This is a genomic window from Arenibacter lacus (assembly GCF_008711145.1).
GTDB classification, from domain to species: Bacteria; Bacteroidota; Bacteroidia; order Flavobacteriales; family Flavobacteriaceae; genus Arenibacter; species Arenibacter amylolyticus.
In genome coordinates, this window is sequence record NZ_VVIN01000018.1 from 1 (window position 1) to 57,671 (window position 57,671).

Sequence of the window (57,671 nt, forward strand, 5' to 3'; positions counted from 1 at the left end):
GCCTTGTTGCGTTCTACGGAGGCCTTTAGGATGCTTCCCGATTTAACCTTAACGGGTTTTCGGGCCTCTGGTACCCCGCATTGGGCCATTAGGACAAGTAAGAACAGGTAATAAATTTTTCTCATTTATTTAATTGGTCTTTATATGCAGGTAGCAGGGAAGTAAAATATGCGGTGGTTTCTTCTAGGCTCATCTCACTGCGGCCACCCGAGGCATTGTTATGGCCTCCTCCATTAAAATGGGCTCTTGCAAATTCGTTTACGGAAAAATCCCCTTCAGAACGCAAAGAGATCTTGATAATTCCTTCCTCCTTATTTTCAATAAAGATAACCGCAAAGACAATCCCGTCTAACGTAAGTCCGTAGTTTACAAATCCCTCGGTATCCCCTTTTTTAAAGTTGTTGGCGTCCAATTCTTCCTGGGATAGGGTGATATAAGCAGTACTGTATTCCTCCAAGATCACCATATTTTTAAGTGCACATCCCAAAAGGTGTAGTCTGCTGGGAGAATTGGTGTCATATACCTTATGGTGGGCAAGGGAATTGTTGGCTCCTTTTTCAATCAATTTAGCTGCTACCGTATGTGTTCTACTAGAGGTAGAGGCATATTTAAAGGATCCGGTATCTGTCATGATGCCTGTATATAGGCAGATTGCGATTTCTGGGGTTATGCGGTCCAATCCATTAAGTCCTTCCAGTACATTGAACACCATTTCACAGGTAGAACTCATGCTAACATCCGAATACATTATATGCGCATAGTCGGCCGGCTCTTGGTGGTGGTCTATCATCACAAAGGTAGCGGTAGCGGCTTCTAAATGAGGTTGTAGCTGTCCAATTCTACCCAAATGATTAAAGTCTAAGGTGAAAATAACGGTGGCATTGGCAATTAATTCCTTTGCGGTGGAGGCGTCTTTCTCAAAGATTACAATTTCCTCGCTCTTGGGTAACCATTTTAGGAAATTTGGAAAGTCGTTGGGAGCAATTACGGTGGCTTGTTGCCCTAAATTGTTTAAATAGTGGCATAAGGCCAAAGTGGAACCCACAGCATCCCCATCTGGATTTTTGTGAGGGACTATTACGATACGCTGTGGAGCTTGAAGTAGCGCATCGATTGCTTTTATTATTTCTAAATTCATGTGCGCAAAGATACAATTTGTAAATATATACTAATATCCCGATTTGTAATTATGAATCTAAAATTAGTACGGATTTAGGAGTAAAAGGCATGGTTTTTCAATAGTAGTTATGGCTTTTTCTGAGGGTATATATGGGGTGTTTTAGGCTTTGTAATGGTTAAAAAAGGGTGCGCTTTATAAGGGGTAAGTGGCTGTGTGTTTGCGGGTGGACCCATTTTTTGTTGTTGTAAGTTGAAGAATAAAATGTATTTTTGCCCAAAATTTAAAGAGATGATTGCAAACAGAACATTTACCATGATAAAGCCAGATGCCGTTGAAAACGGACATATTGGTGGAATTTTGGACAAAATAACTTCTGCCGGATTCAAGATTGTTGCCATGAAATATACTCAATTGAGCACAAGGGACGCGGAGGAGTTTTATGCAGTGCACAAAGAACGTCCATTTTATGGCGAATTGGTAGAATTTATGAGTAGAGGCCCTATTGTAGCCGCTATTTTAGAAAAAGATAATGCCGTTGAGGATTTTCGTGCCTTGATCGGTGCTACCAATCCTGCTGAAGCTGCAGAAGGTACTATCCGTAAATTGTATGCTACTTCCATTGGCGAAAATGCGGTTCACGGCTCGGATAGCGATGAGAATGCTGCTATTGAGGGAGCTTTTCATTTTGCAGGAAGGGAAGTATTTTAGTAAATAAGATTTTAGTAGCATAGAAAAAGGGCAACACAGAGTTGCCCTTTTTTATTTCTTATTGCTGGGGTACTAGCGTAGTACGATCTTTGAAACTATTTCCCGGCCCAATTCTTCGTTTAGCATTTTTACAATCTTAGATTTTCCATGGCTCAGCTCTTCCCGAAGCACGGAGGAGGATAGGGATACAAAAAGGGTGTCGTTTCGCAATTCTATGGCGGTGGTGTAGTTGTTTACCCCGTTGCCCATCATTTTTTTCCATGCCTCCCGGGCATTTACCCGATCCATCCCTTTTTGGAGTTTGTTGGCTTTTATAAATTCTTGTAGGGCTTCGCCCATGTTTAGGTTGTTGCTTTTTCTTTTTGCCATGGTTATTCCAGATTAATGGGGGTGAAACGTTTATAATGGTAGGTGACCTGCTCCTGATTGGTGGTGCTAAACCGGTCTTGCTCCAAATTGCTGATCTTTTCCTCCCATTCGCTCAATTCATTTTTATAGTGCATGCTAATACCTCCATTTCTTTCCAATAGGGTAAAGGACTCTGCGTCGTCGGAGGTGTCAAAGGTGCCTTTGAGGGTGGGTTGAACCTTTTTTCGGAAACCTTCTTTGCCTGCAACCTCTATATAGTCTATGGTGGTGTTTATCGCGTATGATTTTTCAGTGCCGTCTGGAAAGCTTACTTTATCTATTTCCCAGTATCCGTTTAAATGATGAATTTGGTCCCAGCTCACTTCTTGTTTACAGGAAATAAAGAGTAGGGAAATTAAAAAAAGGTAGCTTGTTCTCATTTATTTACAACTTAAATATTTTATACGATTGATTTGTGTGTTTAACGGCATTTTCAGTTCTCTCGGAATGGGTGTCACTAAGGAAAATTTGTCCAAAATTATCCTCGTCTACCAAGCGGATAATATGGGCTACCCTTGTTTCATCCAATTTGTCAAAAATATCATCCAACAAAAGTAAGGGCGTTGTGCCTGCCTGTTTTTTAATGAATTGAAACTGCGCCAATTTTAGGGCAATCAAAAAAGACTTTTGTTGTCCTTGGCTTCCAAATTTTTTAATGGGATGACCATCTATGGCAAATAGTAGGTCGTCCCTGTGGATCCCTGTGCTGGTATACTGCAAGGCCTTGTCCTTTTCCAGATTTTCCTCCAATAAAGTTAGTAGATTATTTTCCAGTAACTTGCTTTGGTATGTTAAATTTACGGGTTCCCTACCTCCCGAAATGGCAAGGTATTGTTCTTGGAATATTGGGATGAACGATTCAATAAAGGCCAGTCTTTTTTTGAATATCTCTTGACCGTATTGGTGTAATTGGGAGTTGTATATTCCCAAGGTGTCGGCGTCAAAAGTGTGATTAAAGGCGAAGTACTTTAAAAGCGAATTCCTTTGTGCCAGCACTTTGTTGTAGGCAATTAAATTCTGGAGATAAACTTTATCGGATTGGGAGATGACTCCGTCCATAAATTTACGTCTGGTCTCGCTTCCCTCAATTATTAGATCCCGATCTGCCGGAGAGATAATTACCAAGGGTAGAAATCCTATATGATCCGAGAACTTTTCATAGGGCTTGGCGTTGCGCTTAATCACTTTTTTCATCCCCTTTTTAAAGCTACAAAGGATTTTTTCATCCCGGTCATTTTTATGGAAGTCTCCTTCCAGTACAAAAAAATCGGAATCGTGCCTTATATTCTGAGTAGCAATGGGGTTAAAATAACTCTTACCAAAGGAAAGGTGATAGATGGCGTCTAGAACATTGGTTTTTCCCACCCCGTTATCGCCTACAAAACAATTGATCTTTGAATCGAATTCAAAGCTTTGTGACTCGAAGTTTTTATAATTAATAAGCGATAATTTCTTTAGAAACATGCTGCGAAGTAAAATTTTTATTTTCCAATAGTCAAGCAAACCGCAAATTATCTAAAATTAACCACAAATAGGGGGCGGGATTTGGATAAAATCTATATTTTTGCGCGACTAATCAAATTCTATAATGGCAACTTACAAGAAAAGAGGTTATAAACCGAAAAATAAAGAAGAAGAAAATCTATTGGATAAGCAGGAGAGTACCACTGCAGAGGTGTTTAGCTCCTTAGATGAAGGTGCTTCCAAATCCGAGGAATGGGTATCTAGGAACCAAAATTATATATTAGGGGTGATAGGTATTATCGCCGTATCTGTTTTGGGATATATGGCATATTTTCAGTTCGTGGAAAAGCCAAGGGCTGCTAGTGCTGCCAATGAGATGTTGTATCCGCAACAATACTTTGACGAAGCCCTATATGCTTCTTCAGAAAAAGATTCTTTGTTCACTTTGGCATTGAATGGTGCCGAGGGTAAATACGGATTTTTAGATATTATTGAAGAGTACAACGGAACGCCTGCCGCTAACTTGGCAAAGTATTCCGCCGGAATGGCCTATTTGAACATGCAGAAATATGACGAGGCTATAAAATACCTAGAAGGTTTCTCCTCTAAGGATTTAATTTTGGGAGCTGTTGCTAAAGGAGGTATCGGTGATGCTTTTTTACAATTGAACCAACCCAAGGAAGCGTTGGATTATTACGAGAAAGCAGTTTCCCATAGTACTAATGAATATACAACTCCCAAGTTTTTATACAAGGCAGGAGTAACAGCGCTTGAATTGGATAATAAAAAGAAGGCGCTTAAATATTTCCAGAGAATAAAGGACGAATTCCCAGCTTCTGAAGAGGCTAGGACAATAGATGCCTTTATTGGAAAAGCTAAAAGTATTTAAGATGGCTATTAAGAAGCAGAATTTATCGGAGTATGATAAAACAACGGTCCCAAACGCAGCAAATTTGCGGTTTGGGATTGTTGTTTCTGAATGGAATGCAAATATTACGGAGGCACTCTATGAAGGGGCTTTAGCAACCTTATTGGATTGCGGGGCTAAGGAAGGGCATATTGTTCGCTGGAACGTACCTGGTAGTTTTGAACTTGCCTTTGGGGCAAAAAAAATGATCAACACCAAAAAGGTAGACGCTGTAATTGTAATAGGTAGCGTTATTAAAGGTGAGACCATGCACTTCGATTTTGTTTGTGGGGCCGCAGCTCAGGGAATTATGGATCTGAACGTGAGAACGGAGACCCCTGTAATTTTTTGTGTGCTGACCGACAATAATATGGATCAAGCCATTGCCCGTAGTGGAGGCAAGCATGGCAATAAAGGTACAGAAGCCGCCATAGCCGCCATTAAGATGGCTAGTTTGGGGAATTAGTACCTCCCATACCTCCTTTTTTTTAATTAGAAGGCAGCCAAACGTACAAAGCTGTCCTTGCCTAGAAATGTTAACATATTTTAGCAAGACTTGTACGTCAAATTTTTCTATTTTGAGTAACTTTGGGAATCTAAGGATATGGGAAAATTTTCAAGATTACGTAAGAATAAAAAGTTCAATTATACCCCGCGTTATTATAACGATAAGGGAGAGGGGAACCCCTTTAAGATTGAGCATAAGTTTGACAAGTTTAGGCCTTCTTTGGATGGTCGTTCTGGCCTAAAGGGTAAATTCTCCAGAGCCATTGAGGACTTGAAAAGTTCTAGCAATCGGAATCAGAACATTCGGATGGCGATTATCATAGCGATACTTGTCCTGGTGTTCCTTTACATCATAGATTTCGATCTATCTATTTTTATTTCGCAATAATGCCAGATATCATACAACTTTTACCAGATCATGTAGCTAACCAGATTGCTGCAGGGGAGGTGGTGCAACGCCCCGCTTCCGTTGTTAAGGAATTAATGGAGAATGCTATTGATGCAGGGGCAACTACCGTTAAATTAATTATTAAGGATGGGGGCAAGACCCTAATCCAAGTTATTGATGATGGGGTGGGAATGAGTCCCACCGATGCCCGACTCAGTTTTGAGCGGCATGCTACTTCTAAGATTACCAAGGCAGAAGACCTGTTTAACCTTAGCACCAATGGGTTTAGGGGAGAGGCCCTAGCCTCCATAGCGGCTATCGCCCATGTGGAAATGCAGTCTAGGACAGAACAGGATGAGGTAGCTACGCATATTAAAATAGAAGGAAGCAAGGTTGTTTCTCAAGAAGTGGCCGTGGCCCCTAAGGGAACCTCTATGATGGTGAAGAATTTATTCTTCAATATTCCGGCTAGGCGTAATTTCCTTAAATCTACCCAGGTAGAGTTGCGGCATATCATAGATGAGTTTCACCGAGTGGCCTTGGCGCATCCGTCTATAGGCTTTCACTTTTATAATAACGGGAGTGAAATCTTTAACTTGCCAAAATCCAACGACCGTCAGCGGATCGTTAATGTTTTTGGGGGGAAGACCAATGAAAAGTTGGTCCCTGTACATGAGGAGACACAGGTAGTTACTATCAACGGTTTTATCTGTAAGCCCGAATTTGCAAAAAAGAGTAGAGGAGAGCAGTTTTTTTTTGTTAATAATAGATATATAAAAAGTCCCTATTTGCATCACGCTATCGTAGCGGCATTTGACGGACTCATAAAAAAGGAGAGTCATCCAGGGTACTTTCTGTACTTAACGGTAGATCCTGGCTCCATTGATATCAACATTCACCCTACCAAAACGGAGGTGAAGTTTGATGATGAGCATACCTTGTATGCCATATTAAGGTCTACGGTAAAACACAGTTTGGGGCAATTTAATGTTATCCCCACCCTAGATTTTGATCGGGATCAAAATTTGGAGACTCCCTATGATTATAAAAACAAATCCGTAGAACAACCGCGTGTAGTAGTGGATGCTGGCTTTAATCCCTTTAAGGATGAAGTGGCAACTAGCTCTGGCCGGTCCAGTTTTCAGAAACCTGCCACCAAAGGATGGGAGTCCCTTTACTCGGGGATGGAATCTGAAGGAGTGGGTAGCACCGATTTTAGTAGTGTTAGCTTTGAATCTGAAACTATAACCGGTTCTATTTTTGACGACCAAAAGGTTGGCCTAGATGCGGTAACCACTACTTTTCAACTAAGGCGTAAGTACATAGTGACCACTATAAAATCTGGGATGGTGGTCATAGATCAAAGTAGGGCCCATCAGCGGGTGCTATATGAGAACTTTTTAAAGAATATTACCGTTAAAGAAGCGGTGAGTCAACAATTATTATTTCCCTTATCTTTAACTTTCTCCAAATCGGATCGAGATATCATTATGGAGATACAGGAAAATTTAATTTCCTTGGGATTCGATTTTGAGGCTATTGGGGAAGAGGAAATAAAGATTACCGGGGTTCCCTTATCGGTCCCAGAGAGCGAAGTGGAGATGATCTTAGACCAGTTGATATCGGATTATCAACAAGATTTTGAGGTAGACGGGTTTTCGCAAACCGATGTGCTGTCCAAGACTCTGGCAAAATCTTTGGCCGTTAAAACGGGGGAGGTGCTAGACAGGGATTCGCAATTGGCACTGGTGAACGACTTATTTGCCTGCAAGGAATCTAGACTAAGTCCTTTTAATAAATCTATATACGTCACCATTACGGAAGACGATATTGATAAAAAATTTTTGTAGATGGGTAGAATTACGGGCGCTGTAAAGCACTTGATTATTGTAAATGGGCTGTTTTTTGTAGCTACATATTTATACGGGGACCAAATGTACCAGTGGTTTTCGCTATGGTTTACAAAAAATGGAAATTTTGAATTTTGGCAGGTATTGTCCCATATGTTTATGCATGGGGGGTTGATGCATATATTATTTAATATGTATGCACTTTGGGCCTTTGGTTCGCCATTGGAAAGAATGTGGGGCAAGAATAAATTCCTGTTTTTCTATTTTTCTGCAGGTATTGGGGCTGCCTTAATCCATACTGGGGTAAATTATTACTATTTTAATCAGGGGATGGAGGCCTTGGTGAGTTCTGGTATTCCCAGGGAACAGATAATGGAAATCATCAGTAGTGGAAAATACAGTCCCAGCTGGTATAACATAGCCTCTACGGATACTATAAACAACTTTTTAAGTGCCTACAATACTCCGGCAGTAGGGGCCTCTGGAGCTATTTATGGGGTGTTGGTGGCCTTTGGGATGTCTTATCCTAATAGCGAGCTGTTCTTAATGTTTATACCGGTACCGGTAAAAGCAAAGTACTTTATTCCGGTGCTTATTGGGCTAGATCTGTTCTCTGGAGTTACGGGATATTCCATTTTTGGAAATGGAATTGCTCATTTTGCCCACGTTGGAGGCGCCTTGTTTGGGTTTATAATGATGTGGTATTGGAAAAAAAATCAGTTTAATCAAAATAGATGGGATCTATAATGCGAAACCAAAACATTTCATATTATTACAATCGACTGAGTATTGCTGAGAAGCTAATAGTATTTAATGTTGCAATTTTTATTATTGGAGGAATCATCAATGCGTTACTTTTTGGTGCTACCAATGACACCGGAGTAGAACAATGGTTTCAATTACCCAAAGAGTTTTTTGAGTTCCTAACCCAGCCTTGGTCCCTTATTACCTATTCCTTTTTTCATTCCGGATTTGGACATATTTTTTGGAATATGATTATGTTGTACTTTGCCGGAAGGATTTTTCTAAATTTATTTGATAATAGAAAATTTATTAATGTTTACTTTCTGGGGGTAATCTTCGGGGGGATGATTTTCTTATTGAGCTATAATATCTTTCCAGCTCTGATAGGACAGAATACGGCCCTTATTGGTGCCTCTGCAGGGGTTACGGCAGTGCTTATCTTTGTCTGTACCTATCTGCCTAATCAGGAGGTGCGTGTTATTTTCTTTAATGTAAAGCTTTGGCATATTGGGGTCTTGGTGGTGTTGTTAGATTTAATACAGATATCCGTTGGGAATAACATTGGCGGACATCTAGCGCATATTGGGGGAGCAGCTCTTGGTTATTATTATGCAACCCAGCTCCCCAAAGGAAATGACATTGGTAGTTGGTTCTCAAAACTAGTAGATAGCTTTGCCAATATGTTTAAGGGCAGGGAAAAAAAGGCTTCCATGAAAACGGTTTATAGAAAGAAGACTACAGCTAGTGCTGCCCGGGGGAACTACGATAAAAAAAGCCATCAAAAAAAGATTGATGCCATTTTGGATAAGATAAGCAAATCTGGTTACGAAAGCCTTTCCAAGGCAGAAAAGGATTTTTTGTTTAAGGCAGGTAAGGAAGATTAAGAAGGTGCGAAAACTCATTAACAGGTTCATTTTCCTTCTCAACGGGTGTTTTTCCCTTTTACTGCTATTGGCCTGCTTTGCGCCATGGGTCCCGGTTACGCTGGTTCCTTTTATGTCTATTCTTTCACTACTAGTACCACTCTTGGTTCTCTGTAACGTGCTTTTCTTTTGTTATTGGCTATTGCGTGGCAGTCGCAAGCTGATGATGTCTGCCGTAGTCTTGCTCATTGGGTACTTGGTTTTGGGTACCTTCTTTAAATTTAAGTCTTCGGAACAGCCCATAGATAAGGGAGAGGTAAGTGTCATGAGTTTTAATACTCGCGGATTTAATCGCTCTGAGATGATTAAGGATGAGACTATTAGTGATCAGATTGTAAGCTTGGTGAAAGAGGCAGATCCCGATATAGTTTGTTTTCAGGAATTTGATTATACTAAAAAAGAGAGTGCCGATTTTGCTCAGTACAAACACCGATTTATCGATTTTGAATACGGACACAAAAAAGTGGTGCTCGGAATCTATTCCAAACTCCCAATAATAAACAAGGGGTCTTTGCATTTTCCAGAGAGTAGCAACAATGCGATCTATGTAGATGTATTGATGAAAAATGATACGGTTCGTGTCTATAATATGCATTTGGAATCGCATAAGGTGGTGCCTACAGTAGAAGAAATTACCAAGGAGCCAAAGTCGAAGCTCTTTAGACGTATGAGCGGATCTTTTGCCAAGCAACAAGAACAAGTGGCCATCTTTAATGAGCATCGTGAGGCCACACCTTATAAGAAGATTGTTTGTGGCGACTTTAACAATACCCAATTCTCTAACGTGTACCATGTGATTAAAGGGGATATGCAAGATACTTTTATGGAGCAGGGGAAAGGATATGGTAGAACCTTTAATTTTAAATACTATCCAGTGCGGATAGATTTTATTTTAGTGGATAAGGCATTTAAGGTTAAGACCCACAAGAATTTTAATGTAAAGCTATCCGATCACTTCCCCATTATGGCTTCTTTTGATAGGATTGGTGATCAATAGGGGAAGAAGTGGTAGGCCATTACCATGCTCTTTCTTTGGCCTGGATTATCTATCTATAGTTGAACTTCCATACTTCGTGCTACGAAGAAAATAAGGGAATAAAAAAGGGACCCAATTGGGCCCCTTGTATCTTATTAGGTAAGTGGTCTATAACTCATCTACTATTTGATCTGCAGCGGTAACCCCTGGTGGTAGTTCTATCACCCTTAAATTCCTAAAATGGATTTCGGCTCCTTCAGATTCTAGGCAGAGGTATCCTTTTTTAATGGACGACTTACTAATGCCGTTTACAAACTTTCCATTGACCGATAATTTAATAGTGCCATCTACACAAATTACTTGATAGCTGTTCCACTCTCCCTTCCCTAGGGCTCTATTTTCTACAGACTTACTTCTGGTTCCTCTGGGGTTGTCCGGTACGGTAGTAACCCCACCCACGCCAAACAACTCTCCGTGTACATAGGCAATTGGTGGCTTTACGCCGTCGCGTATATTCTGATTTACCCAATCTAGTTCTAACATCTGTACTTCTACACCCCCTGGGAGTCTGTTATGCTCGCCGGGGATGGCGTCGCTCCATACAAACATACCAGAATTGCCCCCTGCTTCCATATGGCGCCACTCTACGGTTAGAATGAAATTTTCGTACATCTTTTCGGAGCGCATAACCCCTATTGGTAGGCCTTTGCATACCAGAAGATCGCCTTCCTTATGCCAGGTGTCTGGCTCCGTGTTTACATTGATCCATTTTATTTCTTGTGCATTGTCCTTGTCTCCAGCTACCAATTGATCAAAACTGGTTTCGGTGCCAAAGAATAGGGGTTTTTCTTGCGCTTTTATTTTTAAGCTACTGCCCCATAGCACAAAGAGGCATAATAATAAGGAGGGTTTCATATTAAATTGGTGTGTTATGGAGCTGTTTACTCCTTTGACGATCTATGCGCCAAAAGAGTAAACAGCGGTTAGTTATAATTTGATATAGGCTTAGATGAATTTAGTTTTACCAGGAATCGCTACTGGTGGAGTAGGCCATTTTAAATCCCAATTGTATTCGTCTATTTTGGGACCTAAGTTTTCCTTGGAATTAAAGACTTGTTCCCAGGTGAGCGTTTGGCCGGTATAGGCTACCATACGTGCCCATATGGCCAACATGGTACTCTTAGACATCCATTCTCCATCGTTCATGGGCTGACCCTTTCGGATGGAGGCAAAAAGCTCATCGTGTTCGGTCTGGAACATATTATTCCTTTCCCCGTCATAGGTGTAGCTGTTTTTACCGGTAATTTCATACCTGCGTCCAATATGGGTTATAGACGAGCCTTCGGTACCTAGCACCTCTACGCTGTTCCTATGGGAGGTATTGTTTTGTTGCCTGGTAAAGTGGTAACCCTTGGCGCCGTTTTCATATTCGAACTCTACCGCAAAATGATCGTATATGTTTCCGTATTTACTATCTACACGTACTTGTCGGCCTCCAGTTCCAGTAGCGCTTACGGGCATTTTATCTCCCATGACCCAAGACATCATATCAAGGCTATGCACTGCTTGTTCTACCACAATATCCCCCGATAACCAATTGTAGTAATACCAATTGCGCATTTCGTAGGTCATATCCGTCCAATTTGGCTGACGTTCCTTATACCAAGCCTCACCTCCATGACGAAAGGTAGTAACCGTTCTGATGTCCCCAATCTGGCCGTCTAAGACACGCCCAAAAATTTCCCTATTGGGATAGTCGTATCGAAAACAGAAACCAGACACTAGGGATAGCCCCTTTTCCTTAGCTTTTTTGGCAGCTGCCAACACTTTGTGAATTCCGGGTGCATCCACGGCTACGGGTTTTTCGCAAAATACGTGTTTCCCTGCTTCTACCGCAGCATTTAGGTGGTCTGGTCTAAAGGCTGGTGGGGTGGTAAGTAACACTACATCCACGCCCGAATCTATTACTTTTTGGTAGGCGTCAAATCCTATGAATTTGTTTTCTGGAGCAACCTTTACCTTGTCACCCATAGCCTTCTGCAACTCCCGATGTGCCAAATTTAATTGGTCCTCAAACACATCGCCCATGGCATAGAGAATAACGTTTGGATCTGCTTGCAAAGCTTGGGCAGCGGCACCGGTACCACGGCCACCACAGCCAATTAAGCCCACTTTTAGGGTGGAATCCTTATAGAAGCTATTGGCACCAAAGGTGACTGCCGGCGATATTAAGGATCCCCCGATGAGGGCAATGCCAGATTTTTTGATGAAATCCCTTCTTCCGGAGGGAAAAGAGGGGGTAATTTTATGATTTCCCATAGTAATTTATGAGTTTGATAAGTTAAGATTAAATGAAGCATACAAAATAGAGATAATTTTCTATTCTCTAAAGGGGGAAGGACAAAAAACTATAAGAATTGGCCTAGGAGCCTACCTCTAAAATGAGGTTCTAGTTATAAAGGAGTGTTTTTTTCGAGGTCTAATGAATAGCCCAAGATGTTCAACTACATTAAGAGGCAATCTGTAATATCTGCTACGATATGAATTACTAATGCTAAACCGAATATTCTGGTCTTTTTGGGAATTAACAGCAGTACATAGAGTGCAATGGCCCAGTAGGTGTGTAGGGGGTGAAAATTAATGCTGCACCGATTAGGGTCAAATAAGGGGTCTGCCCAGAAGTGATCCAAGTCTATCACAATTCCGGCTAACAGTATTAAAATTGCCTTCCATCGGTATTCCTTATAAAATAGAAGTCCGATAAGGATGGGAACTAAAAAATGAATGCCATAATGAAGAAACCATCTAAGCATGGGGAAGGTTCAGTTTTAAACTTTTGAGATAGGGAAGGGTGTTGGTTCCTTCGTTAAATAGGAGGTCTAAAATACTTAGGTTGGGTATAAAGGGGTTTCTATCATTAAATACCTGCACATAGGGAGCTTGTTGAAAAGGGATTTCCGTTTTTGAATTGATGAAATGTCGCGCGTCCGTTATATCGGTAGCGGCTGCCTGGTAGCTACTAGTTTTATCCGTAGGCATGGGAATCTGTAAACAATCACAAATGGTCGCTATGGATTTAAGGTTAAATTCCATCAGAGAGTCAAAGGTGTCGTTATAAAGAGGGGCAATATCATCTTCATAAAACTCGAAGAAGGGCGAGGTGCGATACGCTGTTTGTAGGGTGCGCCAATGTTGACGTTGCCAAAAATAGGTATTGTCAATAGCTACTTCGGAATATCGTTGCTTATTTCGGTTGTTCCCCACATGTTTAATAGGGATGGTAAGCATGTGTTTTCCTATGTCCGTAGCGATATAGCATCGGTTGCGATAGGTTTGCTTCTGGTAATTATCATTTACTTCCCAGCAAATATCATTTTGGACAAGAGCCGCAAAGTTGGCGATGTTTAAAAAATATCCAGGATGAAGAAGCACTTGCATTGTTTGCTTATTTAATGTACTAATTTATCAATGTGTAAATATACCAATGTGTAAATATACCAATGTAGCAATGAACTAATGTAGCAATGAACTAATGTAACAATGAACTAATGTAGCAATTTACTAGTGTATCAATGTACTAATGTGTTGAAGGGGGAGGCCCAAGGCTTTAAAGGTAACTACCGCTTAAAGCCTAAGGTCTTGTGATGTTGATGTTTATTTTTTCACCTTCTTTTTTCGCTTTCTAAAGTAATCCCAAACAAACCACCCCGCAAGTGCTATTAAGAAGTACTTAAAGTAGGAGGTAGGTTCCCCGTCTCCGTGGACCGTAGTAAACACTCTGTCCCAACGAATTTTCCAATTCTTCATGCCATCGTTAATGCCATCGATGCTCATCCATATAAAAACGGGCGTACCTACTATATGGTCTTCAGGAACGTAGCCCCAAGTTCTACTGTCTTCGGAACGGTGCCTATTGTCTCCCATCATCCAATAATAATCCTGTTTAAAAGTATAGGAGTTGGCTACTTGTCCATTAATCAGTATTTGATTGCCATTTACTTTTAGGGTGTTATCCTCGTACTCCTTTATTATTTTCTCATAAATGGGGAGTACTTCTAGGTTAAGTTCTACCGTCTTGCCTTTTTCAGGGATATAGATCGCTGGCATATTGTCTAAGGTTGCTGGATGCGCTGGATCTTGGGGGAAAAGAGAGGTCTTTTTGGTGGTAAACGCAAGTTTCTGAATGGATACTATACCATTTTTTCCAGTGAAATTCTTGGCTTCTTCCTCTGTTAAGTTAAAAAGAGCCATAGTGCTTACGTCTTCCGACTTTAAGTAGTCGCGAACCCTTGCATTGTCTACATTCCCGGAGTAGTAGGTATAGGCTGAGTCGGACTTTATTTTCTCCATATGCATTGCAGAGATTACTTGGTCTAGATTTTCCAACTCTAAAGAACTGTTAGGGATGCGGACCACATTTCCTGAGAAATTTTGTCTTCCCAAGAGGTCAATGGCGGCATTAGAAAAACCGTTCTCTACAGTAACCGTGTGGGTGAACATTGGCTTAGCCCTGTAGGGCAGTACGGTTTTTTTACCGTTGATATGTACATATCCGTCAACTATAGATAAGGAATCCCCTGGTATACCTACAGCACGTTTTACGTAATTAGATTTTTTATCGATAGGCTTGCGAACCCCTTCCTGTTGTTTAAAAAATTGATAAACCGTATCTGCAGGCCAGCTAAACACTACAATTTCATTCCTTTTAATCTCCTTAAATCCAGGTAGTCTCATATAGGGAAGCTGTAGTTTGTTCCATATCGAGGTTTTATAGGTAGCAGGATCTACATCGGCCACATAGGATCTGGATTTTAGAATAGGCAGGGTATCGTGTACCATGGGTGCCGCAACGGTCGTCATAGGAACCCTAGCTCCGTAATGGAACTTGCTTACAAATAGGAAATCGCCCACCAAAAGGGTTTTTTCCAAAGAACTGGTAGGGATCACATAGGGTTGTATTACATAAGTGTGTACCAAAGTAGCGGCCACAACGGCAAATACGATGGAGCTTACCCACTCTCCTAAGGCGGTTTTTGGGTGAAGGTCTCTATTTTCTACATAGGTAACCTCCGTGAAATAATTTACATAATAGATATAGAGCCCCAAGGTGAGAATAGCCAACCAGGTGTCTAAAAGGCTATTTTTACCAAAACTCCTAAGGGTCTCTACCCAAACCACAGGGAACATCAATAGGTTAATGATGGGTATAAACAACAGAATAACCCACCACTTGGGCCTATTAATTATTTTCATTAAAACTATGGCGTTATAAACTGGGATAGCTGCTTCCCATGCTTTTCTACCTGCCTTAACGTACAATTTCCAAGTTCCGAGGAAATGCACTATTTGAATGATCAAAATAAAAATAATCCACTGTGTTCCGTTCATATCCGTATTGTTGATTTAGGATTGCTGCTTCTTGTTAACAATCAATCTTTAAGTATGTTTTAATGGGGGATTGTTACGTTCCTTAACGAAGGTTTAACACGTCTTTCATGGAGAACACTCCCTTCTTATCTAGAATCCATTCTGCAGCTACCACCGCTCCCAGGGCAAATCCCTCCCTATTATGGGCGGTGTGTTTAATTTCTATGCTGTCTACTTCACTTTGGTAGGCCACGGTATGGGTGCCGGGAGTATCGGCAATCCGTTTGGCAGTAATGGGAATTTCGTTGGCTTTGGCAGTATCCAATTTCCAAGCAGTATAATCGGTCTCTTGGATGACCCCTTCTGCCAAGGTAATAGCCGTGCCACTAGGGGCATCTAGTTTTTGGGTATGATGAATTTCTTCCATGCTAACCTGATACTGCTTTAGGTTGCTCATCATTTTGGCCAAATAAGAGTTTAGTTCAAAAAAGAGGTTAACTCCTAAGCTGAAATTGGAGGCGTAGATAAAGGCACCGTCCTTTTCTTTACAGAGCTGCACGGCATTCTCATAATTTTCTAACCAACCAGTGGTACCGCAGATCAATGGAATATTGTTTTCCATGCATTTTTTTATGTTGCCAAAAGCAGCATCGGGCATACTAAAATCTATGGCTACATCTATTTCTGAATAGTTTATCTCCGTGGTATCCACGTCTATTTTAGCTACAATGTTATGGTTTCTTTTTAGGGCGATTTGTTCAATCATTTTTCCCATTTTACCATATCCGAACAGGGCAATGTTCATTTTTTAAAATTTAATAGTTAAGGCCATTCCGTAAACCGGATTGGCGGTGAGGGCGTCTGTATCCAAGAAAGGTTTAAAATCCAAACTTAGATCATCGTCCACGTTAAATTGTTTTAGGTGGGCGTCTACATTGGCGTCCACAATATTTAGGACATACATTCCAATAGTGACCAAGAGCCAAAGATCTCTATCGCGCTGGTATCTTTCCTGGGCATTTTCCAAGGCCTGGTTAGAAAAGTCTGGAGGAGAACCTGGTGGATTAGGGGTTCCTAGGTCGTAGAACTCATCGTCGGTAAATCCGGCCTGTCTGCGTTTAAAGGCGGTTCTGAACCGGTTGTACAGGTCGTCGTTATAGGTGTAGGCGTATACCCCTGTTCCTATGGCTGCATAGACTATGGGGACCTTCCAATACCGCTTGTTATAGATTTGACCCAGTCCGGGAAATACGGCGGAATAAAAGGCAGCTTTACTAGGTGCCAAGGGATTGATACCCTTTTTTTTGATTTTTAGGGTATCTATTACCCTAACGCCTTGTTCCTTTAGGGTCTGCTGTACAGAATCTGGTTGTTGTTCCTGGATGTCCTTGTCTTGGGCAAGGCCTAGGGCGGTGACCAGAAAGCAGACTACCAGCAATAGAAAGCACTTATTCACCCGTGATCAATTTTTTTAATCGATTGAATTCTTCCTGGGAGTGAAAAGGAATGGTAATCTTTCCTTTTCCTTTTTCAGTGGCCTTAATATCTACTTTTACATCCAGGTAGTCGGAGAACTTTCGCAAGTTCTTGGAGATAAACTCTGGACTGGTTTTGGTTTTCTTTTTATCTTCTTTAGCGGGATCTTGGTTTGCGGCAGCTTTTCTTTCCTGATATTCCTTTACGGCCTTTTCCGTATTTCTTACCGATAGGTTTTCGCCAACGATTTTTTCATAGAGGGCAATTTGATCTTCCTTTTCCTCAATGTTTACCAAGGCCCTCCCGTGGCCCATACTTACGAAGCCGTCCCTTATCCCTGTTTGGATTATAGGATCTAAACGCAATAAACGCAGGTAGTTGGTGATGGTAGACCTTTTTTTGCCTACCCGTTCACTCATTTTTTCCTGGGTTAATTGTATTTCATCTATCAATCTTTGATAGGAAAGGGCTATTTCTATGGGGTCTAGATCCTGTCGCTGTATATTTTCTACCAACGCCATTTCCAAGGACTCTTGGTCATTGGCAATACGGATATATGCAGGGATGGTTTCTAAGCCCACTAATTTGGAAGCCCTAAAACGACGCTCACCAGAAACCAATTGGTACTGGTTAAAATCTAACTTCCTTACGGTAATAGGTTGTATCACCCCTAATTCCCTGATGGAAGAGGCCAGCTCGTGAAGAGCCTCATCATTAAAATTAGAACGGGGTTGAAAAGGGTTAACCTCTATGGTATTCAGATCTAATTCTACAATATTTCCTACCACCTTATCGGCATTCTTATCGGAAGCCGACTGAATATCGTTTTCGGGGTCTTTTAATAAGGCCGATAGTCCGCGGCCCAACGCTTGTTTTCTTGTCGCTTTCGCCATTATACTTTCTCCTTGTTTTTCACTACTACTTCATTGGCCAAATTTAAATAATTGGCTGCTCCTGTACTACTGGCATCATATTTTATAATGCTTTCGCCATAACTTGGTGCCTCGCTCAATCGCACATTCCTTTGGATAATGGTGTCGAAAACCATTTCTGAGAAGTGTTTTTTCACTTCCTCCACAACCTGGTTAGAAAGGCGTAACCTAGAATCGTACATGGTAAGTACCATTCCTTCTATATCCAAATCGGGATTGTGAATCTTCTGAACACTTTTAATGGTATTCAATAATTTCCCCAATCCTTCCAATGCAAAGTATTCGCACTGTATAGGGATCATAACAGAATCTGCCGCTGTAAGGGCATTTAAGGTTAAGAGTCCCAAGGAAGGTGCACAGTCTATAAGAATATAATCGTATTCGTCTTTTAGCTTTTGGGTTGCATTTTTCATCATATACTCCCTATCATCCTTGTCTACCAATTCTATTTCAATGGCAACCAAGTCGATATGCGATGGAATAAGATCCACATTGGGAGAGGTGGTCTGCACAATAGTTTCCCTAGCAGTTTTGGAATGTTCTAACAATTGATAGGTTCCCATTTCCACAGTTTCCACATCCACTCCTAAACCGGAGGTTGCGTTGGCCTGAGGATCGGCATCAATTAATAAGACTTTTTTTTCCAAAACTCCTAAGGCAGCTGCTAAGTTTACCGAAGTGGTAGTTTTACCTACGCCGCCTTTTTGATTTGCAATAGCAATTATTTTGCCCATTATCATAGTAAGTTAGTGGGTAAAAATACGATTATTTACGTTGTTATAAAATGTATTTTGTTAACAGGCGAAAAATAGCGACTTTACTTCGCATTCACAAGGGATAGAATCTGCGATAATCCCTTATTTTTAGGGGTGTGTGCTCCTCGTTAGTCTAGCAGAATCTCCAAAACTTGGATGGCGGTATTGCTAATTTTTTTCCCTGGGCCAAAAATAGCCACCGCTCCGGCTTCGTATAAAAAATCATAATCCTGCTTAGGGACCACTCCCCCTACGATGACCATAATATCTTGCCTGCCGTATTTTTTTAAAGCCTCTAACACTTGGGGAACCAGGGTTTTATGTCCGCCTGCCAAGGAGGATATCCCTAAAATATGAACGTCGTTTTCTACTGCCTGTTTTGCGGCTTCTGCCGGGGTTTGGAAAAGGGGGCCAATATCCACATCGAACCCAATATCTGCATAGCCGGTAGCCACTACCTTGGCTCCCCGGTCATGACCATCTTGACCCATTTTAGCGATCATTATCCTAGGTCTACGTCCCTCCTGAGTGGCAAACGTATTGGCCATTTCCTTCGCTTTTTCAAAGCTATTGTCGTCTTTTATTTCCTTTGAGTACACCCCAGTAAACGATTTTATTTCTGCTCTATGCCTTCCAAAGGCTTTTTCTAGGGCGGTGCTTATTTCGCCCAAGGTGGCTCTTGCCCTAGCCGCCTTTACGGATAAAGCTAATAAATTATTATCACCTTCCGCAGTATTGCTGCTATTTATGGAAGTGGTATCCTTCATCTTTTCTTCCGCTGCAGCGGTAAGTTGGTCTAAGGCGTGCTGTACTTCACTGGCATTCCTATTAGTCTTTACTTGTTGTAACCGCTCTAGCTGTTGTCTGCGTACTTCTGCATTATCCACTTCCAATATCTGAAAGCTATCTACATCTTCCCCTGCTTGGTATTTGTTTACGCCCACAATAATATCCCTGCCGCTGTCTATGCGGGCTTGCTTGTTTGCTGCCGCCTCCTCTATTCTAAGTTTGGGGATACCTGCTTCTATGGCTTTGGTCATCCCACCCAACTCCTCAATTTCCTGGATTAATTTCCAGGCCTTGTGTGCAATTTCCTGGGTTAGGGTTTCTACATAATAGCTTCCTGCCCAGGGGTCTACGGTTTTGGTGATGCCTGTCTCTTCTTGTAGAAATAGTTGGGTGTTACGGGCAATCCGGGCCGAAAAATCGGTGGGGAGCGCAATGGCCTCGTCCAAGGCATTGGTATGCAGGCTTTGAGTACCGCCAAATACGGCTGCGGAAGCTTCTATGGTGGTCCGGGCAACATTGTTAAAAGGGTCTTGTTCGGTAAGGCTCCACCCACTGGTCTGGCTATGGGTGCGTAGGGCCAAGGACTTATTGTTTTTAGGATGAAACTGTTTTACCAGTTTAGCCCATAACATACGCGCTGCCCTCATTTTTGCAATTTCCATAAAATGATTCATGCCAATTCCCCAAAAGAAGGAGAGCCTAGGAGCAAAGGTATCTATTTCCAAGCCTGCCTTTAGTCCTGTTCTTATATATTCTAACCCATCGGCAAGGGTATAGGCAAGCTCCAGATCGGCCGTAGCCCCAGCTTCGTGCATATGGTAGCCCGAGATGCTAATGCTATTAAATAGTGGCATGTGCTTGCTGGTAAACTCAAAGATATCGGCAACGATTTGCATGGAGGGAGTAGGGGGGTAGATATAGGTGTTGCGGACCATAAACTCCTTTAGGATATCATTTTGGATGGTGCCCTTTAATTGTTCTAGGGAGACGCCTTGTTCCTCGGCAGCAACGATATAAAATGCCATAATGGGGAGAACTGCCCCGTTCATGGTCATGGAAACGGACATTTTGTTTAGGGGGATGTCCTTAAATAATATCTTCATGTCCTCTACGGTGTCTATAGCCACTCCGGCTTTTCCCACATCGCCTACCACGCGTTCGTGGTCACTGTCGTATCCTCTATGGGTGGGGAGGTCAAAAGCTACAGAAAGCCCTTTTTGTCCCGCCTTTAAATTTCGCTGGTAAAAAGCGTTACTCTCTTCGGCTGTAGAAAATCCGGCATATTGTCTGATGGTCCACGGGCGTTTAACATACATGGTGCTATAGGGGCCCCGAAGATAGGGGGGGATTCCGGCAGCAAAGTTTAAATGTGTTAGCCCTTCTACGTCCGTTGGGGAATATTTTTCCTTTAGTGGAATTCCCTCGGCTGTTATAAATGGATCCCGCTCGTTTTTTGGATCGTGGGAATCCCCATCGGTATCCAGCTGAATATGTTGAAGATTTTTTCTAGCCATTTATTTCATTTCTTTTTAAAAGTATAGCGCGAGGTTTTTCAGTAGCACCTTGGGGTGATTGGCCCTTTGGGAAAATAGCCAATAATTACTCCTGTTCCAAACGCTTTTGCTCCAGTACCTCGGAAAGTCTTTTTTCTATAATAGGTTCAATCAGGGTTTTTCTGGCCTTGGTTTTAACAAAAGGATATAGTTCTAGTTGGTCTTTCATTTTGTCCTCGGCCGCTGGGTATTTGTTGGTCCCAACAAGGACGGTTTCTTTATTGTTGAAACCCTCTTGCTCTTTCTTGGCGCTCTCCTTTATTTTTTTCTGGATGAGCTGTTGTTTCAGCTGAGCCAAAAATCCGCCTCCTGCCTCTATTTGTTTAAATAGCTCTAGGCCTTTAGTGGCCAGTTGATGGGTAAGTGTTTCCAAATAGTAGCTGCCATCTGCGGGATTGCCCACCTTGTTAAAGTGGCTTTCTTCCTTTAACAACAGCAGTTGGTTTCTAGCCATTCTATTTCCAAACTCGTGGTCCTTTTTATATATGGCGTCGTAGGCAAGATTGCAGACTGTATGGGCTCCTCCGAGGATGGCAGACATGCATTCCGTGGTAGTGCGGAGCATGTTGTTATTATAGTCGTACAAGGTTTTGTTTCTCTTAGTAGGGGTGGCAATAATATGGCAGTCTGGTCTTGCACCGTAGGATTTTGCCACGGTGGCATACAGTTTTTTAAGGGCCCTAAGTTTGGCGATCTCAAAAAAATAATTCCCGCCAATAGCTGCCTTAAAAGTCATTAAGGAAGATTTTAAAAGGGGCTTGTGGTGCCGGTCTAAATGGTTTAGGTATTCATTGGCATGTGCCATGGCATAAGCCAGTTGTTGCACCTTATTTGCTCCTGCATTTTGATAAAGCCCAAGGTCTACGCTTAAAGTGTTGCTATGTCCCAGGGCAAGGATGGTATCTAATTGCTGATGATCTTCCTTCATATTGGAGAACCAATTGCCGCTGCGTGCTAAATTTCCAACAATATCGATGTTTAGAAAAATAGGGGAGGGCTCCTTGGCGGCGGCTTTCAAAACAGATTTGCAGAACGTATCGGAAAGGCACTGCAAATTAAAATAGAGGGGGGTTTTATTTAGGTCTATGTGTTGTAGTAGCTCCTTAGGGTCTATAGTATTATTTGGAACGGTAAAACAAATGGATTCTGCCCCTCGTTTAAGGGCGTCCAAGGCATTTTTGTTGGCCATTTCCGCATTGCCGGCATAAATTTCCTGAGCAATTCTCCAAGTTGCTATTGGAAACTTAGGTAGGGCTAGGGTATCCGTATCTTCCTTATGGTAAAACGGTTTTATTTTTATCCCTTCGGGCGATTCCCATACCAATTCCTCATTGTAATCCCCTCCCTTAAGGTCTACCTGTATTCGTTGTTTCCATTCTTTGGAGGAAATCTCCCTAAATTCACTGAACAAATCGGAATCACTCATCTTTATTGGATTTTTTACCGTCTTCGTATTCAATTAAATAAATCTCCTCGTTTTTCTTTTTTAGGTAGTACTGCTCCCTAGCAAATTTTTCGAGCTCCTCGGGATCAGAGAGTTTCTCAATAATTTTCCTATCCCTCGCTATTTCTTCCTTAAGGAATTCGCGTTGTTTTTCTAGGTTGTTGATTTCCCTTTTAAGTTCCCAATGTATGAGGAGGGAATTGGTGTCAAAAAAAACCATCCATATTAAAAAAGCGGTGAGGACCAATACATACATATTGGTGACTATGGCAAACCATTTTTTCTTTCTTATTTCTTTTAAGCCCATATATTATTATGCTAACTTTAGATTTATAATAGACCTAACAATATCTACGGCAACGGTATTGTATTTGTTGTTGGGGATGATGATATCTGCAAATTCCTTAGTGGGCTCAATAAATTGATTATGCATGGGTTTTAGCGTGTCTTTGTATCTTCCCAAGACCTCCTCTAGGTCTCGTCCCCGCTCATTAATATCGCGTTTTAGCCTCCTTAGCAGCCGTTCGTCCGAATCTGCATGTACAAAAATTTTGATATCGAACATATCACGGATTTGTGGATTGGTCATGATTAGAATCCCCTCTACAATCATTACTTTTCTAGGGTGGGTAAGGATAGTTTCCTTGGTGCGGTTATGTTCCACAAAAGAATATACCGGCTGTTGAATGGGATTTCCTTTTTTTAATTCTTGTAAGTGTTTTCCCAACAATTCGAAATCGATAGCACGGGGATGATCAAAATTTATTTGCGACCGCTCTTCATAGGACAGATCGGAAAGATCATTGTAATAAGAGTCTTGGGAGATTACCCCAACCTCTTCGTTTGGTAACTCGTTGATAATCTGGTTTACCACGGTTGTTTTTCCGCATCCGGTTCCTCCCGCAATTCCTATAATTAGCATTTCTTTATATTTTGCTTCAAAAATAACGATTTGGGATGAAAACCCGTAGCTTTTGATTTTGACAAAAGTAAAAGAGGTAGCCTTCTTGCCTTCATGACCTGGGATTTACATGGGTATTATAAAGATAGACATATTAAGTCCCCTTTATCGGTGAACTTCAAAAGATTTAACATTCTGAAGGAACTGGAATTGCTTAAATACCAATAAAATAGGGGAATTGTAATTTTTTAGCATTCCCAAAAATTAACAAGAGGGAATCTTATAAATGAATAATTTTGTTTACTATATAATAAGCTTATAATTATTTTATGGGAAACAAGTTTAATCTAATTATACTCACCTTCTTATTTGCAACCGGTTTACAAGCTCAAAAAGACCTGCCCATCAGAACAATAAACTCTGAGGTAAAACCATTGGCAAGCTTGTCGAGCACCAGTCTGCAACAAAGTTTGGAACGTGAACTTATGTCCAATCCCAAGTGGAAGGCATTGATGAAAAACAAGAAAATGGCCGTAGGCTTGGTGGATTTAAAGAATCCGGAACAGGTGAAATTTGCAAGTATTAATGGAAATCATATGATGTATGCGGCAAGCTTACCCAAAATAGCCATTTTATTATCTTCCATGGATGCTTTGGAAAAAGGAGAGCTTACCGATAGTCCGGCCATTCAAGAGGATATGCGTATTATGATCAGTAAATCTAGTAACGCAGCTTCTACCAGGATGATAGATAGATTGGGTTATGATAAAATCCAGGCTGTTATGACAGACCCCAGATATAGGTTTTATAACGAGGACCTTGGAGGCGGACTCTGGGTAGGAAAGCGCTATGGCGGTGGGGGAGATACCAATAGGGAGCCCCTAAAAAATCTATCCCATGCTGCTACGGTGAATCAGGTTTGTCGTTATTATTATTTATTGGCAAATGGACAATTGGTAAATAGGGCTAGATCCAAGCAAATGTTAGATATTATGAGCGATCCTGAATTGCATCATAAATTTGTAAATACCTTAGACGTTATTGCGCCCAGTGCCAGGCTGTATCGAAAATCGGGATCTTGGAGGGATTTTCATTCAGACTCGGTACTAGTATGGGGAAAAAACCCAAATAGGCGTTATATTTTGGTTGCTTTGGTAGATGATGCCTCGGGAGAGCAAATTATTCGGGAATTGGTGAAACCTATAGAAAAAGTGTTGAGGGTTGGTCGTAACCAAGTGGCCAATAATTAAGTCTTGGGAGACTATCCAAAATTGGATTGGGTAGCATGGCAGTTTTAGGTCTTAATTTTTTAAATTAGCTTAGGCTTGATATTATAACGGACCACTAATTTTCACCTAAAGCATAGCAATTGAACTACCTGTTATCCCTGATTAAAACATATATATTAAAAGCATTTGATCTAAAGGAGGAGGAATTGACCAAAACGCTGCTGCTGCAGTTGAATATCTTCCTTATCATAACGGTTTTATTGATTGTAAAACCAACTATCAACTCCTTATTTCTCTCAGAACTCTCTTCCAGTGCACTTCCCCTTGGGTATGTGTTAACGGCCATTATGGCGATTACAGGCTCATTTTTTTATGACCGCGCCATGGAAAAGTATGCCCTTAATACTATCGTGGATAGGACCATAATTGGGTCGGTTATCTCATTGGTGCTATTTGGTATTGCATTTAGTTTTAACCTGGCTAGTGGATTTATCCTGTACATACCCTATGTATGGGTTGCGATATTTGGCCTGCTAACTGCCTCGCAGTTTTGGATAATGGCCAATTTAGTATACAATGTCCGTGAGGCCAAACGGGTTTTTGGTTTTATTGGGGCCGGGGCAATAGCGGGCGGAATTTTTGGAGGATATTTAACCGCTTTGCTGACCAAGATTCTCTATACAGAGAACTTGCTATTTGTTGCGGCAGGCTTGCTGTTGTGCTGCCTACCCATTACCCGGTACATTTGGAGGAAGGAAGTGGTGAAATTAAATCCTTTCCAAGTTTCGGGAAGATCCGGTCCTAAGGGCGAGTCTCCTTTTAAGCTCATTAAACAATCCAAATTATTAAGCTTAATTGCTCTGGTGGTGGGCATTAGTGTATTGATTGCTAAGTTGGTAGATTACCAGTATAGTGATTATGCCTCAAGATTTATACAAGACCAGGAGGCGCTGACTTCATTTTTTGGTTTTTGGTTTTCCACGCTCAGTGTCATCTCCCTATTGATACAATTATTCCTTACCAAACGGATTGTGGGGACCTTTGGGGTAGGGAAGTCCTTATTGTGGTTACCAACGGGTATATTAATAGGATCTATCTTATTATTGCTGCTTCCCCAGCTATGGGTAGTGGTATTCATTAAAATAGTGGACGGGAGTTTAAAGCAATCCGTAAACAAGGCGGCAACCGAGCTTCTTTCCATACCCATCCCTATAGAAATTAAAAAGAAGACCAAAACCTTTACAGATGTAGTGGTAGATAGTATTGCAACGGGTTTGGCGGGCTTTATCCTGATTTTCTTTATCAACGCGCTTCAAATTCCCTCAACCTACATCAGCTTAATCATTATTGGGCTAATATCTATATGGCTGTATTTCATTTTTCACCTGAGAAGGGAATATATAGTTGCATTTAAGGGATTGCTGGAGCAATCTGGGGTAAAAAAGCAAAAAAGAGACAGGAATGAAATAAAGGTCACTTCCATAATAGATACGGTTATCCGGGTGCTGACCAATGGATCGGAAAATCAAATACTACACATGCTCCATAAAACCTTGGAAGTAAAGGATGAACGTTTCTTTAATGCCATTAAAAACCTGCTAGATAGTCCTTCTGCCAAGGTGAGGGCACTGGCTATAGAAAATCTGTACTTTCTTAATTCTCAAAATTTATGCGAACCGATGCAAGGAATGGTGTTGGATAAAGATCAACAGGTAACTACCTCTGCGTTCCGTTATCTCCTTAAAAACTACGACAAGGATCAAGTTCAGCTTTTTGATACCTATCTCAATATGGACGATCATACCATTGCAAATGCCGCTTTGATTGGTTTGTCTTTAGAATTGAGGAACAATGCGTTGTTGCAAGCTCGTTTTAGTTTGGAGAGCCGTATAGAAAATGCCCTATTCCAACTTGCGTTTTTAAGTGACGAACAGGAGAAAACTAATAAAACTCAGGCTATTTTGGAAGCTATTGGGAATGCCAAGGTAGAAAAGTTCTATGAGGTAATTAACACCCATATAGAGTCGGACAACACAGCGGTGGCTAATACCGCCATCCTAGCTGCATCAAAAACCTTAGACGAACGGTTTATAACGCTAATTATCCCTAAATTATCAGGAAAGGAAACGAGGAAAGCCAGCATAGAAGCCTTGTTTTTCTATGGAGAGCCTATCATCGATATTTTGTTCGATAAGATAGCTACGGACCATGGGTTAGATTTAGAAGATGCAGCGGTAGTAGTATTGGTATTGGAAAAATTTGCCTCGCAAAAGGCTGTGAACACCCTGATAAAATTAACTGGGGAATTGGAGCATACGGTGAAAATTGAAGCTATTGAGGCCTTAAAAAGGTTGAAGTGGAAGTATCCACATCTAAAGGTGAACGACCGATTTGTAGTGGATAGAATATTGGACGAATGTCACCTTTACCAGAACACCCTCTCTGTAATTCATTCCCAGATCATTATTCGGTACAAAAGAAATACGGAAACCCCGGAATCTCGCGAAGAAAACGATGCTAGAAACGGATTGATACATTTGTTGGAGTTGCGATTGGATAGGCAGTTACAGCGAATTTTTCAATTTTTGGGCATAAAATATCCCCCGCAAGACGTAGACCCCATCCTAAATTCCATCTTGCACGGAAAGGAGGAACAACGGATACATGCCATCGAATTTTTAGATAACATCCTGGATATTCAACTTAAAAAAGAATTGATTCCCGTGGCCGAATCGACCCTTGTAGAAACATTTTCCGAAAAAAAACTAAAGGACCTCAATATAAAGGTCCTTAGTGAATCTGAATGTTATTATGCCCTTTTAAAAAGAAAGGATGTTAAGTTGCGGCTGGCGGTACTTTATTTGATCCAAAAAATTAATGATCCTAAGTTTAATTCCTTATTGGAAATGGCTTTGAAAGACTCTCATGAAAAAGTGCGGAACAAGGCTGCCGAAATCCTAGAATCCTTGAAAAATCCTACTTCTTAATTATTTTATCGATACTACTGGCCAAGGTCATATGGTCTGTGGCCGAATTTTTTCGCAATACATTGGTCATTAGTACCACCATATACGTACAGTTGTCCGGATGCTCAATAATGGCTACCGAATTCATGAAATTACTGATGTTCCCCATATATTTTCCACAAGCTTCGCCACTGGTCTTGTTACATTGGTACAAACTCCCCGATTTAAAATAAACCGCTGCTTCTTTTAGGGCAGGGGATTGTGCATATCGGATCCTGCGATCGGTCATATACATCAATCGCTTCATTTCTAAACTAGAGGCCTCATCTATGACGTTCCCTTGTTCTAATTGGATTAGAAACTTCATCAATCCCAAAGTAGATCCTATACTCCCCCCTTTATCGCCAACATATTTGTTGGCCCCAGAAGTGAAAAAACTTCCCAGGCGCCATTCATCCGCACCAATATTCAAGCTGCGCAAAGGCAGGTTTACAATATCGTTGGATAAGTCTGTGAGCTGTTTTCTAGGCGTGTTGTTAAAGTAGGCATCTGCCTCTTCCTGGCTGAGGTCTGGGTATGCCTGTCCGAAGGCCGACATAAGTAAGGCTTCCCGCCATACAATGCTAGCGGCGCCATTATTGCTAACAGAAAGCATGTGGTCTGCCCATTCAAACAAGGTAAAAACGTCGCTGGCCACCACCTGTCTTTTAATAAGTTTATTGGTCTCAACATTATAAATGGGAACGGTATGTGAATCGGTAAGGCCCCAAACTCCTGCTTTTACAGATTTTGAGCGCAAAAGTTGGATGCGTTTTTCGAACGAATCGGGATAGATTTTTGCCAATTGGTCAAATAATGCCACCAATACGGCCAGTTTCCCTACGCTTCCTGGTTGATAGCCCGCAGTCTCATTTCGTTTGGCATAGCGAATCTGATCTAGGTCGGAAATATCCAGTATCGCAAGGGAATAACTTTTATCCAAGCCTTTGAACAGTCCATTGATCTCTTTCTGAAAATTTTCATCTATAGTTAATAGTGCCCCTAGGCTGTCGTTCTTTTTTGGGAGAAGGTTAAGCTCTATATCCTCATAAGACTTAAAAGCCCCTTTTGGAAGTGGCGCATTCAATTTTATTTCCCCGCTTTTAACCAGTTCTAAATACTTTAAGCGCTTTATACCGGTACGTAGATATCCGTCAATAGGGTAATAGTAAACCACGGTAAAGGCTGTACAGCTCAGTATTAGAAGGGGGTATATTAGATATTTTCGCATCTTATAATTTTTGTGAGAGGTTAATTTTCTTGGACAGATTTATTTTCGGGGAAATGGATTCCAGATATTCGGAGCTCTGGGCTCTTTTATTTTCCACAAATGGTCTAATCTGGAACAACCATAACTTATTATTTTGGAAGCCTAATTCTACGTCATAGACCGCTTCATTATCAGCGGTGGTTTCTCTAGGCATAGTTTCTCTAATAGATTTTGCCAGGTCTCTAATGTCCTTAATATTTTGATGGTTAAGAATAAAGCTTTCAAAGGTAGCTACGTTCTTTTCCAAGCCACCGCTTGCCGGCAGTCTGTTGTGGTAGGGTTCCCTAGCAGGAGCTAGTAATTGGGTTCCTCCAGCGGCATAAATCTCATAGGTTTCTGCAGATTGCCCGTCTACTGCACCCCCAGCACCTCGGCTAAAGGCAACCGTTAAATCTTGGGGGCTACCAGAATTGATTCCCTTGGTAATTAAGACCCCAGAATAATCTACGTCTACACTGGGGATGACCAATATGGACGGGAATACATTTTCTGGATTGAGCAGGAATTTTTGTCTCCATTTATAACTGCGTTCCGTATAAGGGGAGGCCCATACATTTTTAATTCCCTCAATTATCTTTTCTTTGGTTACCACATTGAAGATGGTTAGGTTTAGTCCCGCCCCGGTAAAGTCTTTTAGATCTTCCATATTGGTGTCGCTTCTGAGGAAAACAGGGATCTCACCCAATTTATCTCCGAGGATGTCTGTAAATCCTTTTTCTAACTGCTGTAGGAATTCTACTTGCAGGGGTATTTTCTTTATTTCTTCCCTTAATACTTCCAGTTTTCGCAGTTGAAAGTTTTCTACCTCGCCAGGGCTGATTCCTTGAGCACTTAGGGCCTCGGCTTCCTTAAAAATGGTGTTTAAAAACTCCCAATAGCTAAGTTCTCCATCTGGCATCTTCTGATCCATATGCGATCTGAAAATTCCAAAAGGTATTACCAGGCCTTCCACCACTTTGTTGGGGAACATTTTCTTTAACTGCCCTAGATTGGCCGCTTTGGGGCCACAGAGTTTTCCCGAATCGCTTGCATCCACTTCCTTGAGGTCTAGGATATTGTTTTCTTTCAATTGAATGTTGTCTATGGGGACTTTCACTCGGTCTTCCCGGCGTTCTTTTTTGGAAAATAGGGCACGCTCCTCATCGGTCATATCAGCTTCGGGCTTCATAATTACATTCCCTTTATTGGAAACCGCATAAAACACACGTTTTCCATCATGTTTTAAGAGGTTTCTAAGGTTGTCATCGGCTAGTGCAGCGTTCGGAATACCTAAATTTCTAGCCAGGAGTTGTACATGGGAAACCATATTTCCTTCGGACACCGTGGCGATACCGGCTATAGGTTTTAAATCTGATGGAGGTCTTTGAAACACATAAATCTTGTCTGAAACTACTTCAATTTCATCGGGTGATCCATTTACAACCACTAATTCTCCCAAGGCATAACCCGCATTTAATCCGCGGAAGCCACTCTGGTTGGAAAGATCCATCACCTTATTGGTGAGGGCCGACTCTTTGGCGATGATATCGCCTAAATCACCCACTGCCTGGCCAAGATGAAGGGCTATAGATCCTCTAATGATATCATCTATATATCCATAGGCCTTGGGCTCAAAGCCTGTATAGGTGTCTACGACCTCCTGATAATTGGCTTTTACCATGGAAGAACTCCACTCTACCTCCCTACGGGCATGTTCTAATGTTGAGGTAAGATCTCCCAGCGAGTTCCCTTTGGAAGCTAGGTTTAATTGCTGCCACTCCACAAGTTCTATATATCCTGCCCCGGCGTTGGCCATTCCCAAATAACATACCTTGTCTAGGAGTCCATTTATATCTTGGGGTTGCCATTGGGGAGATTTTATAAAAATGATTTCTTCCAGCTTTAAGGAGGCATCCAACAATTGTAATCTGGCTGCGGCAGATTCTTCCTCTATGATGGCCTGTCTTATGGAAAGCAGTAATTCTGCGGTTGCCTCTATTAATAAGGCGGTGTTTTTTTCCTCGGCAAATTGATTGACATAGGTACTTATCTCCTTGCCAATTTGTTTCTCAAGGACCAGCGAGGTTCTTTTTGGTAAGGCAGCAATATCTACAGGCTGGTAGAAAGTAGTCATGGTGCGGGTTAAAGCATCAATTTTTGTTCTGACCTCCGCACTTAGCTTGTCGTTGTGCTTTACTTTAAAAGCTTTTACCTTTTCGATATCGCCCAGATCGGGCTGACTATGGATTTTTACCCGTAAATCCATAAAGCTTGGTGCTAGGTCCGAAATTACCTTGGATTCGCTTCTAATCTTTTGGGCTAAATTATCATCTCCCTGGTGTGGTATGTCCTTTAGGGATTGCCTGATAAGGAAATAATGTTTTTTTAAATTATCGGTATCGGAGAGCAACCATTTATAAAATTCAACACCCCAGGCTTCTTCGTCTTCGGACTGGATGGCCCCTCTATAATACTGACCTTTTTGTAGCACCCATCCATCATCTACCGATCTTAAATATTTATCTAGCTGATACTGCTTAAGTCGGGAATGGTTATTCTCCTTATCCCAGAACGCTTCTTTATCGGTATAGGAAAGAATTTGACCAAAATATAGATGGTTTCTCTTCCCAAGATCAGTGACCGAGTTTTTATAGGTGGCGTGCTGCACTCCGGGGCCAATGTTAGCAGGACAAGGGTCTTTGGGCATACGAATACTGCCATCTGTACAAAACCACCTAATTTCTTTATAGGGGCCCCTAATATCCATTTTATAGGCTTGGATCAGTTCTTTTATTTCTTGATTATTCAATTTTTGTCCCCTGGCAAAATGAGGGAAATTAAATAGTAATAGGCATATAATCAGTAGTCTTATCATAATTTAAGTGGCAATCAGCGTATTTTTTTTAAAGGTAATTCCAATTATTGTAATCCCTTTCCTCCTACCTAATAAATTCGGTCAGATTTTTTAATTATCGTTCATAGACCTAAAATCACATCATCGCCCTTCCGTGAATACTGACAACCAGCCAGGGGATGTTTAAGCTTTGTTGTATTTGAAAATAAACCAAGCTTATAAGTTGTTTGCTTGGGTTATTTGGGGTGCTTGGATTTTAATTAGCTGCCTGCCCCTACATTTAACCTTGAATGGCTCCCTGATTATTGCGAAAAATTTAATTACCTTGGAAGGATGTTTTACGCAATTATATCCTTTAGTATTTCCCGTATTGAGTAGGTTTTGGCTTCGATGTTAAGTCAGGAGGCGCCAGTTTTAGCTACTGGGGCATCCAAATAATCCTCTGAGGAAATGAGGCGTATAAAGCGTTAATACAACCCAATGTTAACCAGCTATTTTAGAAGACTATGAATAGAAGAAGTTTTATTAAAAATTCCAGTGTATTAGGAGTGGCTTCCATGCTGCCTCTCACTTCTTTTTCACTGAACGACAGCCCGAAATTTAAAATGGGGTATCAATTATTTTCTATCCGGGACCAAATGGCAAAGGATCCTAAAAGTACCTTAGAATATTTGAAGGGGTTGGGTTATGAGGATTTTGAGATCTATGGTTTTGATGCAGAAAAGGGCAGTTATTACGGGTATGCTTCCCAAGCGTTTAAAGAGCTGTTAGACCAATTGGGGCTAACCGTGAGTAGTGGTCACTATAATTTCTCGCCCTACTTAGATCAATCTGATGCCGAATTAGCACAATTTGTTGATAGGTGTATTGAAGGGGCGCATACTTTAAATAGTAAGTATATTACCTTACCGTGGATTGCACCGGAACAACGGACCATTGATGGCTATAAGTTATTGGCTGCTCAAATGAATGCGATAGGGGAACAGGTTACGAAGGCAGGGCTTGGTTTTGCCTATCATAACCACGGGTATGAATTTGAAGATCAGAATGGGGAAAACGGATTTGATATTTTAGTTAATGAAACAGATCCAGCCTTGGTGAAATTGCAAATGGATATGTATTGGGTAGTGCGATCTTCCAAATACACTCCCCAAGAATTGATCCGTAAGCAACCTAAGCGATATACCATGTGGCATATAAAGGATATGGATAAGCTAAGTAGGGATTATACCGAATTGGGGAATGGTTCTATAGATTATGAAGCCATATTGCCAGATCCTAAAGAATCGGGCTTGGAATTCTATTATATAGAACAAGGCGGTAATTATAGCGAAAACTCTTTAAAGAGTGCGGCTAGCAATGCCCAATATTTTAGGAGGCGACTCCAGAGATACCTATGAATAGTATAAATAGCGGTAACCAAGGGTAATTCATGAAAAGAACATTAGTAAGACCTAGGAATAGCGGGTTTCACAGGTTTATTAGGAAACATGAGAAGTACGCCCCTATATTTTTCTTTGTTGCTGGTTTTATCTTTGACTCCCTTACCCTAGGACGTATAGATAGGTTATACGATTTAACGGTACTGTGCCTGCATATGACTTCTTTGACCCTCACTCTTTTTTTATATAATTTGGCGGATGATGGGTGGTGGAAAAATACGCTTTTAGGTAAGTACGAGGATTATTTACCCTTGGCGATACAATTCTTCTTTGGGGGGCTTTCCAGTGCTTTCGTAATCTATTTTTCTAGAAGTGTCTCCCTATCCAAGACGCTTTCTTTCTTTGTTATTTTAGTGGTATTGCTTTTTGCCAATGAATTGCTTAAAAAAAGAATCTCGAATAAATACCTGCAGTTTGGGGTATACTTTTTCATAAGCTTCACCTTTTTCGCTTTTATGATTCCCGTTTTTATGAGGGAGATGAATACCGAAATTTTTCTAATTTCCGGAGGGGTGAGTTTGGGAATCACCTTGGTGGTGATCCTTGCTATCTATAAAATTAGTCCCAGTACACGGGCAGAGGTACATCTAGGAAAGCTACTGGGGATTATTGTAGGCATTTATACCTTGATCCATGTTTTTTATTTTTTTAAAATGATTCCCCCGGTACCTCTTGCCATGCAGAGTGGAGTGGTAGCACATAAAATAGAGATGAAAAACAACCGCTATTATGTGACGCATGAGAGAGAGGATTGGGAGGTGTTTTGGCGAGATCATCGGTACCACTATATCCACAAGCCTGGGGATGAGGTGTATGTTTTCTCCGCTATTTTTGCACCTACCGACCTTAAAATGGGTGTTTTTCATCGTTGGAACTGGTACAACCCCAGTACAAAAGAATGGGAGGTGGTGGAAGACATAGGCTATGAGATTACTGGAGGCAGGGATGGCGGATTCCGTGGGTATACCTATAAGAATAACGTACAACCAGGTGAATGGAAGGTAGAGGTAATAACGGAGGAGGAGTTGGTATTGGGAGTGATTTCTTTTGAGATAGTGGTAGATGCCACCCAACAACCAAAGAGGTTGATAACGAGGAGGTTTTAAGCTTCTTTCACCTAATGTAGGTTGGTAATGCCTGTTTAGTTTATTGCCTACTTAGGGGGTTGTTTACGTCAATAAGGGACAAGATTGTTTTTGCCCTAACTGTTTTAGCCAAGTACATCTAAAATTCAAGAGTAAGCGAGTAGCATACCGGGGTCAATTTTTCGTTTGGATCTGCCCTTTAACTGTTATGATAATGTTATTTTGAAGGTCCAATTTTTCAATAGGGTTGGATATGCCTACATTTGCAGGATGCAAAAATCACAGCAGCGCCCTCAATTTGAATTTGTAGCTATGATGGCCTCTCTAATGTCCGTTGTAGCCTTAACCATAGACGCTATTCTACCGGCCATGTCCACTATTGGTTTAGACATAGGTAGTTACGATCCTGTAGAGAACCAGAAGTTAATCACCATGATTTTTCTGGGCTTGGGAATTGGACAGTTACTATTGGGGCCGCTATCGGACAGTTTTGGCCGTAAACCTGTGGTGTATTTTGGGTTTGGGATATTTAGCATAGCGAGTCTTATCTGTATTTTTGCCCCATCCCTAGAATGGATGCTGGCAGGACGGATATTACAGGGAGTGGGGCTATCGGCTGCACGCTCTATTAGTATTTCCATGATTCGCGATTCGTACAAAGGGGATTATATGGCCAGGATTATGTCTTTTGTTACGGCCTTCTTTATTTTGGTACCTATTGTAGCGCCTGCCATGGGGAAATTCTTTCTAGACCGATTTGGCTGGGAATCCATCTTTTACATGCAATTGGTGGCCACCTTGGCTATTAGTATATGGTTTTGGAGGCGACAGCCCGAAACCTTAAAACCAGAGCACACTATTAAATTCTCCAAGGATATTTATTTTAAGGGACTTAAGGAATTGATGAGGTATAGGGAGACGGTCGCTTTTACGATTGTTTCTGGGCTAATTACGGGTGCCTTTATGGTGTATTTAAGTGCGGCCCAGCAGATTTTTGAAGACCAGTACGGCTTGGCGGACGACTTCCCATATATCTTTGCTGGATTGGCCATATCGGTAGGGGTGTCTACCTTGTTAAATGGTACCTTGGTAGTTAAATTGGGGATGCGTAGGTTGGCATTAATTTCCCTTAGTTTGTTCTCGGCGGTTTCCCTTATCTATATAAGTTTGTTTTGGAATACCGATAACCCGCCCTTGTGGGTGCTGATCAGTTTCCTTGCGATGCAGTTTTTTAGTTTGGGGTTTATCTTTGGAAACCTCAGGGCCATTGCCATGGAGCCTATTGGACATATTGCGGGTATTGGAGCGGCAATTACCGGCTTTGTTTATACCTTAATCGCCATTCCGATAGCAACCTACATTGGTAGTTTTATGGAGGGAACTACACTTCCACTCTTTGTAGGGTTTGCACTCTGCGGAGGATTATCCCTGTTAATATTTATCGCAGTACGGAGAAGTGCCCTTTTACAGCCTGCCTAGATAACTTTTATATAGCCTGATGCTTTTGACGGTGAGAGAGGTCTTTCCGAGCTTTCTTCTGAAGTTAATTTCCAGGAATAGTCCTGTGTTTAAATTTTGTAGTGACGGCTTCTTTTTGCCATAAGCACTGCATTAGTGATTGCAGCGGCATCCTTTTTTATGGCTATAAAAAAGATATAGCGGAAAGCACGTGCCACTTTATAGAAGCTATAAAGTGGCAATGCCCTCACAAAAAATTAAATATTAAATAATATCCTTTTTAATTTGATCTACCACTTCTGGATTGAGAAGGGTGCTGGTGTCTCCTAGGTTTTCCATATCCCTACTGGCCAATTTCCTTAGGATTCTTCGCATAATCTTCCCGGAGCGGGTCTTAGGCAATCCTCTGGTGAATTGGATGGTATCTAGTTTGGCTATGGGGCCAATATGTTCCGTAATCATTTGGTTGATCTCTTTTCTAAGGTTGTCATGGTCACGGGATTCCCCGGTCTCCTTTAAGGTTACGAAACCATAGAGGGCGCTACCTTTTACATCGTGGGGAACGCCAACGATGGCCGATTCTGAAACGGCCGGATGCTCGTTAATGGAATCTTCAATTGGTGCGGTACCCAGGTTGTGACCAGACACGATGATTACATCATCTACACGGCCGGTGATCCTATAATAGCCTACCTCGTCCCTAAAGGCACCATCGCCTGTGAAATAGTAGTTGGGGTAGGTAGAGAAGTAAGTCTCCTTATATCGCTTGTGATTGTGCCATATAGTCCTCGCCATACCCGGCCATGGGAATTTTATGGACAAGCGGCCATCCACTTGATTGCCTTTTATCTCTTCCCCATGCTCATCCATGATGGCGGGTTGAATCCCAATAAACGGGAGGGTGGCATAGGTGGGTTTGGTAGGGGTTACGTAGGGTATGGGCGTAATCATAATGCCGCCTGTCTCGGTTTGCCACCAAGTGTCTACTATGGGGCTCTTTTTCTTTCCAATTACATCATTATACCAGTGCCATGCTTCTTCGTTTATGGGCTCTCCTACGGACCCCAACACCTTTAGCGAGCTTAGGTCGTGTTTCTTGGTGTATTCTATATTCTGTTTTGCCAACGCTCTAATGGCGGTGGGGGCGGTATAGAATTGGTTTACCTTGTGTTTCTCTACTATCTGCCAAAACCTGCTATAGTCTGGGTAATTGGGTACTCCCTCGAACATAAGGGAGGTGGCGCCATTGGCCAGGGGTCCGTAAACGATATAGCTATGGCCGGTAATCCATCCGATATCTGCCGTACACCAGTACACATCGTTTTCGGTATATTGAAATACATTTTTAAACGTATAGGCGGTATAGACCAGATAGCCCCCGGTAGTATGTACCATTCCTTTGGGATTCCCAGTAGAGCCAGAAGTATACAGGATAAACAAGGGGTCTTCCGCATCCATAATTTCTGGTTCGCATTCTGGGGATGCCTCGTCTATCAAGGGTTGTAGCCACTTATCACGACCTTCCTTAAAATTAATATCGGCCTTAGTACGTTTTACCAGTAAAACGGTCTCTACCCCAGGGCAGTCTTTAAGTCCTTCGTCTACAATTCCTTTGAGATCTATGTTTTTGGATCCCCTAAAGGAACCATCTGCGGTGATAACCAGCTTACATTCGCTATCATTAATCCTAGACGATAGTGCCGTAGATGAAAATCCGGCAAATACTACGGAATGGATGGCCCCAATACGGGCACATGCAAGTAGGGATATGGTTAGTTCGGGAATCATGGGCAGGTAAATACATACCCGATCTCCTTTTTTTATGCCCTGTTCTTTTAGGACATTGGCCAGTTTACAAACCCTGGCATGTAAATCTTTGTAGGTTATGTGTTCTGCCTCCTCCTCGGGGTTGTTGGGTTCAAAAATAATCGCGGTCTTGTCGCCCCTATTTAATAGGTGACGGTCTATACAGTTTTCAGTAATATTAAGTTTTGCACCCTCAAACCATTTGATTTCCGGAGTACTAAAATTCCAACTTAGGACCTTATCCCATTTCTTACGCCATAAAAAATGTTCTTCAGCGACTTCGCCCCAAAATTTTTCAGGCTCTCGGACAGATTTCCGATACACCTGATAGTATTCCTCCAAATGTTTAATGTGATAATTACTCATGGTTATTTATATTTTTCTATAAAATTATACAAATCCTCCAATTTCCTATAGTTTTGGGAAACGAATTTAAAATTCCGCAAGCTTTTATTGCCAATAATGAGGAGTATTGAAAACGGTCTTTAGGTTTTCCTTTCCATAGGATTTTTTATGCTGGTGATCAATGATCAATGGCGTCACCTGCGCCGCTTGGAATCCGGATATTTTCTACGATGTCCTGGACCTGTGATGGGGGCTCTGGGGTAAAGCGGTTGATAACTAGGGCGGTAGTTAAATTTACGAGCATGGCTACGGTACCAAAACCCTCTGGGGAGATCCCAAACCACCATTCGGATTTATCGGGGATGGGACCCAGCCATCCCAATTTAAACTTGGCCATATAAAAGAGCATAAGGCTTATCCCTACCACCATACCTCCAATAGCTCCTTCTTTGTTCATTTTTTTATAAAATATTCCCAATACGATGGCAGGGAAAAAGGAAGCAGCTGCCAGGCCAAAGGCTAGTGCTACCACTGCAGCTACAAAACCAGGTGGGTTAATGCCAAAATAGCCTGCAACGATTACGGCTGCGGTGGCTGCCCCACGTGCGGCCCATAATTCTCCTTTTTCGGAGATATTGGGCAGTAATACTTTCTTAATCAGGTCGTGCGATACCGAGGACGAAATTACCAATAACAATCCCGCTGCCGTAGATAGTGCCGCTGCCAGTCCGCCAGCAGCTACTAGGGCGATAACCCAGGGCGGTAGGTTGGCAATTTCTGGATTGGCCAATACCATAATATCGTTATCTACAGTGAGTTCGTTTTGGGTAGGATTGGCGAGGTACTGGATGTTCCCATCCTGGTTTTTGTCTTCAAAATTCAATAGCCCTGTGTTTTCCCAATTTTTAAACCATAGGGGCATGGAGGCATAGGGGCGTTCACTTACGGTGTTGATAAGGTTAATCTTGGAAAAAACAGCAATCGCTGGGGCAGTAGTGTAGAGGATAGCGATCAGCAGCAGTGCCAATCCGGCCGATTTACGGGCATCCCGTACCCTTTTTACGGTAAAGAACCTTACAATAACATGGGGGAGTCCGGCCGTACCCACCATTAAGGCCAGGGTAATGGCAAATACGTCTATGGTAGCTTTGGTGCCATCGGTATAAGCAGCAAAACCCAATTCTGTGGAGAGTCCGTCTAAACGGTCCAGTAAAAAGGTGCCGGAGCCATCGTTTAAGGTGCCACCCATTCCCAATTGAGGAATGGGATTCCCGGTCATTTGAAGTGAAATAAAAATGGCAGGTACCATAAAGGCAAATATTAGGACGCAGTACTGTGCTACTTGGGTATAGGTAATTCCTTTCATGCCGCCCAAAACTGCATAAAACAGAACAATGGCCATGCCTATGAGCACCCCGGTATTGATATCTACCTGTAAAAATCTGGAAAAGACCACACCAACGCCGCGCATTTGTCCGGCTACATAGGTAAAGGATACGATTAAAGCGCAAAAAACGGCTACCAATCTTGCTGCATTGGAATAGTAGCGTTCCCCAATAAAGTCTGGGACGGTATATTTCCCAAATTTCCTTAGGTAGGGCGCTAGGAGTAGTGCCAGGAGTACATAGCCGCCGGTCCATCCCATGAGGTACACGGAGCCATCATATCCAGCAAAGGCTATAATACCCGCCATGGATATGAATGAAGCAGCGGACATCCAGTCGGCCGCAGTGGCCATTCCGTTGGCCAGCGGGGATACGCCACCGCCGGCTACATAAAATTCTTTGGTAGAGCCCGCTCTAGACCAAATAGCAATTCCGATGTACAGGGCAAAGGTAATTCCGACGAGAAGGTAGGTCCAGGTTTGAACGCTCATAGCGGTTGGTTTAGGGGTTTGGTCTGGTGGGTTTTACTCGTTATAGCCGTATTTCTTATCCAATTTATTCATTAGTCGAACATAGATAAAGATGAGGATTACAAATACGTAAATGGAACCCTGTTGCGCAAACCAAAAGCCAAGTTTAAATCCGCCTATTTTAAACGAGTTTAGGAAGTCTTTAAAGAGAATCCCCGCTCCAAAGGAGACTGCCAACCAGATGGAAAGTAGTATAAAGAGGTAGCGGACATTTTCCTTCCAGTAGGCGGTGGCCTTCTTTTGTTTGTCTTCCATGGGGTGGGTCTTTAAAGAATGCTTATTGGTGTTTTGCAGTTTCCAAGGTAAGGATTTTTTATATTTAGACCGTATTTTTTTTAGGAAGGTAGGAAGATTACCCCGCCAGAACTATCGCGTTTTGCCCCTGTGACGGATCGCAGGCAATTGATAGCGTTTTCTTCCCGCAATACCCCCATAAGGGCAAATACGAGGGCTTCTTTAAATTCTACCAAAGTTTTGGAAGGTTTTATCACTTTGGTTTTATCGCCTACTTTTTCTTGTAGCGTATCCATTAAAAAACCGTTAAGGGCACCACCGCCAGTAACCAGCAGGGTGTTTTCCGTTTTACTTTTTTGTAGGTTTAGTTGTTTTGCTATCTGCTCGCAAATATGATGGATACTGGTGTGCAAAAGATTTTCTATGCTGTCTTGGGTAGCGTCAACAATGGGGGCTACCTTCTCTACAAACCACTCATAACCGATGGATTTTGGGAAGGGTAGTTGGTAATATTCCAGCTGGTTCAATTGGCCAAGCATGCTTTGGTTTATACTGCCTTTTTTTGCCATTGCCCCGTCTTTGTCATAGTTCAGGTTTATTTTTTGGGTAATATGGTTTAGGATCATATTTGCGAGTCCAATATCGTAGGCTAGGCGGTTGCCGTTGCGTTCAAAGGAAATATTGCTGATCCCCCCTAGGTTGAGGCAAAAATCGTACTCCCCAAAAAAGAGTCGGTCTCCAATGGGTACTAGTGGAGCCCCTTGTCCGCCCAGAGCCACGTCATGGGTGCGAAAATCGCATATCGTCTTCCTGCCACTTTCGTTGGCTAGGTGTTGCCCAGATCCAATTTGAAAGGTGAGTCCCAATTGAGGCTGGTGGTGGGTAGTGTGCCCGTGGCTAGCGATGAAATCTACCTCTAGGGAGTGCAATTCTATAAACTCCCTACATTGTTTACCCAACCAAGTTCCGTAGGTATTGTGAAGTTGAAGGAGTTCTTCTGCAGGAAGGAAAATTGCATTTTTCAATTGCTCCTTCAGCGCTTCGGAATAGTCGATACTATGCGTATTCTTTAGGGAAAAGTCCCATCCAGTGGTCGTTTTCCAAATATGGCAATAGGCGAGGTCTAGCCCATCCAAGGAAGTGCCAGACATGAGCCCTAAAACTTTGTAGATTTTCATTCCTTCCAAAATGTTTTTTATTTTATGGCATCGTACAGTAGCTGTTGAATATTGGTACGGGTGTTCAATTTATACAGTGTGGTATTCTCCCGTGTAGGTAGTACCCTATTGGAGAGAAACAGGTATAAGAGTTCTTCTTGTGGATCTACCCATGCCATAATTCCAGTAAATCCTGTATGTCCAAAACTGTCGCTACTGGCATCTTTGGCGGTACTGCTATTTTCCCCAAGGTATTTTAGGAAGGGTTTGTTAAAGCCTAGACCTCGATGGTTATTGTTCTCCGGGAACTGAGTCTTGGTAAACTCCTTTAGCGTGCTCTCCGAAATAAATTGGTCGCCTCCATACGTACCTCCATTGAGGTACATTTGCATTAATTTGGCCAAGTCGTTCGCATTGGAAAAGAGTCCGGCATTGGCAGAGATACCTCCCATCATAGCAGCGCCCTCGTCGTGAACGGTCCCATGGACGGGTCTGTGTCTAAATAGAAAATCGTGCTCCGTGGGTACAATCCGTTGGCTATCAAATTTTTGATTCGGATTATGGGTTAGGGTAGTTGCTCCCAGCTTATCATAGAAATTCTGATTTACATAATCCACATAATCTTCCTGGGTGATCTCCTCTATGATAGTGGGTAGTAGCATAAACAGCAAGCCCGAATATTTGTATTCTTCTTTCTCTAGGAGGGGCGACTTCTTAATCGCCTTAAATATTTTCTTTTGATAGTTGCGATGCAACCACATATTGGTGCCGATCTTTATTGGAAATCGGGCAGAGGAGTCCTTTTTAATGGTGCTCCACTTATAGCTGCCATTTTTTCTTAGGGTATTTTTCCAGTAGGTAATGTAGGGGGTGAATTTTGCCTGATGGGCTAGGATTTCCCTAAAATTGGCATCGGCCTTATTAGAGTTTTTAAAATAACGCAGGTAGTCGGCAATTCCCTTATCCAGATCAAATTTCCCCTCATCGTATAGTTTCATAATTGCAGGGAGGGCCGATGATATTTTGGTCACGGATGCCAGGTCGTACAGGTCGCCCAGCTGTACCTTGGTGGTGTCGTTATATTTTTGGTGTCCGTAGGCCTTGTGCAGCACTACCTTACCGTTTTTTGCCACTAAAATTTGTGCTCCTGGGGTTGCCTTGGCATTTATTGCCTGGTTCATTAAGGAGTCTACTCCCTGGTAAAGGGTTTTAGAATCCATGCCGGCATCCTCGGGCAGGGTATATTTTAATCGTATGCCGCCTTCCACGCTTAGTCCGTCCCCGGCCTTATACTTTTTGCCGATCCCAACCGGTAGCTTTCCGTTGGCACCCACACCACCAAAGATTAATTGTGCTGCCAAATCTTGGGCAGAAGGGCTATCCTGATAGGTAGCTATAAGGCCCTTGGCATTTTCCAAATTAGGTAATTTGTCAATGGAATAGGGGTTTTTAAAATAGGCTACGACTGTTTTATTATAGGGGAGTGTTTTAATAAACCCTTGGACCGATTCCGAAAATGGAATATTGTTTCTGGGTCTGAGGCTATTGTCGTGCACCCCCACTAGGATTACATTGTACTGTGGAAATGCTTTTTGAATGGCCGCTACTTCTTCTTGATTCGCCTCTGTGGGTAGCGTATAATGGTCCATCTCCTGATAAAGGTTTAGTGTTTCCTGGAACTTGGTCTTCTTATCGGCCCCAATGGAAATACTCATAATCTTCAGGGTGTCCAAGCGTTTTAAGGGTAGGGTGTTTTCCTTGTTATTTAGGACGGTTAACGAGGCTTCCGTTAGTTTCCGCTCCAATAACAAGGCCTTTGGATTGTTGATGTCCTCCAAGAGATTGGCGAGGGGTATGGGCTGATACTGGTGTAGGTTTACCCATTGTTTGGCTGCTAGGATTTTACGCACTCTGGCATCCACTGTTTTTTGGGAAATGATGCCCTTGTCTACAGCGTTTTTTATCTCAGTAACTGCTTTGGCAACATCCTGTACAAGTTCCAAAACGTCATTGCCTGCCAAAACGGCTTTTTTATCTACCACCCCGGGTTGATTGCCTTTGGTTACCCCTTTCATTTCCATGGCATCGGTAACGATTAAGCCTTTAAAACCCAGCTGCTCTTGTAATAGGTCGGTGATGATTGCTTTGGAAAGGGTAGAGGGTTCTCCGGAGGGATCTAGGGCAGGGATATTTAAATGAGCCACCATCATTCCGTTGATTCCGGCGTTTATAAGTTCCTTAAACGGATACAATTCCAAATCGTGCAAACGTTTCAAGTCATGATTAATCTGCGGGAGATCGTAATGGGAATCCGTATTGGTATCTCCATGCCCCGGAAAATGTTTGGCTGTGGTGATGAGGCCACCATCTTGCATCCCCCGCATATAGGCGATGCTCTTTTTGGCCACCTTGTACTTATCTTCCCCAAAGGAGCGATAGTTGATTACCGGATTATCGGGGTTATTGTTCACATCGGCCACGGGTGCAAAGTTGAGGTGTAGCCCCACTCTTTTAATCTGATGTGCCATTTCCAACCCCATTTCATAGATGAGATCATCATTTTGTATGGCTCCCAATGCCATCTGATATGGAAAGCTAATGGTGTTGTCTAACCGCATCCCTAGTCCCCATTCGGCATCAATGGCACCCATTAGGGGTACTTTGGAAGCTTCTTGGTATTCGTTCATCAGTGTTACTTGGGTGACGGGGTCACCCTGGAAAAACACCAATCCCCCAATGTTCCATTCCTCAATGGTCTGAAGGATATTTTCCCTGTGTTCTGGCCCCCGATTAGAGTAGGCAGACACCCATATTAGCTGCCCAATTCGCTCTTTGGGCGTCATCGATTTCATGATGGAATCTACCCATGAACTATGGGTGTATTTTAGGAATTCAGGAGTCTTTGTAGTGTCTTCCTGCGCCTGTGCGAGCTGAAAAAGCAGACAGAAGGCGATGAGTAAGGATGTTTTTTTAATAAACATGTTAGTGGTAATTATTATACTTTAATATAGATTCTTTTTTTGTCCAATACATAGCCTATAAGCCACATTACGATTATAAAACTAATGGCAAAAGCAAGGGAAGCATTTATGTTGTCTAACCAGCTTAAATATAGGTTTTTATAGATCCAGGAATGTAGGGAGGTCCCATTAATTTGAATAAAACCTAGGAGTTTTGCAACCACCCCTGAAAGTACATAAATGAACAAGGGATTTTTTCCAAAAGCCTCAAAGAAGTAAGCCCATTTCTTAAGGTTCCATAGCTCTAAAACATAGATTAATATGGCTAGGACTATTAGCGTCCAACCCACGCTATACAGTACATAGGAGCTGGTCCAGATAGGTTTGTTAATCGGGAAAAAAGGATCCCAAAGAAGCGCCACGGCAAGTAATAGTACGCCAGCGCCAATTAATTTTAATACGGTTTTGAGCTGCTTGCCCGATTTTTGTATAAAGACGCCCGCTGCGTATCCTGCAATAACGTTCACGGTGGCGGTTAGCGTACTTAAAAGTCCTTCGGGATCAAAGACAATACCAAAGCCTTTGTAAATATTTTCGGGTCTAAAAATAAGATTGTCAAACTTTAAAGCGGCATTGTTTTCCAAGCTATAGGGCAGGGGGGAAGATCCAAAAAAGTACATAATAGCCCAATAGGCAAATAGGATAACAACCCCTACGATTACGGACTTTTTTAGTTTTAAATAATGAATGATCAGCGCTCCAAAGAGGTAACATAGGGCAATCCGTTGCAAGACGCCCATGATCCGGATATTGGCAAGGTTTTTAAACGCGATTCCACCATCGGTGCGATAGATAAAAGGGAAGGCATTCAAGAGGAGACCGATTAGGAATATGGCTCCTGCACGTTTAAATATTTTTCTTAGAATCGCAGCATTGCCGAGCTGCTCGTATTTTCGCATACTAAAGCTCATGGCGGTTCCTACTACAAATAAAAAGGACGGGAAAACCCAATCTGTTGGGGTAAATCCATGCCATGCGGCGTGTTTAAGTGGGGGATAGATGCTAGACCAGCTTCCAGGGTTGTTTACCATGATCATTAAGGCGATGGTCATACCTCGCAGGATATCCAAGGCATAGTATCTTTTCGTAAGCGTTTTCTCCATTTGGTGTTGGTTTTTTAAAGATTTAGGACAGGTTTGAACCTGCGGTTTAGTTGATATTCAAATCTCTAAAAGTAAGGCTTTTTTTCAGAATCGATAGTGGTATTACCCATATTTTTAAGGTGTTTTGAGGGATTTATGGCAGTTTTTGAAAAAAAGTAAGGGTTTTGTGGGTAATGCTGGGTAAATCCTTGGTTACGAAGGGGCGTAGCTTTATATTTAAGGTTTGTGATTTGTAAGAAAGATTCAACTGGAAATTTAACTAATAACTAATCTATTTCTGTATTTATGAACACGCATCTAATGGGCAGATTCCCCTTTATTTCCTATGGGGTAAATCCTTGGCCTGTCCTTCTTTTTCTTGTGCTATCCATTTCTTTTTCGCTTCCTACCTTTTCCCAGGAGTTGGTATTGGACTGGAAACCTAGGGAAGACCTGAATATTGTGCTACCCAAGTCCGTAAAGGTCTATGACGCTGCTGGTACCTTAAAGGATGGTGAACCTATACGTGCCGTTTATGCAAAAGTTGATTTGCGGGACGATAATCTCTACCTGCGATCTATTGGGAGCAATACCCTAAGAGAGACCACTTTGGAAACAAAGCGTAAGCATGGAGGAATTTTGGCAATCAATGGGGGGTATTTTGCTCCCAACCGTTCCGTGAGTCTCATTGTACAGGATGGCAAGACGGTAGCTCCCGGGCCTACTGGGGATGTAGCCCGTGGGGCCTTTGGGATGGTAAATGGGCTGCCAGAAATTGTGTGGTCTTCCGGATCTGCGGAGTTGGGGACCCTTTGGAAATACCCTACGCCCCAGGAAGCATCCAAGCGTGAAGTTTGGAATCCGGAGCAGGCGGTAGGTGCCGGGCCGGTATTGATAAAAAACGGGAAGATACAGGTAACATCGGCCGAAGAAGGCTTTGGTAAAAACCTGTTAATCAGGCATCCCAGAAGTGCTATAGGATATGTGGATAAACATACGTTGTTGTTGATGGTGGTAGATGGGCGCCAAGCGGCCAGTGTGGGGGTCACTTTAGAGGAGTTGGCAGCGCTACTATTGGGAGTGGGCGCTAAAGAAGCTGTTAATTTGGATGGGGGTGGCTCCTCTGCCATGGTAGCCAGTACCGAGGTGGTGAATGTTCCCACCGATATTACCGGTGGTAATAGAAATAGTTTGCGAAATAATGCGGGAGCCCTGGTGTTATCCGAAAAAGTACCCGGGAAACGCGGGGAAGTCATTATTTTGGATACCGAGAGTGCTGCCTATTCCGAGGTAGGAATTTGGAAAAGCAGTAAGGACAATAATTATTACGGACAGAGTCCCGCACGGCGTAGTGCGGTAAACCATATAAACAAGGCCATCTACCAATTAGAGGGTATACAAAGGAAAAAGTACCAACTAGGGGTCTGGTATGTTTCGGATAAAACGCATTCGGATGAGGTGTATTATGTGTTACACAGCAGGGCTGGTAGCGATACTTTGTCTGTAAACCAGCAATCCATAGATCAACCCGGGAAATGGGAGGTGTTGGGATCCTTTCAACTTGGTGCCGGAGATGCCATTGAAATTGTTGGAGGCGGGGAAGGATGGTTTACTGCAGATGCTATCCGACTCGTATCCGATGGCGATGGCCCTGAGCTTCCACAGCGTGGCGACCTGAGGATTGCGGTGATCAGTGATCTAAATTCTGGTTTGGGAGCGGCAGATTATGAGTGGCAGGTAGATAGTATTTTACAGCGAATCCCACGTATTTGGAAACCAGATCTAGTTTTATGCGGAGGGGATATGGTGGCCGGAATGGGGGTGTCCGATACGGTGCAGCTTCAAAAGATGTGGGCGGGATTTAACAAACATATCATGGACCCTTTGGATAAGGCAGAAATACCCTTTGCCTTTACCGTGGGCAATCACGATGGTCCTAGATCCTACCCAATAGAACACACAGCAACCAGAAAATTTTGGGAGGAGAATATTGATAGAACCCGACTCAATTTTGTGGACCGATCTCATTTTCCGCACTACTATTCCTTTGAGCAGAACGGGGTGTTTATAGTTTCATGGGAGGCCTCCTCATCCGTAATCACACAAGAGAATTTGGATTGGATGGAAAAACAGTTCCAAACTCCAGCAGCGAAAAATGCCAACGTACGGGTGGTTATTGGGCATATGCCCCTATACGGGGTAGCTCAGGGAAGGGACTCCAAAGGGAATCTCTTGGAAAACCCCAAAAAGCTACAACGATTATTGGAGGAGTATAAGGTACATACGTATATCAGTGGGCACCAGCATGCCTATTATCCCGGTAAAAAAGGGGGATTGGAATTGTTGAATGCTGGGGCGGCGGGATCTGGGCCCCGTGCTTGGTTGGGGATCAATGAGGCCCCGGAAAATACGATTACTATTGTAGACCTCTTGGATGAAGGTAAACGATGGGAGTACACTACCTACCATATTAAGGAAAGGGATGCTTCTAAGATGGAAGTTTTGGAAACTTCTAGGTATCCCTCCGCTATGTTTGGGGTACATGGGCATATCATCCGTAGGGATATAGATACTAATTTCTCACAGGCAAAGGGGCAATTTAGGCTGGTGAGCGATGCTGGGACAGGCCCAACCCAGATGGGGGAAGGAGAGGTATCCTCGGATATCCGCGGCAACACTTTATTGTTGGAGGGGCAATTAGCATTGTCCGAAGGTAGGTTTCCCAAAGAACTAGAGATTCTCTTGGGACTGGGCAGGAATACCGAAGCCAGTGAAACCATTAAAACTTTAAAGGTGACGCGAAATAAAAAAGGCTTGCTCTCCTTTAAGGGGGAATTGGCGATGGACCAGGATCTAAGGGAGGCCCTTGCGGTAGGGGCAATAAACGTGGTGGTACGTTTTGGGGATCAGGTTTATAGAACCCAGCTCTACCCAGCGGGAAATAGGGCACCGGAAACTTCTGAAATTGTTTCCCACCCATCCAAGAATACCTATGGGATTAGAAATATGGAAACCATGTATGAGGTATCCTGGAAACCCGCGGCGGACCAGGATGGGGATTTTGTTTCCTACACCTATCAATTGGCAAGGGACCCCCATTTTAAGGAACTTCTCTGGCAAAAGCAAACGGGTAGGGAGCCTAGGTTTAAAACCTTGGAAAGTAAATGGTACCAGCATTTAGAAGCTCTTAAGGAGGGAGAGTCCCAGGTTTTTTACCACAGGGTGATAAGCTCGGATGGGAGTAATAGTACCACTAGCAGCACTCAAAAGTTAGCCTTGATAAAATCTGATGAACCCTTGGAAGATTTAGCCGAAATAGTAGCGCCCAATTACGAGTTTGTAGAGAAAATAGTGCCCTCCGGAGGGGGGTATGGTGCCGTTTGGGACGGGAGTAATAAAATTTGGATGGCCAATTATAGCAAGGGGTTTGTGATTAGAACCGCGGAGGGGAAGTCTGCCAGTTTTTCGCCTTTGCAATCGGTTACCATAAAAGGGGTTGAGTATAAGCTCAGTCCCGTGAACGGGGTGGGGGTAGATTTGGATGGGCATATCCTGGCAGGAATCAATAGACGTCTCATTAAGATAGATGCCCATACCGGGGAGGGCATAGCCGTTTGGGAGGTGCCCCCTGGGCAGCGGGCCATTACGGCGCCGAGGGTAACGGATACAGGAGAGATTTACGCCATGTCTCTTTTTGCGGATGATTTAAATTATGTGTTGCGACAGAATGATGAGGATCCTTCTACATTTGATTTGGTAAGGACGTTATCCCTAAAGAATAGGATTTTGGCCCGTACTTTTGACATGAGCCCTGATGGAACTACCCTGTATTTTCCAGATCCGGGGGCCGCTAAAATACAGGTGTTTACCAGTGAGGACGGGCAGCAATATAGGGAAGAAGAGCCTATTGCCAGTACCTACGGGGGGAGCAGTGCCTTGCGTGTGCCGAGGAAGGGGGCGTTGTATGTGGCTACCCGATCTAGTGGAATTTCACCTTCCACCTTTCATTTTAGGGATGATGAAAAGAAACAGGTCTGGACCTTGGAGCTACCGGAATTGGACGGAGCGGAACCCAGGGGGCTGGGTGTATCCCCAGACGAAAAGACTTTAATCTTTTGTAGTTGGGATAAAGGTGGGGGCTATTATATGTATCGATTGAAGGAGTAGGGGGGATTACTTCGTGTAAAAACAATAAGAGTCGTTAGCTGTAAAGCGTAACGACTCTTATTGTTTAATGATGTACTTAAAGAATTTGGTGGGGCGTAAACCTCGGTTCCGATAGTGGCCAGTTTAAGGAAACCACTATAGTTTGTAGTTAAGCTAGTTGAGTTTTCCCCCGCTTTGTCAACATCCAAAGTCCGACCATAGTGATAATTGCGTTCACCAACAGAATCTCGAAACCAAAACTAAAGCCGTTAAACCAGGCTTCGGAATTGCGGTCTAGGATTAGGGATATGATAGGCGATAGGATACAGATATAGGGTACAAATTTGTCGCGGATCTTATGTTTAAAAAGGAGTCCAAAGGCAAATAGTCCCAGTAAGGGGCCATAGGTGAATCCGGCAACCTTAAACACGGCGCTAACTACACTACTGTCATTAAAGGCATTGAAGATGACAATAACGGTGAACATCAATACTGTAAATCCGATATGTACATATTGCCGAATGTTTTTTTGGGAAGCTTGTTTTTTCTCTATTTCCAGTATATCTACACAAAAAGAGGTGGTAAGGGCGGTTAAGGCTGAATCGGCACTGGAAAAAGCGGCAGCCACTATTCCTATAAGGAAAACGGTTCCCGCCAAAATCCCAAAGTAATTTAGGGCCAATAGTGGGTATAGGTCATCCGAGCGTTCTGGGATGGTAATGTTATGGCTAAGCGCATACTCGTAAATTAGAATTCCAAGGGTTAAAAACAACATGGTAGACAGGAAAAAAGTAATGGAGAACCAAAGGATGTTTTTCTGGGCATCCTTAATATTCCTACAGGTTAGGTTTTTCTGCATCACATTTTGATCCAGGCCATTCATTGCTATGGTAATAAAGACCCCAGCTAAGAATGTTTTGAAAAAATTACGATCCGATAACCAGTCCCACTCAAATATTTTAGACATTGGATTGGAAGCTACTACACTGTAAAGGTCTCCCACATTCAAATCTAGATGCTGTAAGATTACCACAATACTAATGATCACCGCCACCAATAGGAAGGTAGTTTGTAAGGTATCCGTATACACTATAGTCTTTATTCCTGCCTTATAGGTATACAGCCAAATCAATAGAATGGTTATTAAAACCGTCACCCAAAAAGGAATTCCAAAAGCATTAAAAAATGCAATTTGCAAAACCAATGCGGCAAGGAAGAGACGGAAGGAGGCGCCAATGGTCTGGGAGATGATAAAAAATGAGGCCCCCGTACGATAGGATTTTATTCCAAATCGGTCTTTTAGGTATTCATAGATCGAAATTAGATTTAACTTGTAGAACAATGGGATAAGCACAAAGGCAATTACGGCATAGCCCACCATATTGCCCATTACGAATTGTAGGTAGGTCCAGGCGGTATTGCCCACCTCTCCCGGAACGGAAATAAAGGTGACTCCGGAAAGGGAGGCGCCTACCATTCCATAAGCAACTAGGTACCAGGGCGATTCTTTGTTTCCTGTAAAAAAAGTTTTGTTATCAGAATTCTTAGAGGTGAAGTAGCTAATAGCCATAAGCAACCCAAAATAGGCTGCGATCACTCCAAATACAATCAATGGGCTCATAGGGGGTAATTTTAGTTGATTTCCAATTCAAAAAATTCACTTTGGTTGCCGGTCCTATCCACTGCGGTTAGTCCTACTTTGCGCAGGGGGAATTTACCATTTTCTAGGCTAAGCGGTAGGGTGATGGATCTATCTCCTTTATTTAGGATGGTGTGTTCCCAGCCTTTACCTTGCCGTTGGTAATATAAAACCCATCTAAATACCTTGTTTTCTATTGGGTGTTCCCAGGAAAACTCAACTTCCCCTAACTGCTTTTTTATTTGTAGGCTTGGTGGGGAGAGGGGGGAGTTATTTAACCATGGCGAAGCGGGTACCAATGATTTGTTTTTATAGGGCCCTTGTTTTATGGCCATTGCCAAACTATCGTACTTCACCAAGGGGGCAATGCTCCAATGAACGGCACCTTTGCTTTTGGGAACCATGCCACGGGTAATCATAATCTGGTTAATTACTTCATCGGCATTTTTCTCATCGCCTCCTAGGCCAATATTTAGACCGGGCCATAGGTGAAGTTGTTTGTGGTTTTCGCTTTGCCACCATCCCAATAGTTCTGGGAAGCTTTGGCCTTTTTTATTAATCCTCCAATAGAGTTGCGGGGTGTAGTAATCTACCCAACCTTCGTTTAGCCAAAGCTTGGCATCGGCATATAGTTTATCGTATTGGTCTAGACCTACCACAGATTCTGGGTATCCCGGTCTCCATATACCAAAGGGGCTAAGGCCAAATTTCACATGGGGTTTGGAGGATTTAATCTCGGTATAGACGTTTTTTATAAAGGTGTTTACGCTCTGGCGTCTCCAATCTGCTCGGGATAATTTGCCGCCAGTTGCCAGGTAGGCTTGCCAGCTACTGTCATCTGGAAAATCTTTGCCGTTGTTATAGGAGTCGTAGGGATAGAAGTAATCGTCAAAATGAATGCCATCTACATCGTAGCGATTTACAATATCCATCACTACTGCCAGGGAATGGTCTTGGGTTCCTTGTAGGGAGGGATCCATCCAATACATGCCATTTTCTAGGGAAACCACTAATTCTGGGTTGGTTTTTATGATGGATTGATCGCTTATTTCCCCTCCCGCCGTATGGTGTGCCCTGTAGGGGTTTAGCCAAGCGTGTAATTCCAGACCTCTTTGGTGGGCAGCCTCTATCCAAAACTCCAAGGGGTCGTAGGTGGTTTCTGGAGCGGTTCCCTGATTTCCAGTAAGGTAATAAGACCAAGGTTCTAGCTTGCTTTTATAGAGGGCATCTGCCTGTGGCCGTACTTGGAAAATAACTGCATTAAAATTGTTTTCTTCCAGTAGATCTAGCAATTCTAGGGCTTCCTTTTTTTGTTCATGGACTGGGAGTCCGGGGGAGCTGGGCCAGTTGATATTAGCAACAGTGGCTACCCATGCAGCTCTAAATTCTTCTATATTATACGGTGTATTTGGGTCCCATTTTACCGCTTTTTTATTGGTGGCCGCTGTGCGGATGGGCTGTTTGTTTAAATAAGCCGATGTTTTGGAAGAGGCACATCCCAGGAATAGGATGCTGAGCATCCCAAGAAGTATAATGTGTAAGGGGTTTATTCTCATTGGTGTTAAAATGGAATTTGATGTTATAAAATGTCCTTTTAGGTAGGTAACAAGTGAATAATAATGAAAAAAAAGTACTTCAGAGCTATGCTCTGAAGTACTTTAGATTTGCAATCAGGAATTAGTGGTGCTTACCATCCTGGGTTTTGCTCCAAAGTTACGCCTTGGTCGGCATACAGGGTAATCTGGTCTAATGGGAGTGGGCTTAAATACACTCTTTCATTGTCAAATACCCGGAGTGATGCAGCTGCTGAGGTTGGTATGATATAGCCTTCCTCACCGTCTGTTAGCGTTATATCGTTTAGCTCGCTATCTGGATAGTCAGATTTCTTGATCCAAGCTCCCTGATTAATTTCTGGGTTGGCTACCTGGTCTACGTATTCTAACTTTTTCCAACGCTTTAAGTCGTCCAATCTAAAACCTTCCATAATCAGCTCCACTCTTCTTTCCCTGCGTATTTCCCAAAGCAGACTTGGAACTTCCGGATCTCTATTAGGGTCGTCATAGATTACACCATTTACAGCAGGATTATCTCCCAATACTTGCAGATGTGGTAGGTTTACACCTACGCGGTCTCGCAATACATTGATGGATTTATCCAGGTCTCCCTGTGTTACGCTGGCGCCTCCTAGGGTTGCCAACTCTGCAACAGCCTCAATATAGTTCAGTAGCACCTCTCCGTAACGGATAATTGGAGCGTCTGTTGGGTTAAGGTTAGAGCTTCCTATAGGATCGTCCTTAATACTTTCGTTTAAGAACTTATGGGTGGCGATTCCTGTTGTGGAATGGTTGGGTGCTACCCCGTTGATCCTTAGTTCGGTAGATACAAAAGTCTCGTAGATTCTACCATCCCTATTGGCCATAACCTTTTCTATACCTTGGTCACCTTGGTACAAAGGAGATAAGGAGATAGGCAATCCATCTTCTGCAAGATAGGACTCAATGGCATTCCTGGAAATTCCGGTTTGTGGTTCCTTATTGTTATAGCTGTTTAGGGCGTGGGTAATAAGGCCTGGCTCGTATTCTCTGTATAGGATTACCTCTGGGTTAGAGGCTAGGCTCAAGGAGCTAAATACCTCCCTATAGTTTGCCAAGGAGTAGTTGCCAGAGTTGATAATTTGATCTGCGGCCCATTTGGCAGCTTCCAAATACTCGGTGGCTTTTGCACTATTGTTTTCATGGTATTTCTGCCAAGTTCCTTCATATAGCATGATGCGCGACATAAAGGCCAATACTACATCCTTGTTTACTTCTAAGCCATCGTTATCTACGGATGCCCTTACGTTGGCAGCAGCAAACTGAAGGTCTTCCAATACCTTATCCATTACAAAGGTTCTTTCGTCCCTTGTCTTGTACAATTGTTCATTATCCTCTTCTGATAATTCTTGGTCAAAATAAGGAACATCCCCAAATCGGGCTACCAGGTCATGGTATTCCATGGCTCTAAAAAACCTTCCTATTCCCGTCCAGTGGTCTATGGCTTCCTGTTCCATAGGAACGTTTTGCACACGATCTATGAATATATTGGCCTTTCTAACCCAGCTAAAACTCCATCCACCACCAGAAGTGGGTACCTGCAAGGCAAACCTTGGCGGGTTGGTGGGAGCAAAATCATCGTTTAGGGATTGTCCGGAGAAATAATTTCCCCAGGTGTACCCAGAACCGTAACCACTAAAGTATCCAGAGTAGAAACCAAAGGCAAAGGTCTTTACGTTCCCTTCACTTGTCCAGAAGGTTTCGTCTACCAACATATCCTGTGGTGGTACATCCAATAAGTCATCTTCACATCCTACGAATGCTATAAAGCAAAGGAAAAGTAGTGATATTTTATGTATAGTCTTCATATTTTTCAATGTTTAAAATTATAGGGAAAGTTGAAGTCCAAATGAATACGATCTTCTAAATGGATAGACCCTTCCAAAAGTTGAGGTGTCATTGGTACCTGCGTTGGTATAGTCTACCTCTGGATCTACCGGAATTTGTATTCCACTAAATTCAAATAAGTTTTCACCACTTAGGTACAGTCTTAGTCGATCTACCTTTAACTTGTTTAGGACAGACTCTGGGAAAGAGTATCCCAAGGTGATGTTCTTCATACGCAGGTAGGACATATTCAGCATATACTTTGTTTGTGGTAAAAAGTTCATCCTGCTATTGCTCTGCTGCTGGTCATTGGGTCTTGGATAGTAGGCATTTGGATTCTCGGGAGTCCAGTGATCTAACTGATGCTCGTACCATCCTTCCCCATACCTATATCCTGGGATAAATACCGGACCGTTAGCCCAGAAATCGCGCTTACCTACTCCTTGCATAAACATGCTTAGGTCTACTCCTTTAAAATTGGCGCCCAACTGAATCCCGTATTGGTATCTAGGGGTAGAGTTTCCTATGACCTTCATATCGCCAGAGTCGCCCACGGTATTGGTACCGTAATCTATCACGCCATCGCCATTAAGGTCTTTAAACTTTACGTCTCCAGGACCGTATTTAAACCAGGAGTTGGTTTCAAAAATATCCTGATTGGGTACACCATCGGCATAACTACCATCGGCATTAAAATCGTCTTCAGTAAAGAATCTATCTGTTTCATAACCCCATATCTCACCCAGCACTCTACCTTCATAGTTAGAGTAGATACTCTTAGTGGTGTTGGAGAATTTGGTCAACTTCTCTTTAAAATCGGTTAGGGTTACTAAGGCATTCACCCTAAGGTCATTGTTAAATTGATGTTTAAAATCCAAGCTCAGTTCCCATCCTTTGGTCTGTAGTTCTCCATAGTTACGTCTTGGAGAGGAGGTACCAAAGGTATTTGGCAAGGTAACCCCAGAGCTGTGCATATCGCTAACGGTTCTCTCGTACCAGTCAAAGGTTAATCCTAGCTTATTGTCAAAAAACTTCGCATCTAAACCAAAGTCTAGCGTAGTAACCGTTTCCCAAGTTAACGAGGAAGGCAATGCTCCTGGAGTCCCTGTGGTAACCTGATTGTTCCCGTTTATAAGCCATCCAGAAGATCTGGAAGACATAATTCTATAAATGCTGGACAGGTAGGTGTTTTGATTTCCTACGGATCCGTAAGAGGCCCTAAGCTTTAAGAAGGACAAGGTAGGATCTAACGCATCCATAAAGTTCTCTTCGGTAAGGATATAACCGGCAGATACCGAGGGGAAGTAGCCCCACTTATTATCGGAAGATAGTCTGGAAGATCCATCATATCTGGCATTTAACTCCAATAACAACTTATTTCTGTAGGAGTAGTTTGCTCTTCCAAAGAAGCCCAAGGTATTCCATTTGCTTCTACTACCATTGGCATATTGATCGCCAGTGGCAAGGGCCAACTCTCCTTGGTCTGGATTTAGTAGATCTCTTCTTTGGGAGTAATGGAACCAGTAATCATATTTCTCCATATCTCCCCCTAGGGTAAATTTAAAGTTGTGGTCTCCTAGGTCCTTGTCGTAGGTTAGGTAGGCTTTGGCTGTATTCCTTCTACTCCACTCCGAGTTGTATTGTACACGGTCATAGGCAGAGCTACTATAGGGAACATAGGAGAAGTTTGCTCCTTGTGCCCAGAAGTTGTAGGCCTTAAGGGTACCTCCTACTTGTTTTTCGTGCTCTTCCACCCTGTCATGGGTAAAGTCGAAATTAACCGATAGGTCTTCTATAGGAGTGATGGTGGTTCCTAAATTAATTCTGGATAAGCTATAGTTATTTTCGTTCATTTTAGCTTGTTCCACTTCGGAAATATGGTTTCTAAATGGCTTCCCATCTACTGTTCCATAAGGATAGTAGGCTGGCCATCTAGTGGTATAGTACCAAGCGTCATAGGTATTAGATCCAAACTTAAACGGCTCTGTAGTGGCCGAATTGTTGTGGGATACTTTGGCTCTGATATCCAACCAGTCCGTTACCGTAGAATTAATGCTGAGGTTAAGGTTGTAACGCTCGTATTGGTCTGGATTGGTTTTGTATACCCCGCCTTGGTTTAAATAACCCAGTCCAAGGTAGTAGGTGGTGTTTTCACCTCCACCAGTAACCGAGAAATCTTGCTTTTGCTGTGGTGCCCACTTTTTTACGAAAAGCTTTCTAGGGTCCCATGATCTATAGAAAAAAAGGTTTCCATCCCTTATTTCGTAATCCCTGCCTTCTACCATTTCCATTCCTAGGTCTTGTCCGGCGTACTGCTGGTCCCATTCCCTCATTTTTTGAATGGCTAGCTGGTCTATTCGCATACCAACTATACCAAAGGACTGCAAGGAGGGTATTCTTCTATTAACCGCGGCAAAGGCCATTTCGGCGCCTTCTGCTGCTGGGGCTACCTTTGGGGTAACCGTAGGTGTTGCCCAAGAAAAGTTGTTAGAATAGCTTACGGTAGGGGCGCTGTTCTTTCTTCCTTTTTTAGTAGTGATAAGGATAACTCCCCAAGCTCCACGTGCTCCGTATATAGAAGTAGAAGCGGCATCCTTTAGAACAGAAATTTCCTCTATATCTTCTGGGTTAATAGATTGTAGGCTAGGGATTTCCACGTTATCTACCAAGATTAATGGCTGTGCGCCACCTCCTGTCCCCAAGGTTCCTACAGATCCCCTTAATTTAATGACTGGATTTTCACCAATTTGTCCACTTGGGGAGGTAATGGTAAGTCCGGGAGTGGCTCCCTGTAACCCTCTAGCCACGTCTGTAATGGGTCTTGACGTTAGTATTTCGGTATCTACTGCGGCTACCGCTCCGGTGACATTTCTTTTTTTCTGGCTACCATATCCTACTACTACCACCTCATCTAGGCCCTCTACATTGGTCTGTAGGGTAATGGTGAAGTTGGTTCTGTTGCCAACAGTTACTTCTTGTTGCATAAAGCCCAAGGAAGAAAATACCAGCACGGTATTGCTACTTACCGGAATTTGAAGGGAGAATTTCCCGTCAAAATCGGATACGGTTCCATTGGTGGTATTCTTTACATAGATTCCCGCACCTGGGATTGGTACTCCTTCGGGGTCGTAAATTTCCCCTGTGACGGTTTTAGACTGTCCCCATATTTGTATGGTAAACAGAAACGCCAAGAACAAAAATGATTTTTGAAATCGTTTTTCCATAATCAATGTTAGTTTAATGAGTTATTTAAATCGGTTGTGAAAAGGGTACTGTTAAAAAGGTTAGATGACTTTTAATCCTAGCTCAATTTGTGAAATTTACGTTAATAATTCAGTGAGGCAGCTGTTCCAATTGCTTCGGTTTATTGCAAT

At 42.6% G+C, this 57,671-nt stretch carries 43 protein-coding genes; 14 read left to right on the forward strand and 29 right to left on the reverse strand.

Translation table 11 applies throughout. The features are described from left to right. Positions 1 to 121: 121 nt before the first annotated feature. On the reverse strand, positions 122 to 1,138 hold the full coding sequence (locus tag F1E73_RS07530) for a DHH family phosphoesterase (RefSeq protein WP_150451559.1): 1,017 nt from the start codon (positions 1,136 to 1,138) through the stop codon (positions 122 to 124). A gap of 270 nt (positions 1,139 to 1,408) precedes the next feature. Here F1E73_RS07530 and F1E73_RS07535 point away from each other — a divergent pair, with 270 nt between their 5' ends. Continuing rightward, complete coding sequence (locus F1E73_RS07535) at positions 1,409 to 1,828, forward strand: nucleoside-diphosphate kinase (protein WP_086477407.1); 420 nt, start codon at positions 1,409 to 1,411, stop codon at positions 1,826 to 1,828. Positions 1,829 to 1,900: 72 nt separating this feature from the next. On the opposite strand, the gene F1E73_RS07540 is transcribed toward F1E73_RS07535, so the two are convergent. The 3 genes from F1E73_RS07540 to recF are packed head-to-tail and all read right to left on the reverse strand — an operon-like array spanning position 1,901 to position 3,700. Next, on the reverse strand, positions 1,901 to 2,197 hold the full coding sequence (locus tag F1E73_RS07540) for a DUF721 domain-containing protein (RefSeq protein ID WP_150451560.1): 297 nt from the start codon (positions 2,195 to 2,197) through the stop codon (positions 1,901 to 1,903). A gap of 2 nt (positions 2,198 to 2,199) precedes the next feature. Beyond that, a complete protein-coding gene (locus tag F1E73_RS07545) occupies positions 2,200 to 2,616 on the reverse strand; it encodes a hypothetical protein (protein ID WP_150451561.1) in 417 nt (138 codons plus the stop codon). Between the two features lie 4 nt (positions 2,617 to 2,620). Beyond that, entirely contained in the window at positions 2,621 to 3,700 is a 1,080-nt protein-coding gene (gene recF / locus F1E73_RS07550) for a DNA replication/repair protein RecF (protein WP_086477361.1), read from the reverse strand. Between the two features lie 124 nt (positions 3,701 to 3,824). Between recF and F1E73_RS07555 the strand changes: the two genes are divergently transcribed. From F1E73_RS07555 to F1E73_RS07585, 7 genes are all read left to right on the forward strand, one after another. Further along, positions 3,825 to 4,589, forward strand: a complete 765-nt coding sequence (locus tag F1E73_RS07555) for a tetratricopeptide repeat protein (protein WP_086477360.1) — start codon at positions 3,825 to 3,827, stop codon at positions 4,587 to 4,589. A 1-nt stretch (position 4,590) separates the two neighbouring features. After that, positions 4,591 to 5,073 carry a 6,7-dimethyl-8-ribityllumazine synthase gene (ribH, locus tag F1E73_RS07560; RefSeq protein ID WP_086477359.1) on the forward strand — a complete coding sequence of 161 codons (483 nt, stop codon included), beginning with the start codon at positions 4,591 to 4,593 and terminating at the stop codon, positions 5,071 to 5,073. 138 nt (positions 5,074 to 5,211) lie between these two features. Next, positions 5,212 to 5,502: a riboflavin synthase subunit beta gene (locus F1E73_RS07565; protein ID WP_086477358.1), complete on the forward strand. Its 291-nt coding sequence runs from the start codon at positions 5,212 to 5,214 to the stop codon at positions 5,500 to 5,502. Beyond that, on the forward strand, positions 5,502 to 7,352 hold the full coding sequence (gene mutL, locus F1E73_RS07570; RefSeq protein ID WP_150451562.1) for a DNA mismatch repair endonuclease MutL: 1,851 nt from the start codon (positions 5,502 to 5,504) through the stop codon (positions 7,350 to 7,352). The genes F1E73_RS07565 and mutL overlap by 1 nt, the downstream gene beginning before the upstream one ends. Next, positions 7,353 to 8,099 (forward strand): rhomboid family intramembrane serine protease, encoded by a 747-nt coding sequence (locus tag F1E73_RS07575; protein ID WP_086477356.1) that lies wholly within the window; start codon positions 7,353 to 7,355, stop codon positions 8,097 to 8,099. Then, on the forward strand, positions 8,099 to 8,980 hold the full coding sequence (locus F1E73_RS07580; protein ID WP_150451563.1) for a rhomboid family intramembrane serine protease: 882 nt from the start codon (positions 8,099 to 8,101) through the stop codon (positions 8,978 to 8,980). The genes F1E73_RS07575 and F1E73_RS07580 overlap by 1 nt, the downstream gene beginning before the upstream one ends. A 112-nt stretch (positions 8,981 to 9,092) precedes the next feature. Next, complete coding sequence (locus F1E73_RS07585) at positions 9,093 to 10,016, forward strand: endonuclease/exonuclease/phosphatase family protein (protein WP_086477355.1); 924 nt, start codon at positions 9,093 to 9,095, stop codon at positions 10,014 to 10,016. 147 nt (positions 10,017 to 10,163) lie between these two features. Here the strand turns inward: F1E73_RS07585 and F1E73_RS07590 are convergent, their stop codons facing one another. From F1E73_RS07590 to udk, 13 genes are all read right to left on the reverse strand, one after another. Beyond that, positions 10,164 to 10,910 carry a 3-keto-disaccharide hydrolase gene (locus tag F1E73_RS07590; RefSeq protein WP_086477354.1) on the reverse strand — a complete coding sequence of 249 codons (747 nt, stop codon included), beginning with the start codon at positions 10,908 to 10,910 and terminating at the stop codon, positions 10,164 to 10,166. Positions 10,911 to 11,000: 90 nt separating this feature from the next. After that, positions 11,001 to 12,314 carry a Gfo/Idh/MocA family protein gene (locus F1E73_RS07595; RefSeq protein WP_150451564.1) on the reverse strand — a complete coding sequence of 438 codons (1,314 nt, stop codon included), beginning with the start codon at positions 12,312 to 12,314 and terminating at the stop codon, positions 11,001 to 11,003. 185 nt (positions 12,315 to 12,499) lie between these two features. Then, positions 12,500 to 12,808, reverse strand: a complete 309-nt coding sequence (locus F1E73_RS07600) for a DUF6122 family protein (RefSeq protein WP_150451565.1) — start codon at positions 12,806 to 12,808, stop codon at positions 12,500 to 12,502. Next, positions 12,801 to 13,433, reverse strand: a complete 633-nt coding sequence (locus F1E73_RS07605) for a WbqC family protein (RefSeq protein ID WP_150451566.1) — start codon at positions 13,431 to 13,433, stop codon at positions 12,801 to 12,803. Before F1E73_RS07605 ends, F1E73_RS07600 begins: the two co-directional genes overlap by 8 nt. A gap of 216 nt (positions 13,434 to 13,649) precedes the next feature. Beyond that, the gene (gene lepB / locus F1E73_RS07610; protein ID WP_150451567.1) at positions 13,650 to 15,383 is read right to left on the reverse strand and encodes a signal peptidase I; all 1,734 of its coding nucleotides are present in this window, start codon (positions 15,381 to 15,383) and stop codon (positions 13,650 to 13,652) included. Between the two features lie 82 nt (positions 15,384 to 15,465). After that, on the reverse strand, positions 15,466 to 16,167 hold the full coding sequence (gene dapB, locus F1E73_RS07615; RefSeq protein WP_150451568.1) for a 4-hydroxy-tetrahydrodipicolinate reductase: 702 nt from the start codon (positions 16,165 to 16,167) through the stop codon (positions 15,466 to 15,468). 3 nt (positions 16,168 to 16,170) lie between these two features. Continuing rightward, on the reverse strand, positions 16,171 to 16,818 hold the full coding sequence (locus F1E73_RS07620; RefSeq protein ID WP_223883385.1) for a DUF5683 domain-containing protein: 648 nt from the start codon (positions 16,816 to 16,818) through the stop codon (positions 16,171 to 16,173). Then, entirely contained in the window at positions 16,811 to 17,731 is a 921-nt protein-coding gene (locus F1E73_RS07625) for a ParB/RepB/Spo0J family partition protein (protein WP_086477348.1), read from the reverse strand. The genes F1E73_RS07620 and F1E73_RS07625 overlap by 8 nt, the downstream gene beginning before the upstream one ends. Beyond that, positions 17,731 to 18,504, reverse strand: a complete 774-nt coding sequence (locus F1E73_RS07630) for a ParA family protein (protein ID WP_086477347.1) — start codon at positions 18,502 to 18,504, stop codon at positions 17,731 to 17,733. The genes F1E73_RS07625 and F1E73_RS07630 overlap by 1 nt, the downstream gene beginning before the upstream one ends. Positions 18,505 to 18,653: 149 nt before the next feature. Further along, a complete protein-coding gene (gene scpA, locus F1E73_RS07635; RefSeq protein ID WP_150451569.1) occupies positions 18,654 to 20,828 on the reverse strand; it encodes a methylmalonyl-CoA mutase in 2,175 nt (724 codons plus the stop codon). A gap of 85 nt (positions 20,829 to 20,913) precedes the next feature. Beyond that, positions 20,914 to 22,293 carry a methylmalonyl-CoA mutase subunit beta gene (locus F1E73_RS07640; protein ID WP_086477345.1) on the reverse strand — a complete coding sequence of 460 codons (1,380 nt, stop codon included), beginning with the start codon at positions 22,291 to 22,293 and terminating at the stop codon, positions 20,914 to 20,916. Continuing rightward, complete coding sequence (locus F1E73_RS07645) at positions 22,286 to 22,618, reverse strand: FtsB family cell division protein (protein ID WP_086477344.1); 333 nt, start codon at positions 22,616 to 22,618, stop codon at positions 22,286 to 22,288. The genes F1E73_RS07640 and F1E73_RS07645 overlap by 8 nt, the downstream gene beginning before the upstream one ends. Positions 22,619 to 22,624: 6 nt before the next feature. After that, positions 22,625 to 23,233, reverse strand: coding sequence for a uridine kinase (gene udk / locus F1E73_RS07650; RefSeq protein WP_086477343.1), 609 nt, complete (start codon positions 23,231 to 23,233; stop codon positions 22,625 to 22,627). A gap of 308 nt (positions 23,234 to 23,541) precedes the next feature. Between udk and F1E73_RS07655 the strand changes: the two genes are divergently transcribed. Further along, entirely contained in the window at positions 23,542 to 24,462 is a 921-nt protein-coding gene (locus F1E73_RS07655) for a serine hydrolase (RefSeq protein ID WP_086477342.1), read from the forward strand. Positions 24,463 to 24,581: 119 nt separating this feature from the next. After that, positions 24,582 to 27,428, forward strand: coding sequence for an Npt1/Npt2 family nucleotide transporter (locus tag F1E73_RS07660; RefSeq protein ID WP_223883386.1), 2,847 nt, complete (start codon positions 24,582 to 24,584; stop codon positions 27,426 to 27,428). Here the strand turns inward: F1E73_RS07660 and F1E73_RS07665 are convergent. Further along, positions 27,418 to 28,677, reverse strand: coding sequence for a serine hydrolase (locus F1E73_RS07665; RefSeq protein WP_150451570.1), 1,260 nt, complete (start codon positions 28,675 to 28,677; stop codon positions 27,418 to 27,420). The genes F1E73_RS07660 and F1E73_RS07665 overlap by 11 nt on opposite strands. Position 28,678: 1 nt before the next feature. Continuing rightward, the gene (locus tag F1E73_RS07670) at positions 28,679 to 31,570 is read right to left on the reverse strand and encodes a PEP/pyruvate-binding domain-containing protein (RefSeq protein WP_150451571.1); all 2,892 of its coding nucleotides are present in this window, start codon (positions 31,568 to 31,570) and stop codon (positions 28,679 to 28,681) included. Between the two features lie 485 nt (positions 31,571 to 32,055). Between F1E73_RS07670 and F1E73_RS07675 the strand changes: the two genes are divergently transcribed. The 3 genes from F1E73_RS07675 to F1E73_RS07685 all read left to right on the forward strand — a co-directional run bounded on the left by F1E73_RS07675 (position 32,056) and on the right by F1E73_RS07685 (position 35,555). Further along, positions 32,056 to 32,949, forward strand: coding sequence for a sugar phosphate isomerase/epimerase family protein (locus tag F1E73_RS07675; RefSeq protein WP_223883387.1), 894 nt, complete (start codon positions 32,056 to 32,058; stop codon positions 32,947 to 32,949). A gap of 32 nt (positions 32,950 to 32,981) precedes the next feature. After that, positions 32,982 to 34,097 (forward strand): DUF2914 domain-containing protein, encoded by a 1,116-nt coding sequence (locus F1E73_RS07680; protein WP_150451572.1) that lies wholly within the window; start codon positions 32,982 to 32,984, stop codon positions 34,095 to 34,097. 249 nt (positions 34,098 to 34,346) lie between these two features. Continuing rightward, positions 34,347 to 35,555, forward strand: coding sequence for a multidrug effflux MFS transporter (locus F1E73_RS07685; RefSeq protein WP_086477338.1), 1,209 nt, complete (start codon positions 34,347 to 34,349; stop codon positions 35,553 to 35,555). A 243-nt stretch (positions 35,556 to 35,798) separates the two neighbouring features. Here the strand turns inward: F1E73_RS07685 and acs are convergent, their stop codons facing one another. The 6 genes from acs to F1E73_RS07715 all read right to left on the reverse strand — a co-directional run bounded on the left by acs (position 35,799) and on the right by F1E73_RS07715 (position 45,114). Further along, the gene (gene acs / locus F1E73_RS07690) at positions 35,799 to 37,706 is read right to left on the reverse strand and encodes an acetate--CoA ligase (protein ID WP_150451573.1); all 1,908 of its coding nucleotides are present in this window, start codon (positions 37,704 to 37,706) and stop codon (positions 35,799 to 35,801) included. Positions 37,707 to 37,863: 157 nt separating this feature from the next. Further along, on the reverse strand, positions 37,864 to 39,561 hold the full coding sequence (locus F1E73_RS07695) for a sodium:solute symporter family protein (RefSeq protein ID WP_150451574.1): 1,698 nt from the start codon (positions 39,559 to 39,561) through the stop codon (positions 37,864 to 37,866). Between the two features lie 33 nt (positions 39,562 to 39,594). Further along, positions 39,595 to 39,855 carry a DUF4212 domain-containing protein gene (locus F1E73_RS07700; protein WP_086477335.1) on the reverse strand — a complete coding sequence of 87 codons (261 nt, stop codon included), beginning with the start codon at positions 39,853 to 39,855 and terminating at the stop codon, positions 39,595 to 39,597. A gap of 80 nt (positions 39,856 to 39,935) precedes the next feature. After that, positions 39,936 to 41,012, reverse strand: a complete 1,077-nt coding sequence (locus tag F1E73_RS07705) for an anhydro-N-acetylmuramic acid kinase (protein WP_086477334.1) — start codon at positions 41,010 to 41,012, stop codon at positions 39,936 to 39,938. Positions 41,013 to 41,029: 17 nt separating this feature from the next. After that, positions 41,030 to 43,972, reverse strand: a complete 2,943-nt coding sequence (locus tag F1E73_RS07710; RefSeq protein ID WP_086477333.1) for a glycoside hydrolase family 3 N-terminal domain-containing protein — start codon at positions 43,970 to 43,972, stop codon at positions 41,030 to 41,032. Between the two features lie 14 nt (positions 43,973 to 43,986). Continuing rightward, complete coding sequence (locus tag F1E73_RS07715; RefSeq protein ID WP_150451575.1) at positions 43,987 to 45,114, reverse strand: acyltransferase family protein; 1,128 nt, start codon at positions 45,112 to 45,114, stop codon at positions 43,987 to 43,989. 285 nt (positions 45,115 to 45,399) lie between these two features. On the opposite strand from F1E73_RS07715, the gene F1E73_RS07720 reads away from it, so the two are divergent. Next, positions 45,400 to 49,260, forward strand: coding sequence for a phosphodiester glycosidase family protein (locus tag F1E73_RS07720; RefSeq protein WP_150451576.1), 3,861 nt, complete (start codon positions 45,400 to 45,402; stop codon positions 49,258 to 49,260). 148 nt (positions 49,261 to 49,408) lie between these two features. On the opposite strand, the gene F1E73_RS07725 is transcribed toward F1E73_RS07720, so the two are convergent. The 4 genes from F1E73_RS07725 to F1E73_RS07740 form a co-directional block, all read right to left on the reverse strand. Beyond that, positions 49,409 to 50,860, reverse strand: coding sequence for a sodium:solute symporter (locus F1E73_RS07725; RefSeq protein ID WP_150451577.1), 1,452 nt, complete (start codon positions 50,858 to 50,860; stop codon positions 49,409 to 49,411). Positions 50,861 to 50,871: 11 nt separating this feature from the next. Beyond that, positions 50,872 to 52,434 carry a glycoside hydrolase family 10 protein gene (locus tag F1E73_RS07730; protein ID WP_150451578.1) on the reverse strand — a complete coding sequence of 521 codons (1,563 nt, stop codon included), beginning with the start codon at positions 52,432 to 52,434 and terminating at the stop codon, positions 50,872 to 50,874. A 131-nt stretch (positions 52,435 to 52,565) separates the two neighbouring features. Continuing rightward, positions 52,566 to 54,278, reverse strand: coding sequence for a RagB/SusD family nutrient uptake outer membrane protein (locus tag F1E73_RS07735; protein WP_150451579.1), 1,713 nt, complete (start codon positions 54,276 to 54,278; stop codon positions 52,566 to 52,568). An 18-nt stretch (positions 54,279 to 54,296) separates the two neighbouring features. Next, entirely contained in the window at positions 54,297 to 57,521 is a 3,225-nt protein-coding gene (locus tag F1E73_RS07740; protein ID WP_086477324.1) for a SusC/RagA family TonB-linked outer membrane protein, read from the reverse strand. Positions 57,522 to 57,671: the final 150 nt, after the last annotated feature.

What these genes read in the sequence shown, in the direction of transcription:
- F1E73_RS07730 (WP_150451578.1), bottom strand. Translation starts at nt 52,434, where the DNA reads ATGAGAATAAACCCCTTACACATTATACTTCTTGGGATGCTCAGCATC.
- F1E73_RS07710 (WP_086477333.1), bottom strand. Translation starts at nt 43,972, where the DNA reads ATGTTTATTAAAAAAACATCCTTACTCATCGCCTTCTGTCTGCTTTTT.
- F1E73_RS07580 (WP_150451563.1), top strand. Translation starts at nt 8,099, where the DNA reads ATGCGAAACCAAAACATTTCATATTATTACAATCGACTGAGTATTGCT.
- F1E73_RS07600 (WP_150451565.1), bottom strand. Translation starts at nt 12,808, where the DNA reads ATGCTTAGATGGTTTCTTCATTATGGCATTCATTTTTTAGTTCCCATC.
- F1E73_RS07695 (WP_150451574.1), bottom strand. Translation starts at nt 39,561, where the DNA reads ATGAGCGTTCAAACCTGGACCTACCTTCTCGTCGGAATTACCTTTGCC.
- F1E73_RS07665 (WP_150451570.1), bottom strand. Translation starts at nt 28,677, where the DNA reads ATGCGAAAATATCTAATATACCCCCTTCTAATACTGAGCTGTACAGCC.
- F1E73_RS07670 (WP_150451571.1), bottom strand. Translation starts at nt 31,570, where the DNA reads ATGATAAGACTACTGATTATATGCCTATTACTATTTAATTTCCCTCAT.
- F1E73_RS07575 (WP_086477356.1), top strand. Translation starts at nt 7,353, where the DNA reads ATGGGTAGAATTACGGGCGCTGTAAAGCACTTGATTATTGTAAATGGG.
- F1E73_RS07675 (WP_223883387.1), top strand. Translation starts at nt 32,056, where the DNA reads ATGAATAGAAGAAGTTTTATTAAAAATTCCAGTGTATTAGGAGTGGCT.
- F1E73_RS07655 (WP_086477342.1), top strand. Translation starts at nt 23,542, where the DNA reads ATGGGAAACAAGTTTAATCTAATTATACTCACCTTCTTATTTGCAACC.
- dapB (WP_150451568.1), bottom strand. Translation starts at nt 16,167, where the DNA reads ATGAACATTGCCCTGTTCGGATATGGTAAAATGGGAAAAATGATTGAA.
- F1E73_RS07715 (WP_150451575.1), bottom strand. Translation starts at nt 45,114, where the DNA reads ATGGAGAAAACGCTTACGAAAAGATACTATGCCTTGGATATCCTGCGA.
- F1E73_RS07680 (WP_150451572.1), top strand. Translation starts at nt 32,982, where the DNA reads ATGAAAAGAACATTAGTAAGACCTAGGAATAGCGGGTTTCACAGGTTT.
- F1E73_RS07565 (WP_086477358.1), top strand. Translation starts at nt 5,212, where the DNA reads ATGGGAAAATTTTCAAGATTACGTAAGAATAAAAAGTTCAATTATACC.
- udk (WP_086477343.1), bottom strand. Translation starts at nt 23,233, where the DNA reads ATGCTAATTATAGGAATTGCGGGAGGAACCGGATGCGGAAAAACAACC.
- F1E73_RS07590 (WP_086477354.1), bottom strand. Translation starts at nt 10,910, where the DNA reads ATGAAACCCTCCTTATTATTATGCCTCTTTGTGCTATGGGGCAGTAGC.
- acs (WP_150451573.1), bottom strand. Translation starts at nt 37,706, where the DNA reads ATGAGTAATTATCACATTAAACATTTGGAGGAATACTATCAGGTGTAT.
- mutL (WP_150451562.1), top strand. Translation starts at nt 5,502, where the DNA reads ATGCCAGATATCATACAACTTTTACCAGATCATGTAGCTAACCAGATT.
- F1E73_RS07705 (WP_086477334.1), bottom strand. Translation starts at nt 41,012, where the DNA reads ATGAAAATCTACAAAGTTTTAGGGCTCATGTCTGGCACTTCCTTGGAT.
- F1E73_RS07630 (WP_086477347.1), bottom strand. Translation starts at nt 18,504, where the DNA reads ATGGGCAAAATAATTGCTATTGCAAATCAAAAAGGCGGCGTAGGTAAA.
- F1E73_RS07740 (WP_086477324.1), bottom strand. Translation starts at nt 57,521, where the DNA reads ATGGAAAAACGATTTCAAAAATCATTTTTGTTCTTGGCGTTTCTGTTT.
- F1E73_RS07595 (WP_150451564.1), bottom strand. Translation starts at nt 12,314, where the DNA reads ATGGGAAATCATAAAATTACCCCCTCTTTTCCCTCCGGAAGAAGGGAT.
- F1E73_RS07725 (WP_150451577.1), bottom strand. Translation starts at nt 50,860, where the DNA reads ATGAGCCCATTGATTGTATTTGGAGTGATCGCAGCCTATTTTGGGTTG.
- F1E73_RS07585 (WP_086477355.1), top strand. Translation starts at nt 9,093, where the DNA reads ATGTCTATTCTTTCACTACTAGTACCACTCTTGGTTCTCTGTAACGTG.
- F1E73_RS07625 (WP_086477348.1), bottom strand. Translation starts at nt 17,731, where the DNA reads ATGGCGAAAGCGACAAGAAAACAAGCGTTGGGCCGCGGACTATCGGCC.
- recF (WP_086477361.1), bottom strand. Translation starts at nt 3,700, where the DNA reads ATGTTTCTAAAGAAATTATCGCTTATTAATTATAAAAACTTCGAGTCA.
- F1E73_RS07540 (WP_150451560.1), bottom strand. Translation starts at nt 2,197, where the DNA reads ATGGCAAAAAGAAAAAGCAACAACCTAAACATGGGCGAAGCCCTACAA.
- F1E73_RS07735 (WP_150451579.1), bottom strand. Translation starts at nt 54,278, where the DNA reads ATGAAGACTATACATAAAATATCACTACTTTTCCTTTGCTTTATAGCA.
- F1E73_RS07640 (WP_086477345.1), bottom strand. Translation starts at nt 22,293, where the DNA reads ATGAGTGATTCCGATTTGTTCAGTGAATTTAGGGAGATTTCCTCCAAA.
- F1E73_RS07605 (WP_150451566.1), bottom strand. Translation starts at nt 13,433, where the DNA reads ATGCAAGTGCTTCTTCATCCTGGATATTTTTTAAACATCGCCAACTTT.
- F1E73_RS07720 (WP_150451576.1), top strand. Translation starts at nt 45,400, where the DNA reads ATGAACACGCATCTAATGGGCAGATTCCCCTTTATTTCCTATGGGGTA.
- F1E73_RS07535 (WP_086477407.1), top strand. Translation starts at nt 1,409, where the DNA reads ATGATTGCAAACAGAACATTTACCATGATAAAGCCAGATGCCGTTGAA.
- F1E73_RS07545 (WP_150451561.1), bottom strand. Translation starts at nt 2,616, where the DNA reads ATGAGAACAAGCTACCTTTTTTTAATTTCCCTACTCTTTATTTCCTGT.
- F1E73_RS07530 (WP_150451559.1), bottom strand. Translation starts at nt 1,138, where the DNA reads ATGAATTTAGAAATAATAAAAGCAATCGATGCGCTACTTCAAGCTCCA.
- F1E73_RS07685 (WP_086477338.1), top strand. Translation starts at nt 34,347, where the DNA reads ATGCAAAAATCACAGCAGCGCCCTCAATTTGAATTTGTAGCTATGATG.
- ribH (WP_086477359.1), top strand. Translation starts at nt 4,591, where the DNA reads ATGGCTATTAAGAAGCAGAATTTATCGGAGTATGATAAAACAACGGTC.
- F1E73_RS07645 (WP_086477344.1), bottom strand. Translation starts at nt 22,618, where the DNA reads ATGGGCTTAAAAGAAATAAGAAAGAAAAAATGGTTTGCCATAGTCACC.
- lepB (WP_150451567.1), bottom strand. Translation starts at nt 15,383, where the DNA reads ATGAACGGAACACAGTGGATTATTTTTATTTTGATCATTCAAATAGTG.
- F1E73_RS07700 (WP_086477335.1), bottom strand. Translation starts at nt 39,855, where the DNA reads ATGGAAGACAAACAAAAGAAGGCCACCGCCTACTGGAAGGAAAATGTC.
- F1E73_RS07555 (WP_086477360.1), top strand. Translation starts at nt 3,825, where the DNA reads ATGGCAACTTACAAGAAAAGAGGTTATAAACCGAAAAATAAAGAAGAA.
- scpA (WP_150451569.1), bottom strand. Translation starts at nt 20,828, where the DNA reads ATGGCTAGAAAAAATCTTCAACATATTCAGCTGGATACCGATGGGGAT.